This is a genomic window from Rhodoferax sp. SPJ21 (assembly GCF_058216335.1).
On sequence record NZ_JBYZMO010000003.1, the window covers coordinates 665214 to 720684 of the forward strand.

At 61.5% G+C, this 55471-nt stretch carries 55 protein-coding genes (2 of these 55 only partly in view); 37 read left to right on the forward strand and 18 right to left on the reverse strand.

Annotation, left to right across the window (positions count from 1 at the left end):
- From pbpC to AC4BBN_RS18350, 3 genes are all read left to right on the forward strand, one after another.
- Nucleotides 1–446, forward strand: the 3' portion of a protein-coding gene (pbpC, locus tag AC4BBN_RS18340) for a penicillin-binding protein 1C (protein ID WP_490593439.1). Its footprint begins 1924 nt before the window's first position; only the last 446 of its 2370 coding nucleotides appear in the window; the start codon falls outside the window, past its left edge; it ends in the stop codon at nucleotides 444–446.
- Between the two features lie 121 nt (nucleotides 447–567).
- Complete coding sequence (locus tag AC4BBN_RS18345) at nucleotides 568–954, forward strand: MAPEG family protein (RefSeq protein ID WP_490593440.1); 387 nt, start codon at nucleotides 568–570, stop codon at nucleotides 952–954.
- Nucleotides 955–963: 9 nt separating this feature from the next.
- Entirely contained in the window at nucleotides 964–1152 is a 189-nt protein-coding gene (locus tag AC4BBN_RS18350) for a hypothetical protein (protein ID WP_490593441.1), read from the forward strand.
- 23 nt (nucleotides 1153–1175) lie between these two features.
- Here AC4BBN_RS18350 and AC4BBN_RS18355 read toward each other — a convergent pair whose 3' ends face one another.
- The 4 genes from AC4BBN_RS18355 to AC4BBN_RS18370 form a co-directional block, all read right to left on the reverse strand.
- Nucleotides 1176–2525 (reverse strand): sigma-54-dependent transcriptional regulator, encoded by a 1350-nt coding sequence (locus tag AC4BBN_RS18355; RefSeq protein ID WP_490593442.1) that lies wholly within the window; start codon nucleotides 2523–2525, stop codon nucleotides 1176–1178.
- Nucleotides 2503–2904 carry a response regulator gene (locus tag AC4BBN_RS18360; protein WP_490593443.1) on the reverse strand — a complete coding sequence of 134 codons (402 nt, stop codon included), beginning with the start codon at nucleotides 2902–2904 and terminating at the stop codon, nucleotides 2503–2505. The genes AC4BBN_RS18355 and AC4BBN_RS18360 overlap by 23 nt, the downstream gene beginning before the upstream one ends.
- Before the next feature lie 115 nt (nucleotides 2905–3019).
- Nucleotides 3020–5641 carry a diguanylate cyclase domain-containing protein gene (locus AC4BBN_RS18365; protein WP_490593444.1) on the reverse strand — a complete coding sequence of 874 codons (2622 nt, stop codon included), beginning with the start codon at nucleotides 5639–5641 and terminating at the stop codon, nucleotides 3020–3022.
- 3 nt (nucleotides 5642–5644) lie between these two features.
- The gene (locus tag AC4BBN_RS18370) at nucleotides 5645–5842 is read right to left on the reverse strand and encodes a hypothetical protein (RefSeq protein WP_490593445.1); all 198 of its coding nucleotides are present in this window, start codon (nucleotides 5840–5842) and stop codon (nucleotides 5645–5647) included.
- Nucleotides 5843–6305: 463 nt separating this feature from the next.
- Here AC4BBN_RS18370 and AC4BBN_RS18375 point away from each other — a divergent pair, with 463 nt between their 5' ends.
- Both AC4BBN_RS18375 and AC4BBN_RS18380 read left to right on the forward strand, forming a co-directional pair.
- On the forward strand, nucleotides 6306–6602 hold the full coding sequence (locus AC4BBN_RS18375; protein ID WP_490593446.1) for a DUF4148 domain-containing protein: 297 nt from the start codon (nucleotides 6306–6308) through the stop codon (nucleotides 6600–6602).
- 120 nt (nucleotides 6603–6722) lie between these two features.
- Nucleotides 6723–7019, forward strand: coding sequence for a DUF4148 domain-containing protein (locus AC4BBN_RS18380; protein ID WP_490593447.1), 297 nt, complete (start codon nucleotides 6723–6725; stop codon nucleotides 7017–7019).
- A gap of 90 nt (nucleotides 7020–7109) precedes the next feature.
- On the opposite strand, the gene AC4BBN_RS18385 is transcribed toward AC4BBN_RS18380, so the two are convergent.
- Together AC4BBN_RS18385 and AC4BBN_RS18390 are read right to left on the reverse strand one after the other, a co-directional pair.
- Entirely contained in the window at nucleotides 7110–7757 is a 648-nt protein-coding gene (locus tag AC4BBN_RS18385) for a response regulator (protein WP_490593448.1), read from the reverse strand.
- Entirely contained in the window at nucleotides 7754–9718 is a 1965-nt protein-coding gene (locus tag AC4BBN_RS18390) for a sensor histidine kinase (protein WP_490593449.1), read from the reverse strand. The genes AC4BBN_RS18385 and AC4BBN_RS18390 overlap by 4 nt, the downstream gene beginning before the upstream one ends.
- Nucleotides 9719–9876: 158 nt before the next feature.
- Here AC4BBN_RS18390 and AC4BBN_RS18395 point away from each other — a divergent pair, with 158 nt between their 5' ends.
- The 11 genes from AC4BBN_RS18395 to AC4BBN_RS18445 all read left to right on the forward strand — a co-directional run bounded on the left by AC4BBN_RS18395 (nucleotide 9877) and on the right by AC4BBN_RS18445 (nucleotide 23049).
- On the forward strand, nucleotides 9877–11238 hold the full coding sequence (locus AC4BBN_RS18395) for a GH1 family beta-glucosidase (protein WP_490593450.1): 1362 nt from the start codon (nucleotides 9877–9879) through the stop codon (nucleotides 11236–11238).
- An 85-nt stretch (nucleotides 11239–11323) separates the two neighbouring features.
- Nucleotides 11324–12565, forward strand: coding sequence for an ABC transporter substrate-binding protein (locus AC4BBN_RS18400; RefSeq protein ID WP_490593451.1), 1242 nt, complete (start codon nucleotides 11324–11326; stop codon nucleotides 12563–12565).
- A gap of 72 nt (nucleotides 12566–12637) precedes the next feature.
- Nucleotides 12638–13552, forward strand: coding sequence for a carbohydrate ABC transporter permease (locus tag AC4BBN_RS18405; RefSeq protein WP_490593452.1), 915 nt, complete (start codon nucleotides 12638–12640; stop codon nucleotides 13550–13552).
- Nucleotides 13553–13554: 2 nt separating this feature from the next.
- Nucleotides 13555–14454 carry a carbohydrate ABC transporter permease gene (locus AC4BBN_RS18410; RefSeq protein WP_490593453.1) on the forward strand — a complete coding sequence of 300 codons (900 nt, stop codon included), beginning with the start codon at nucleotides 13555–13557 and terminating at the stop codon, nucleotides 14452–14454.
- Nucleotides 14455–14596: 142 nt separating this feature from the next.
- Nucleotides 14597–15676 carry an ABC transporter ATP-binding protein gene (locus tag AC4BBN_RS18415; protein ID WP_490593454.1) on the forward strand — a complete coding sequence of 360 codons (1080 nt, stop codon included), beginning with the start codon at nucleotides 14597–14599 and terminating at the stop codon, nucleotides 15674–15676.
- Between the two features lie 24 nt (nucleotides 15677–15700).
- The gene (locus AC4BBN_RS18420) at nucleotides 15701–16894 is read left to right on the forward strand and encodes an MFS transporter (RefSeq protein ID WP_490593455.1); all 1194 of its coding nucleotides are present in this window, start codon (nucleotides 15701–15703) and stop codon (nucleotides 16892–16894) included.
- Nucleotides 16895–17289: 395 nt separating this feature from the next.
- Complete coding sequence (locus tag AC4BBN_RS18425; protein WP_490593456.1) at nucleotides 17290–17709, forward strand: hypothetical protein; 420 nt, start codon at nucleotides 17290–17292, stop codon at nucleotides 17707–17709.
- Nucleotides 17702–19192, forward strand: a complete 1491-nt coding sequence (locus AC4BBN_RS18430; RefSeq protein ID WP_490593457.1) for an ATPase domain-containing protein — start codon at nucleotides 17702–17704, stop codon at nucleotides 19190–19192. The genes AC4BBN_RS18425 and AC4BBN_RS18430 overlap by 8 nt, the downstream gene beginning before the upstream one ends.
- Nucleotides 19189–20763, forward strand: coding sequence for a putative bifunctional diguanylate cyclase/phosphodiesterase (locus AC4BBN_RS18435; protein ID WP_490593458.1), 1575 nt, complete (start codon nucleotides 19189–19191; stop codon nucleotides 20761–20763). Before AC4BBN_RS18430 ends, AC4BBN_RS18435 begins: the two co-directional genes overlap by 4 nt.
- A 154-nt stretch (nucleotides 20764–20917) precedes the next feature.
- A complete protein-coding gene (locus AC4BBN_RS18440; RefSeq protein ID WP_490593459.1) occupies nucleotides 20918–22423 on the forward strand; it encodes a sensor domain-containing diguanylate cyclase in 1506 nt (501 codons plus the stop codon).
- The gene (locus tag AC4BBN_RS18445) at nucleotides 22420–23049 is read left to right on the forward strand and encodes a LysE family translocator (RefSeq protein ID WP_490593460.1); all 630 of its coding nucleotides are present in this window, start codon (nucleotides 22420–22422) and stop codon (nucleotides 23047–23049) included. Before AC4BBN_RS18440 ends, AC4BBN_RS18445 begins: the two co-directional genes overlap by 4 nt.
- A 73-nt stretch (nucleotides 23050–23122) precedes the next feature.
- Here the strand turns inward: AC4BBN_RS18445 and AC4BBN_RS18450 are convergent, their stop codons facing one another.
- Nucleotides 23123–24715, reverse strand: coding sequence for a methyl-accepting chemotaxis protein (locus AC4BBN_RS18450; protein ID WP_490593461.1), 1593 nt, complete (start codon nucleotides 24713–24715; stop codon nucleotides 23123–23125).
- 413 nt (nucleotides 24716–25128) lie between these two features.
- Here AC4BBN_RS18450 and AC4BBN_RS18455 point away from each other — a divergent pair, with 413 nt between their 5' ends.
- From AC4BBN_RS18455 to AC4BBN_RS18480, 6 genes are all read left to right on the forward strand, one after another.
- Complete coding sequence (locus AC4BBN_RS18455; protein WP_490593462.1) at nucleotides 25129–26082, forward strand: sugar ABC transporter substrate-binding protein; 954 nt, start codon at nucleotides 25129–25131, stop codon at nucleotides 26080–26082.
- Nucleotides 26083–26144: 62 nt separating this feature from the next.
- Entirely contained in the window at nucleotides 26145–27683 is a 1539-nt protein-coding gene (locus tag AC4BBN_RS18460; RefSeq protein WP_490593463.1) for a sugar ABC transporter ATP-binding protein, read from the forward strand.
- Nucleotides 27684–27717: 34 nt separating this feature from the next.
- Nucleotides 27718–28680 (forward strand): ABC transporter permease, encoded by a 963-nt coding sequence (locus tag AC4BBN_RS18465; RefSeq protein ID WP_490593464.1) that lies wholly within the window; start codon nucleotides 27718–27720, stop codon nucleotides 28678–28680.
- A 7-nt stretch (nucleotides 28681–28687) separates the two neighbouring features.
- On the forward strand, nucleotides 28688–29698 hold the full coding sequence (locus AC4BBN_RS18470; protein WP_490593465.1) for a LacI family DNA-binding transcriptional regulator: 1011 nt from the start codon (nucleotides 28688–28690) through the stop codon (nucleotides 29696–29698).
- Entirely contained in the window at nucleotides 29695–30099 is a 405-nt protein-coding gene (rbsD, locus tag AC4BBN_RS18475; RefSeq protein WP_490593466.1) for a D-ribose pyranase, read from the forward strand. The genes AC4BBN_RS18470 and rbsD overlap by 4 nt, the downstream gene beginning before the upstream one ends.
- 118 nt (nucleotides 30100–30217) lie before the next feature.
- A complete protein-coding gene (locus AC4BBN_RS18480) occupies nucleotides 30218–31804 on the forward strand; it encodes a phospholipase D-like domain-containing protein (RefSeq protein ID WP_490593467.1) in 1587 nt (528 codons plus the stop codon).
- Nucleotides 31805–32017: 213 nt separating this feature from the next.
- Here AC4BBN_RS18480 and AC4BBN_RS18485 read toward each other — a convergent pair whose 3' ends face one another.
- The 3 genes from AC4BBN_RS18485 to AC4BBN_RS18495 are packed head-to-tail and all read right to left on the reverse strand — an operon-like array spanning nucleotide 32018 to nucleotide 34606.
- A complete protein-coding gene (locus AC4BBN_RS18485) occupies nucleotides 32018–32836 on the reverse strand; it encodes a phosphatase PAP2 family protein (protein ID WP_490593468.1) in 819 nt (272 codons plus the stop codon).
- Nucleotides 32826–33632 carry a metallophosphoesterase family protein gene (locus AC4BBN_RS18490; RefSeq protein ID WP_490593469.1) on the reverse strand — a complete coding sequence of 269 codons (807 nt, stop codon included), beginning with the start codon at nucleotides 33630–33632 and terminating at the stop codon, nucleotides 32826–32828. Before AC4BBN_RS18490 ends, AC4BBN_RS18485 begins: the two co-directional genes overlap by 11 nt.
- Entirely contained in the window at nucleotides 33629–34606 is a 978-nt protein-coding gene (locus AC4BBN_RS18495; RefSeq protein ID WP_490593470.1) for a diacylglycerol/lipid kinase family protein, read from the reverse strand. Before AC4BBN_RS18495 ends, AC4BBN_RS18490 begins: the two co-directional genes overlap by 4 nt.
- 240 nt (nucleotides 34607–34846) lie before the next feature.
- On the opposite strand from AC4BBN_RS18495, the gene AC4BBN_RS18500 reads away from it, so the two are divergent.
- The 3 genes from AC4BBN_RS18500 to AC4BBN_RS18510 all read left to right on the forward strand — a co-directional run bounded on the left by AC4BBN_RS18500 (nucleotide 34847) and on the right by AC4BBN_RS18510 (nucleotide 37531).
- Complete coding sequence (locus tag AC4BBN_RS18500; protein ID WP_490593471.1) at nucleotides 34847–36031, forward strand: MFS transporter; 1185 nt, start codon at nucleotides 34847–34849, stop codon at nucleotides 36029–36031.
- Nucleotides 36032–36174: 143 nt separating this feature from the next.
- Nucleotides 36175–36792 carry a hypothetical protein gene (locus AC4BBN_RS18505; protein WP_490593472.1) on the forward strand — a complete coding sequence of 206 codons (618 nt, stop codon included), beginning with the start codon at nucleotides 36175–36177 and terminating at the stop codon, nucleotides 36790–36792.
- A 133-nt stretch (nucleotides 36793–36925) separates the two neighbouring features.
- Complete coding sequence (locus tag AC4BBN_RS18510; RefSeq protein WP_490593473.1) at nucleotides 36926–37531, forward strand: hypothetical protein; 606 nt, start codon at nucleotides 36926–36928, stop codon at nucleotides 37529–37531.
- A gap of 63 nt (nucleotides 37532–37594) precedes the next feature.
- Here AC4BBN_RS18510 and AC4BBN_RS18515 read toward each other — a convergent pair whose 3' ends face one another.
- Complete coding sequence (locus AC4BBN_RS18515; RefSeq protein ID WP_490593474.1) at nucleotides 37595–38509, reverse strand: LysR family transcriptional regulator; 915 nt, start codon at nucleotides 38507–38509, stop codon at nucleotides 37595–37597.
- A gap of 145 nt (nucleotides 38510–38654) precedes the next feature.
- Between AC4BBN_RS18515 and AC4BBN_RS18520 the strand changes: the two genes are divergently transcribed.
- Nucleotides 38655–39404, forward strand: coding sequence for an SDR family oxidoreductase (locus AC4BBN_RS18520; RefSeq protein WP_490593475.1), 750 nt, complete (start codon nucleotides 38655–38657; stop codon nucleotides 39402–39404).
- A 68-nt stretch (nucleotides 39405–39472) separates the two neighbouring features.
- Here AC4BBN_RS18520 and AC4BBN_RS18525 read toward each other — a convergent pair whose 3' ends face one another.
- A complete protein-coding gene (locus AC4BBN_RS18525; RefSeq protein ID WP_490593476.1) occupies nucleotides 39473–40066 on the reverse strand; it encodes a flavin reductase family protein in 594 nt (197 codons plus the stop codon).
- Between the two features lie 360 nt (nucleotides 40067–40426).
- Between AC4BBN_RS18525 and AC4BBN_RS18530 the strand changes: the two genes are divergently transcribed.
- From AC4BBN_RS18530 to AC4BBN_RS18550, 5 genes are all read left to right on the forward strand, one after another.
- Entirely contained in the window at nucleotides 40427–41653 is a 1227-nt protein-coding gene (locus AC4BBN_RS18530) for a tyrosine-type recombinase/integrase (protein ID WP_490593477.1), read from the forward strand.
- Between the two features lie 348 nt (nucleotides 41654–42001).
- A complete protein-coding gene (locus tag AC4BBN_RS18535) occupies nucleotides 42002–42715 on the forward strand; it encodes a helix-turn-helix transcriptional regulator (protein WP_490593478.1) in 714 nt (237 codons plus the stop codon).
- A gap of 13 nt (nucleotides 42716–42728) precedes the next feature.
- Entirely contained in the window at nucleotides 42729–44504 is a 1776-nt protein-coding gene (locus AC4BBN_RS18540; protein WP_490593479.1) for a DUF3631 domain-containing protein, read from the forward strand.
- 85 nt (nucleotides 44505–44589) lie between these two features.
- Nucleotides 44590–45333, forward strand: coding sequence for a hypothetical protein (locus tag AC4BBN_RS18545; protein ID WP_490593480.1), 744 nt, complete (start codon nucleotides 44590–44592; stop codon nucleotides 45331–45333).
- 155 nt (nucleotides 45334–45488) lie between these two features.
- Nucleotides 45489–46862, forward strand: a complete 1374-nt coding sequence (locus AC4BBN_RS18550; protein WP_490593481.1) for a hypothetical protein — start codon at nucleotides 45489–45491, stop codon at nucleotides 46860–46862.
- 14 nt (nucleotides 46863–46876) lie between these two features.
- Here the strand turns inward: AC4BBN_RS18550 and AC4BBN_RS18555 are convergent, their stop codons facing one another.
- Nucleotides 46877–47653, reverse strand: a complete 777-nt coding sequence (locus AC4BBN_RS18555; protein WP_490593482.1) for a protein NO VEIN domain-containing protein — start codon at nucleotides 47651–47653, stop codon at nucleotides 46877–46879.
- A 111-nt stretch (nucleotides 47654–47764) separates the two neighbouring features.
- Between AC4BBN_RS18555 and AC4BBN_RS18560 the strand changes: the two genes are divergently transcribed.
- Nucleotides 47765–47998, forward strand: coding sequence for an AbrB/MazE/SpoVT family DNA-binding domain-containing protein (locus AC4BBN_RS18560; RefSeq protein ID WP_490593483.1), 234 nt, complete (start codon nucleotides 47765–47767; stop codon nucleotides 47996–47998).
- 203 nt (nucleotides 47999–48201) lie between these two features.
- Here the strand turns inward: AC4BBN_RS18560 and AC4BBN_RS18565 are convergent, their stop codons facing one another.
- The 3 genes from AC4BBN_RS18565 to AC4BBN_RS18575 all read right to left on the reverse strand — a co-directional run bounded on the left by AC4BBN_RS18565 (nucleotide 48202) and on the right by AC4BBN_RS18575 (nucleotide 50052).
- The gene (locus tag AC4BBN_RS18565) at nucleotides 48202–49185 is read right to left on the reverse strand and encodes a site-specific integrase (RefSeq protein WP_490593484.1); all 984 of its coding nucleotides are present in this window, start codon (nucleotides 49183–49185) and stop codon (nucleotides 48202–48204) included.
- 130 nt (nucleotides 49186–49315) lie between these two features.
- The gene (locus AC4BBN_RS18570) at nucleotides 49316–49690 is read right to left on the reverse strand and encodes a hypothetical protein (RefSeq protein WP_490593485.1); all 375 of its coding nucleotides are present in this window, start codon (nucleotides 49688–49690) and stop codon (nucleotides 49316–49318) included.
- Nucleotides 49691–49692: 2 nt separating this feature from the next.
- Entirely contained in the window at nucleotides 49693–50052 is a 360-nt protein-coding gene (locus AC4BBN_RS18575; RefSeq protein WP_490593486.1) for a hypothetical protein, read from the reverse strand.
- Between AC4BBN_RS18575 and AC4BBN_RS18580 the strand changes: the two genes are divergently transcribed.
- From AC4BBN_RS18580 to AC4BBN_RS18600, 5 genes are all read left to right on the forward strand, one after another.
- Complete coding sequence (locus tag AC4BBN_RS18580; RefSeq protein ID WP_490593487.1) at nucleotides 50051–50350, forward strand: hypothetical protein; 300 nt, start codon at nucleotides 50051–50053, stop codon at nucleotides 50348–50350. The two genes, AC4BBN_RS18575 and AC4BBN_RS18580, sit on opposite strands and share 2 nt — an antisense overlap.
- 9 nt (nucleotides 50351–50359) lie before the next feature.
- On the forward strand, nucleotides 50360–50644 hold the full coding sequence (locus AC4BBN_RS18585; protein WP_490593488.1) for a type II toxin-antitoxin system HigB family toxin: 285 nt from the start codon (nucleotides 50360–50362) through the stop codon (nucleotides 50642–50644).
- A 1-nt stretch (nucleotide 50645) separates the two neighbouring features.
- Nucleotides 50646–51857 (forward strand): ImmA/IrrE family metallo-endopeptidase, encoded by a 1212-nt coding sequence (locus tag AC4BBN_RS18590; protein ID WP_490593489.1) that lies wholly within the window; start codon nucleotides 50646–50648, stop codon nucleotides 51855–51857.
- Nucleotides 51854–52927, forward strand: coding sequence for a beta family protein (locus tag AC4BBN_RS18595; protein ID WP_490593490.1), 1074 nt, complete (start codon nucleotides 51854–51856; stop codon nucleotides 52925–52927). Before AC4BBN_RS18590 ends, AC4BBN_RS18595 begins: the two co-directional genes overlap by 4 nt.
- A 244-nt stretch (nucleotides 52928–53171) precedes the next feature.
- The gene (locus tag AC4BBN_RS18600) at nucleotides 53172–53840 is read left to right on the forward strand and encodes a hypothetical protein (RefSeq protein ID WP_490593491.1); all 669 of its coding nucleotides are present in this window, start codon (nucleotides 53172–53174) and stop codon (nucleotides 53838–53840) included.
- Here the strand turns inward: AC4BBN_RS18600 and AC4BBN_RS18605 are convergent.
- Nucleotides 53837–54802 (reverse strand): DNA-methyltransferase, encoded by a 966-nt coding sequence (locus AC4BBN_RS18605; RefSeq protein WP_490593492.1) that lies wholly within the window; start codon nucleotides 54800–54802, stop codon nucleotides 53837–53839. The two genes, AC4BBN_RS18600 and AC4BBN_RS18605, sit on opposite strands and share 4 nt — an antisense overlap.
- Nucleotides 54803–54966: 164 nt before the next feature.
- On the reverse strand, nucleotides 54967–55471 hold the 3' portion of the coding sequence (locus AC4BBN_RS18610) for a hypothetical protein (protein WP_490593493.1). It continues 299 nt past the right edge of the window; 505 of the gene's 804 nt are visible here — the last part of the coding sequence; its start codon lies beyond the right edge, outside the window; its stop codon occupies nucleotides 54967–54969.

A 55471-nucleotide genomic window follows, 5' to 3' on the forward strand; every position in this document is an offset into this window, starting at 1 on the left:
CCGCCTGGGTAGACAGCCAGGAGCGCGAACGCCTGCGCCCCGGCTGCCAGCCCGGCAACGCCCAGCACGCGGTGGAATATGCGCGCTGGCCCACCCTGCTGCAACCCTGGATAGAGCCCGCCCAGCGCAGCGCGGTAGAGCGCCTGCCACTAGGTCCGCCCTGCGCCCACCAAACACCCAGCCGCAGCCTGCGCATCACCGGCATAGACCCCGGCAGCGTGCTACACGCCGTGCCCGGCAAGAAGAGCCTGACGCTGCAGCTGCAGGCACTGGGCACCACCGAGCCGGTGGTCTGGCTGCTGGACGGCCGCTGGGTGGGCTCTACCCAGCAGGCCGGCAACACACCCGGCAGCCTGCGCCTGCCGCTGGCCGAACCCGGCCCGCATGCGCTGACCGCCATGGACGGCGCCGGGCGCTTTGAACAGGTACGCTTTGCCGTGCGCTAGCGGCTTACTATCGTTTTCATAGCTGCTAGCGCACGTAGAACTTGCGCTACGGGCATTTACTTCGTAAACCTGTCCGGGCAGGGCTATAGTCGCTCCTTCAATCTTTTTGGGAAAGACAACTATGGCTTGGGTGGATCTGGTGGCGGTTCTCGCACTTGTGCAATTCGTATTCTTCGCCGCGCTGGTTGGGCAGGCCCGCACGAAGTACGGGGTCAAAGCCCCGGCTATCAGCGGTCACCCCATGTTCGAGCGGCTATACCGGGTGCAGATGAATACGCTGGAGATGCTGCTGATCTACCTACCATCGCTCTACATGGCTGCGCGCTATTGGTCGCCACTGCTGGTGGCCGGGGTTGGCGTGGTCTACGTGCTGGGCCGCTTCGTTTACTGGCGCGCCTACGCCCAAGACCCCGCCAAGCGCGCAGTGGGCTACGCAATCAGCGTCGCCCCCACGCTGATACTGCTGGGTGGCGCAGGCCTGGGTGCGTTGCTGGCAACCCTAAGGTAAGGCCCGGCCATGCGTACTTTTCTCTTCATCCTGGGCGGTCTATTGGCACTGGCCGGTGTTACCTGGATTCTGCAAGGCCTGAACATCTTGCCCGGCAGCTTCATGACCGGCCAGCTGCAATGGGCGGCCTATGGCACGGTGGCGCTGCTGGTGGGCGTGCGCGTGCTGGTGGCGGCCTACAAGCTGCGCAAACGCTGAACCAGTCCGCTGAACCAGTCTATTCAGCCCATCTTGAACTGCGCCGACTCGATCTGGTGGCGCGCCAGCAGGGCATAAAAATCGGTGCGGTTGCGCTGCGCCAGCTTGGCGGCCTGGGCCACGTTGCCGTTGGTGATCTTCAGCAGCTGGGTGAGGTAGCCGCGCTCAAACTCCTTGCGCGCCTCGTCCAGCGGCAACAGATCGGAGCTTTGGCTGCTGAGCGCGCCTTGCACCAGGCTGGCCGCAATGATGCTGCCGGTACACAGCACCACGCATTTCTCCACCACGTTTTGCAACTGCCGCACATTGCCGGGCCATGGCGCTGTGCTGAGCTGCTCCAGCGCGCCGGGTGCAAAGGCGCTGATGTTCTTGGCGTAGCGCTGCGACAGGCTGCGCATGAAATGGTTGGCTAGCAGCACCACGTCTTCACGCCGCTCGGCCAGGGGCGGCAGGGTCAGGCCCACCACATTCAGGCGGTAAAACAAGTCCTCGCGGAAGCGGCCTGCCGCCACCTCGTCCTCCAGCCTCCGGTTGCTGGCCGAGATCACCCGCACATCCACTTTGTGCGAGCGCGACGCGCCCACCGGCCGCACCTCGCGCTCCTGCAGCACGCGCAGCAGCTTGACCTGCATGGCCAGCGGCAGGTCGGCGATTTCATCCAGAAAAATCGTGCCCCGGTGCGCGCTGGTGAACATGCCTACGTGGTCACGCACCGCGCCGGTGAAAGCGCCCTTGCTGTGGCCGAACAGCTCGGACTCGACCAGGTTCTCAGGGATGGCGCCGCAGTTCACCGCCACCAGGGGCTCGGCGCCGCGCGCGCTGGACGCGTGCAGTGCCCGCGCCAGCAGCTCTTTGCCGGTGCCGCTCTCGCCGTAGATCAGCACCGAGGCATCGCTTTGCGCCATCAGCCGGGCCTCGGCCAGCAGCTTTTCCATGCGCGGGCTGCGCGTGACGATGGCCTCGCGCCAGGTCTCGCCGCCGTCCGGGCTGGGCATGTCGGCGCCCAGAGCGGACGAGACCTCCAGCGCCCGGTGCACCTCACGCATCAGGTCTGCGCCCTCAAAGGGTTTGGTGATGTAGCCAAACACGCCGCGCTGCATGGCCTGCACGGCATGGGCAATGCTGCCGTTGGCTGTCAGCATAAGTACCGGCAGCAAGGGGTAGCGGCGGTGCACGGCCTCGAACAGCTGCAGTCCGTCCATGCCGGGCATCTGCAGGTCGGTGATCATGATGTGCGGCAGGCCCTGGTCCAGCAGTGCCAAGGCGGCAGCGCCGTGGGGCGCCTCGATGGCGGTATGGCCCTCGTAGTGCAGACGCAGCGACAGCAGACGCAACAGCGCGGGGTCGTCGTCAACAATCAGGATGCGCGCCATGGCCTTGACCGCAGTGGGCCGGCAGGTACTGCTGCAGTACCGCACGCAGCTGCGAGAAGTTGAAGGGTTTGGTCACATAGCCGCTGGCTCCCAGGCGCAGGGCCTCGTCCAGCCGCTCGGGTTCGGCGCTGGCTGACAGGAAGATGAAGGGCACCTGCCGCAGCGTCGCCATCGCCTGGATGGCGGCCAGCACTTCCATACCACCCATGGGCGCCATCATGACATCGCAAAAGATCAGGTCGGGCGGACCACCCAACGCGGCCTGCAGGCCCTGATGCCCATCGGGCACACCTTCGGCCTCGTGACCTTCCAGCAAAAGGAAGCGCAGCAGGTTCGAACGTATCGGAGCCTCGTCCTCGATCACCAAAATACGCGCCATAGCGACTCCCCGAAAACCGTGATCCACGGGCCCTGGCAGCGCGGGCCAGTCCTGGTGAACAGGTTGGATAAACGTGTAGTTTTCGGGAATATACGCTCACTACAAAGACTGCCGCCTAAATGCGTACCGTAAAGCAGGTGCCCTGGGGCTGCACACGGTATACCTCGATCTGGCCGCCATGCAGGTCTACCGCATTCTTCACTACCGCCAGGCCCAGGCCGGTGCCCTGGATGTCGCCCACATTGGAGGCGCGGTGAAAGGGTTCGAACAGGTGCGGCAGCTCATCATCCGGAATGCCTATGCCCTGGTCGGACACTTCGAACACTGTTTGCGCGCCGTCAACATAGACACGGAAGCGCACGGTGCCGCCGCGCGGAGAGTATTTGATGGCGTTGGACAGCAGGTTGCCAAAGATGTGGCGCAGCAGCTTTTCATCGAAACAACCGGTGGGCGGCAGCGCGGTGAAGTCCGTGACCACCTGGCAGGTGGCGGCCGGCTGCTGGTGCTGGGTATGGGTATAGGCATCGTCCACCAGGCTGTGGCATAGCGCGGCAAGATGGATCTGCCGGGGCTGGAATTCCAGCAACTGCGCCTCGGCCTTGCCCAGCTGCAGCACGCGGTCAAGCATGCCCGTCATGCGCTGCACGCCACTTTCAATGGTGCCGATGACCTCGGACTTTTCGCTGGCGGGCAGGCGGTCTCCGTAGTATTTGAGCAGCTCTACCGACGACAGAATGATGGCCAGCGGCGTGCGGAACTCGTGCGAGGCCATGGAGATGAAGCGCGACTTCATGGCGTTCAACTCGGCTTGTTTTTGCAGCGTCATGCGCTGGGCCTGCTCGGCGTGCAGGCGCTCGGTAGCGTCCACCACGAACATCAGCGTTGCGTCGCGCTTGCCCCATTCAATCTTCACCGCCGACAGCTCCAGCGTACGCACCGCCCCCGCCTGCGTGATGATGCGAAAGCTGTAGAACGACTCCACCTCTTCCCCGCGCAGCCTGCGCTGGTGGCGGTCCACCATGCCCGCCACATCCTCGGGGTGGACGGCTGCGGTGTAGGGGTTGGACAGCAGATAGTCCAGCGGGTAGCCCACGATGCGCACCAGGCTGGGGTTGGCAAACACCATGCGGCCGCCCTGCACCACCACCACGCCCACGCCCACGTTTTCAATCACGGTGCGGTAACGCGCCTCGGACCTGCGCAGCTCTTCCAGCGCCTGGTGCCGCTCGATGGCGCTGCTGACATGGTTGGCCACAAAGGACAGAATGCCCACGTCCGCCGCGCTGTAGGCAATGCCCGGCTCATAGCCCTGCACCACCAGCAGGCCGCTGACCACACCCTGGATGAACATGGGCACGCCCAACCAGCTGGTGAAGCTCAGGTCGCCACTGGCCTCGGTGATCTCACCCGCAGCCTGCAGCGCCAAAAAGCGCGGGTGGTCTATGAGCTGGGGTTGCCCTGTGCGCAGCACATATTCGGACAAACCTTTGCAGTACGGCACGTCGTTGCACTGCATGGTGTCGCCGTCCCGCTCGTCCACGTAGTAGGGGTAGCTCAGCGTGTGCTTGCGCGCGTCGTACAGACCCACATAGCAGTTCTTGGCGTACAGCAGCTCGCCCAGCAGGCCGTGTACTGTCTGCAGGAAGTCGTAGAACGAAAGGCCTGCCGCCGCACGCTCGGCAATGCGGTAGAAGACGCGCTGCAGGGTTTCGGCCTTCTTTTGCTCCAGCGCCTCGGCCTGCAGCTCGCGGGTGCGCTGGGCCAGCCACAGGTCGGCGGCGATGTGCTGCTGGATTTTTTCTGCCTGCAGGTTCTGGTAGTCGCGCTGCAGTGCTTGGTACTGCTCTTGCAGCTGCTGTATCCGGGCTTGCAGGTCGGCGACAGAAAGCATGGCATGGGGCTCTGCGGCGCGCAGAGGCACCGCGGGGCGGATGGCTGGATGGGAGGCCATTATGGGCCGGGCTGGGGCCTCAGCCCCTACCGGTCGCACTGCGATAGGTCGATGCGACAGATCGGGCCTGCGCGGCGCCGACCGCAGCTGGCTGTGCACGATGCCGCTGGTCTTGCAGGCGTACATGGCCTGGTCTGCCGCATGCAGCATGTGCGGCAGGCCCATGCCATCCTCGGGGTACATGGCCAGGCCAATGCTGGCGCCCACGGACAAAGCCGTAGCAGCGTCCAGCTGCACGGGCTCGCACAGGGTTTGCAGAAGCTTGGTGCACAGCTGCGGCAACTCTTGCGCGTCGGACACGGCCTCCACCAGCAGCACAAACTCATCACCGCCCAGGCGGGCCACGGTGTCGCTGGCGCGGGTGGCCGCTACCAGGCGCTGCGCGACCTCGACCAGCACCGTATCGCCCGCCGCATGGCCGTAGCGATCATTGATGGCCTTGAACCCATCCAGGTCCAGCATCAGCAGCGCAAAGCGCGTGCCGCTGCTCTGCCACCGATCTGCCGCCAACGCGAAGCGGTCCTGCAGCAGCTTGCGGTTAGCCAGGCCGGTCAGGCTGTCGTGGTGGGCCAGCACCTCCAGCTGCAATTGGTGTGCATGCATCTGGTCCAGCTGCCGCTCCAATTCTGCGGTGCGCAGGGCCACCGCACGCTCCAACCTTTGCTGCCACGGCGCGGACGGCGACATCCACAGCCGGTAGCGGGGCTTGTTGCCCAACAGCCAGGCCTTGACCACCCCGGCCCATACGCCTCCTCCGCCCGCCCGCAGGCGCAGCAGCGTCGGCATGGCTTACTGAAAACCGGCAGCGATAACCGAAGGCGATTCCTGCTCAGGCGGCTTTTTGTCTGTAGAACGGCGCAACTGGGCCGGGCCGGTGTTGCCCCGCTGCACACGGCCCAGGACAGGGAACGAGTTTGGCGGCGAAGACGCAACCGCAGCAATCGTCAGTACCAGCACCACGGCCAGGGAAATGAGGACAAGAATCATAAGAACGGACATCGCGAGCCCCTTGTTGTTAGAAGTTGAACACCGTGTCTGCGGCAGACCGTGTTGTGCTTCCAAGATGCATGCCAGAACAAATATCCAATGAAATCAAGGAACTTGGGGATTTTGGCTGGCAAGGTTTGTCGGTGTTTCCCGACAAACGCACCAGGCCCGCGCCGCAATACCAATGGAATCAAGCACTTGGCGTGTCGGTGAAAACCGACAAACGTGGGCGGCCTGGCCGAGGCCTAGCACATTCTTATTTTGCGCACAGAGCGTGCGTAAATTCAATTTTTTAGAACGATGCAGACAAAGCCGCTGGAACCGCAACCGGCTCTGGAGGCCCAAAATTTAGCCCATGGATTCGGCAAACACAACACCCCACCAGGCGCTGCTACTACCGACCATGGCTGCACACAACAACTGCGTGCAGCCCATTTTTTCCAAACCCTTGAAGGAAATCACCATGTCTGTCTCTACCAAGTTCGCTGCCTCCGCCCTCATCGCCCTGGCTTCCGTGGCCGCCACCAGCGCTTTTGCTGGCAACGACAACAACTACCCCGACGTCAAGGTGGCCAGCACCCTGAGCCGCGCCGCCGTGCAGGCCGAAGCTGCCCAAGCTCTGAAAGACGGCAACACGCCTTTCGGCAACGACAAGCAGTACCCCGTGTTGACCTCCACCAGCAGCAAGACCCGTGCTGAAGTACGCGCCGAACTGGTTGCTGCCCGCGAAGCCGGCCAGCTGGTGCGTGAGCACAGCTAAATCCAAACACGTGCCTTGAGTGCGATGCGATCCCCCCTACCCCGGGGTTGCATAGCGACAAGGCACCCAGTGAAACCTAGAAACCCAGCGCTGCACCCAGCAGCCACCGAAAGATTCACCATGAATGCCTATTTCAAATTCGCTGCCACCGCCCTGATCGCCGTGGCCTCTGCCGCCGCCAGCACCGCTTTTGCCGGCAACGACAACAACTACCCCGACGTCAAGGTGGCCAGCACCCTGATCCGCGCCGCCGTGCAGGCCGAAGCTGCCCAAGCCCTGAAAGACGGCAACACGCCTTTCGGCAACGACAAGCAGTACCCCGTGTTGACCTCCACCAGCAGCAAGACCCGCGCTGAAGTACGTGCCGAGCTGGTTGCTGCCCGCGAAGCCGGCCAGCTGGCGCGCGAGCACAGCTGATCGCCCTGCGCACTACCCACCAGGCGCTATCAAAAAAAGAGCTGCTTGTGCAGGTAAATCCTGCGCGAGCAGCTCTTTTTTCACACAAGCTCAATCCCCGTCGAGCAGCCCCTCTTTCACCGCCAGCCGGACCAGTCCGGTGATGTCGCTGACCCCCAGCTTGGCCATCACGCGCGAGCGGTAGGTTTCCACCGTCTTGGCCGACAGGCTCAGGGTATGGGCGATGCTGCTGCTGGGCTGGCCACGCACCACCAGGTTCAGCACCTGGCGCTCCCGCTGCGACAAGGTGTGCAAGGGCTCCAGTTGGGCATTCGGCTCGGCCGGCCGCAGGGCTTCCTGGGCCACTTTCTCGATGGCGCTGCTCCAGTAGTGCTGTCCGTTGCAGGCGTGGCGCAAAGCGGTGATGACTTCGGCACCTGACGCGCCCTTCAGCACATAGCCCATGGCGCCCATGCGCACCGCGTCCATCACCTGGCGGGGCTGGGCCATCATGCTCAGCACAACGACACGGCTGCCAATCTTGCGCCGCTGCAGCTCGGCCAACAGCTCATGGCCGGAGCGCTCGCCCAGCGACAAGTCCAGCAGCACGCAATCGGGCGGTGTGCGCACGATGTCCTGCACCGCCGTGGGCAGGTCACCGCTTTCACCCACCACCACAAAACCCGCCGGCTCCAGCAGCGCGCGCAGTCCTTCGCGCAGGATGGCGTGGTCATCCACCAGGTACAGGGTGTCGGTCATGGCGAGTAGTTCAGTTCTATCAGGGTGCCGCGTTCATTGTCGGCGCTGCGCGCACTCAACGATGCGCCTATAGCCTGCGCACGTTCGCGCATGCCCACCAGGCCCAGGTGGCCGGGTTTGACGGCGCGGCCTATCGGGCCCAGGCCTATGCCGTCGTCCTGCACCAGCAGGCGCAGGCCCAGGCTGCCCAGGGGTTCTATGCCCACCGTGAGGCGCTGGCACTGGGCGTGGCACAGCGCATTGGCAATGGCTTCACGCGCCACCATAAAGACGGCGTATTCCACCTCGGGGCTCCAGCGCCGGTCGGCCATGGTGGGGGGAATATGCAGGCGGATGGACACGGCGGCGTGGCCAGCGGCCTCGGCCTGGATTTCATTGTCCAAAGCCACGCCCAGGCCCTGCTCTTGCAGCAGCGGCGGGCGCAGCTCTACCAGCACCTGGCGCACCTCGCGCATGCCCCGGTCGATCATGCTGGAGACACGGCTCCAGCTTTTATCGATGGCCTCGGTGGGGCTGGGCGGTAGCTGGGCGCGCAGGGCATCGACCGAGATGCGCAGCGTGGTCAAGGTCTGGCCCAGTTGGTCGTGTAGCAGCTGGGCCAGGCGGCGGTTGGTTTGCTGCTCGGCCTCCAGCAGCTGGCGTGACAGAGCCGACAGCTGCTCGCGGTAGCGCAGCAGGGCCTGCTCGGACTCGACCCGCTCGGTCACGTCGCGCGCGGTCAGGGTGAACAACACCTCGCCGTTGACCCGGGTCTCGGACGCCGAGGCCTCCAGGTGCAAGGCCGCGCCGCCATGGCGCTTGCCCGACAAGGTACGCACTGCGCCAATCAGCGTAGGCAGGTCGGCCAGCGGCAACACCTCGGCCAGCGGCAGGCCCAGCAGCTGCGCGTCGCTGCGCCCAAAGATACGCTGCGCGGCGGGGTTGGAAAACACCACACAGGCCTGCGCGTCCAGGCCCAAAATCGCGTCGCTGGTGGTGGCGACGATGGCGGACAGCAAGGCCTCGCTCTCGCGTATTTTTTGCTCGGCCCGGCGGCGGTCGCTCAGGTCACGCGCCACCAGCACCACGGCAACCACCAGACCCTCTTCGTCGCGCTGCGGGTACAGCAGCAAGTTGCCCCAGAAGCGGCTGCCCGGCCAGCGCGGCAGCCAACCTTCAAACTCCATGCGCTCGCCACCGGCGGCACCGTCCAGCATCTGCTGCACGCGCGCCTGCTCATGCGGGGTCTGGGCCAGCAGCGGGCGCACGTCCATGCCCAGCACTTCCAGGGCGGCCACGCCGAACAAGGCCTCGGCATTGCGGTTCCAGCTTTGCACCAGGCCGGTGGGCGACAGCTGCAGCATGGCGATGTCCACCGCTGCGTCCACCAGCAAGTCCACCTGCTGCTTGGCCGCGCGCACGGCGGTGTGGGCGCGCAGCTCTTCGCTGATGTCGGTATGCGTGCCCAGGTAGCCGATGAAGGTGTCGCCATCGAACAGCGGCGTGGTGTACCACTGCACCCAGGCCACGCGGCCATTGCGGCGCACCTGCATGCCGCGCCCGTTGAGTGCAATGCGGCCCTGGCGCATGCGGCGCAGGGATTCGTGGGCGCTGGCCTCTTGCTCCTGGGGCATCCACAGGCCCACCGGAGAGCGGCCCAGGGCCTCGGCCTGGCTGAAGCCGGTCATCAGCTCACTGGCGCGGTTCTGGTAGACCACATGGAAGTCGGTGTCGTACAGCACCAGGCCCACCGGCATTTCGCGCAGCATCTGCCAGACGCGCTGGCTGTTGGCCGCCACCACCGACTGGGCCTGGGTTTCGCCGCGCGGGTCCAGCAGCACCGCCTCGGACAGCCAGCGCCACACCGTGCCCTGGCCGAAGTGCGGATCGGTCTGCAGGCGGTGGGGGTGGATGTGCACGCCGGGCAGGCCGTCAGCACCTTCGGTCGGGGTTGGGGTAGGCGTTGGGGTTGGATCGGGCATGGGCACCATAGCAAAAACTTGCCGCATTGTCGGGTGGGTGGCGCTACCCGTTCTCAGGGATACCGATAGTGCGCTTGTCAAACTTTCCCGACATACGGGCTGGCGTAGCCCTCCTACCATCGCCCTCAACCAAGCCCACCCACACTCCACGGAGCACCATGCCAAGCATTCCCCCTCTGAATATTCCCGCCAACTCGGCGATCGCGCAGCGCGAATTCCTGATCGGCGTGGCCACGGCCTCGTTCCAGATCGAGGGCGCCTCCAAGGAAGACGGCCGCCTGCCTTCCATCTGGGACACCTACTGCAACGAGCCTGGCCGCGTGCTGCACGGCGATACCGGCGAAGTCGCCTGCGACCACTACCACCGCTGGGAATCCGACGTGGACCTGATCGCCAACCTGGGCGTGGACGCCTACCGCCTGTCCGTGGCCTGGCCCCGCGTGATGGACGAAAAAGGCCGGCCCAACCCCAAGGGCCTGGACTTCTACAAACGCCTGCTCGACCGCTTGCAGGAAAAGGGCCTGCAAAGCTATGTCACGCTGTACCACTGGGACCTGCCCCAGCACCTGCAGGACAAGGGCGGCTGGGCCAACCGCGAGACCGCCTACCGCTTTGCCGACTACGCTGAGTTGATGGCGCGTGAGCTGTCCGGCAAGGTTACGGCCTGGGCCACGCTGAACGAGCCCTGGTGCTCGGCCTACCTGGGCTATGGCATTGGCCGCCACGCCCCCGGCATTACCGACCTGCGCCAGACCACGCAGGCCCTGCACCACCTGCTGCTGGGCCACGGCCTGGCCCTGCCGGCCCTGCAAGCGCACGACCCGCAGTCCATGAAAGGCATCGTCTGCAACATCGGCGCAGCCACCCCCGCCACCGACAGCCCGCAAGACCGCGACGCCGCCCACCTGAGCCTGACACAGCAAAACCAATGGGTGCTGGACCCGCTGCTGCTAGGCAGCTACCCGCAGGACATCTTCCGCCTGTGGCCCGGCACCGAGCCGCTGGTGCTGGAGGGCGACATGAAGACCATCTCCACCCCGCTGGACTTCCTGGGCATCAACTACTACTTCCGCACCGTGGTGCAGGCCGACGGCCATGGCCGCTACACCGAAGCCCCACACGACATGACGGTAGAGCGCACGCAAATGGGCTGGGAGGTCTACCCCCAGGGCCTGCGCGACCTGCTGATCGACTTCCGCTCACGCTACCCCACCCTGCCGCCCATCTACATCACCGAAAACGGCATGGCCAGCGACGACTCTGTAGGTGACAACGGCGTGGCCGACCCGCAGCGCATCCGATTCCTGGAGCGGCATCTGATGGCGGTAAACGAGGCCATGATGGCCGGCGTGGATGTGCGCGGCTACTTCATCTGGTCGCTGATGGACAACTTTGAATGGGCCTACGGCTACGAACGCCGCTTCGGCATCACCCATGTGGACTACACCACCCAGGTGCGCACACCCAAACACAGCGCCCAGGCGGTACAAGCCTTTTTGCAGCAACGCAAGCAAGCGTAAATTACCGGCCTGCGGCCCAAGGGGCGCGCGGGCTGGCCATTTCAGCCCCGGGGCGGCAAGCCCCTTTTATAAAAACGGAGACTACATGAAGACATTTGCACGTACCCTGGTGGCCAGCGCCATCACCACCCTGGCAGTTGTGGCCGGCACCGGCGCACAGGCGCAAAACCGGGCCGAAGTGATTCACTGGTGGACCTCCGGTGGCGAATCTGCCGCCATCCAGGAAATGGCCAGCGCCTTCAACAAATCCGGCGGCATGTGGGTGGACTCGGCCATCGCCCTGGGCGAGAACGCCCGCGCCGCAGCCATTAACCGCATCGTTGGTGGCAACCCGCCCACCGCCGCCCAGTTCAACACCTCGCAGCAGTACCTGGACATCATCAAAGAAGGCATGCTGAACGACATCGATGCCGTGGCCACCAAGGAGAACTGGGACAGCATGCTGCCAGCCCCCGTGGTCAGCAGCATCAAGGTCAACGGCCACTACTACGCCGCTCCGGTAAACATCCACATGCCCAGCTGGTTCTGGTACTCCAAGGCGGCATTCCAGAAGGCCGGCATCACCTCCGAACCACAAACCCCGGACGAGCTGTTTGCCGCGTTGGACAAGCTCAAAGCCGCCGGCCTGGTGCCGCTGGCACTGGGCGGCCAGGGCTGGCAAGAGTTCATTACCTTCTACAGCCTGCTGGCGCATGAAGGCGGCTCCGACATGTACCTGAAGGTGCTGAAGGACCGCGACCCGGCCACCATCAACTCGCCCGCGTTCCGCAAGATCCTGACCGACTTCAAGCGCCTGAAGAGCTATACCGACGCCGGCTCCCCAGGCCGCAACTGGAACGACGCCACCTCCATGGTGATCACCGGCAAGGCCGGCATCCAGATCATGGGCGACTGGGCCAAGGGCGAGTTCGCCAACGCCAAGCAAACGGCTGGCAAAGACTTCGGCTGCTTTGCCGGCTTTGGCCCCAAGTCGCCCTACATCATTGCGGGTGACGTGTTCGTCTTCCCACGCACCAAAGACCCTGCTGCCATCAAGACCCAGCTGCTGCTGGCCACGTCCATGACCTCGGCCGCCACCCAGGTGGCGTTCAACAACAAAAAGGGTTCCATCCCCATCCGCACCGATGTAGACAGCAGCAAGATGGACCAGTGCGCCCAGGCCGGCCTGGCCATCATGAAGGACAAGAGCCGCCACCTGGCCAACCCCGACATGCTGCTGCCGCCCGACGTGGTGGGCCCGCTGACCGACATCATCTCCAAGTACTGGAACACCAACCAGTCGGTGGATGACGTCGTCAAAGCTCTGCAGACCGCAATGAAGAGCTAAACGCCGCGCAGGGATGCTGGCAATCGGCCCGCATCCCTGCCGCTGCCCCGTGTGTGTTCCCTAGGATTTTTAATGGCATCTTCCCCCCCCGCCACGCGCCGCCGTGGCAAGCGCCAGAACTGGGCGTTCAACCTGGCGCTGTTGCCCATGGTCTTGACTGTGCTGCTGTGCTACATCGGCACCGTGGTGTGGTCCATTGCCATCTCGCTGACCAGCTCCAAAACATTTCCCAGCAGCAACTTCGTGGGCCTGGCGCAGTACGAGCGCCTGTTCAGCACCGAACGCTGGACACTGTCGCTGCAGAACATGGCGGTGTTTGGCGTGGTGTTTGTGCTGGCCTGCCTGGTACTCGGTTTTTTGCTGGCCGTGTTTATCGACCAGAAGGTGCGCGGCGAGGGGTTGCTGCGCACCATTTTTTTATACCCTTATGCGATGAGCTTTGTGGCCACCGGCCTGGTCTGGCAGTGGATGCTGAACCCCGGCCTGGGCCTGCAGGAGGCTGTGCGCCAGCTGGGCTTTCCCAACTTCGAGTTCGACTGGATCATCAGCCAGGACAAGGTGATCTACGCCATCGCGATTGCCGCTATCTGGCAGTCCGCCGGGCTGGTGATGGCGCTGCTGCTGGCCGGCCTGCGCGGGGTGGACGAGGAGATCTGGAAGGCTGCGCGCATCGATGGCATACCCGTCTGGCGCGTCTACCTGAGCATCGTGCTGCCCATGATTGCGCCCAGCGTCGCCACGGCCGCCGTGCTGCTGTCGCTGGCGGTGATCAAGGTGTTTGACGTGGTGGTGGCCATGACCGGCGGCGGCCCCGGCATTGCGAGCGAGGTACCGGCCAAGTTCATCATGGACTATCTGTTCAACCGCGCCAACATAGGCTTGGCCTCGGCCGCATCGGTGGTGCTGCTGTTGACCGTGCTGGTATTGCTGCTGCCCTGGCTGTATGCCAAAAACCGAATCGAACGTGCACAGAGCAAGGGACATTGACCATGGCTACACACTCCCAACCCAAAGTGCGCAGGCCGCGCCCGCCACAGCCCTGGCTGACGCCGGCACGCGTAGGCATCTACGCCTTCTTGCTGATGAGCGCGGTGTTCTTCCTGCTGCCGCTGTATGTGATGGTGGTGACATCGCTCAAGCCCATGGACGAAATCCGCCTGGGCCAGATCTTCGCCCTGCCCAGCCAGCCCAGCCTGGACGCCTGGGTGGCGGCCTGGACCAGCGCCTGCACCGGGCTGAAGTGCGAGGGCATACAGGTCGGCTTCTGGAACTCGCTGAAGATCGTCATCCCCAGCGCGGCCCTGTCCATCTTCATGGGTGCTTTGAACGGCTATGCGCTGGCCTACTGGCGCAGGCCCTGGGCGGGCTGGTTCTTTGCAGTGCTGCTGCTGGGCGCCTTCATACCCTACCAGGTGCATCTGTACCCGCTGGTGCGTGGCCTGTCGATGCTGGGCTTGTTCAGCACGCTGCCGGCCATCGTGCTGGTGCACACCATCTTCGGCATGCCGGTGATGACGCTGCTATTCCGCAACTACTACGCGGCGCTTCCTGAGGAGCTGGTGAAGGCCGCGCGCATCGACGGTGGTGGCTTCTGGCGCATCTTCTTTCAGCTGATGCTACCCATGTCCACCCCCATCATCATCGTGGCGGTGATCATGCAGGTGACCAATATCTGGAACGACTTCTTGCTGGGCCTGGTGTTCGCAGGGCGCGAGAACCTGCCCATGACGGTACAGCTGAACAACATCATCAACACCACCACCGGCGAGCGTTTGTACAACGTCAACATGGCGGCCACCATCCTCACATCTTCGGTGCCGCTGTTCATTTATTTCATATCGGGTCGCTGGTTTGTACGCGGTATCGCCGCCGGTGCGGTGAAAGGCTAACCCCCAGGCTACAGCGCAAGCGCTTTCCGCCCCCCCTTTCAGGGGGGCAACACCAGCAGCCTGGCGGAGCCAGTTCTGCGGTGTTTCTGGAAGGCTGCTAATCCAGCTGCCGTTTGGCATTTACAAGAATTAGGGAATCAATATGGCTAGCGTTTCGATCCAACAACTCCACATTCGCCTGGGCAATGTAGACATCCTGCAGAACATGGACCTGGAGGTGCAGGACGGCGAATTCCTGGTGCTGCTGGGCCCCTCGGGCTGCGGCAAGTCCACCCTGCTGCACAGCATTGCCGGGCTCATCGACGTGTTCGATGGCGCCATCCACATCGGCGGCAAGGACGTAACCTGGGCCGACCCCAAGGACCGCTCCATTGGCATGGTGTTCCAAAGCTACGCGCTCTACCCCACCATGAGTGTGGAGCGCAATATGTCCTTCGGCCCCAGCATCAGCGGTATTGCCAAAGATGAAATCGCCCGCCGCGTCAAAAACGCCGCCACCATGCTGCACCTGGAGCCGCTGCTGCAGCGCAAGCCCTCGCAGCTGTCCGGCGGCCAACGCCAACGTGTGGCGATTGGCCGGGCGCTGGTGCGCGATGCCGGCGTGTATTTGTTCGACGAACCACTCAGCAACCTGGACGCCAAGCTGCGCAACGAGCTGCGCCGCGAACTCAAGCAGCTGCACCACGACATCGGCAAAACCATGGTCTACGTGACCCACGACCAGACCGAAGCCATGACCCTGGCCAGCCGCATCGCGGTGATGCTGGAAGGCAAGATCCAGCAGATCGGCACGCCCGCCGAGGTCTACGACCGGCCGGTGAACCGCTTCGTGGCGGGCTTTCTGGGCTCGCCGACCATGAACTTTCTGGAGGGCAAGCTGGTCGGCGAAGACGGCCGCCTGCTGTGGCGCGCGCCCGCGCTGACCGTGGACGTCAGCAACTACCCTTTCGCCAACCGTCCCGTGCCGGGCCAACCGGCCGTGCTGGGCATACGCCCCGAGCACATCCAGCTGACCGCACCCGACGCATCGGCCGGCCAGGCCACCGTCACCCTGGCCGAGCCCATGGGCGCCAGCGTCGTGCTGTGGCTGGACCTGGGCGGCAACGCCGTGTCGGTGGTGGCAGAAAGCCACACGCCGCACCAGCGCGGCCACAGTTTGGGCCTGCGTTGCGATGCACAGCGGGTGTCGCTGTTTGAAACCGAAAGCGGGCAGCGCCTATAGCTAGAACAAGAGCAGGTCGGCCCCGTGCACGCCAATGCCCGCCGCTTTCTGGTCCTGATGCTGCTGCAGGCGTTTGCGGTCGGCCTGTCCAGCCTGTTCGTCAACCTGTACATCTGGAACATCGACCGCTCGCTGATCACCCAGGCCACATACAGCCTGAGCAGCTCGGCAGCCATTTTGCTGAGCTTTCCGCTTTGCAGCCTGCACGCGCGGCGCACCTCGCCTATGGCCAGCAGCCGCGTGGGCTTGGTGATATTCATGCTGACCTACGCCACCATCCTCTGGCTGCGCGAGGACTGTGCCCGGCACGTGGTGCTGCTGGGCAGCTTGTTCGGCCTGGCAGTGAGCTTCTTTGTCATCGGCCAGCACATGCAGTTTCTGGAGAACGCGCAGGACGCGCAGCGCGACCGCTTTCTGTACGCCGCCAACTTCCTCACCAGCTTTGCCGCCATCGTGGCGCCGCTGCTTTCGGGCTGGCTGATACGCCATGTCGCCGGGCCAGCGGGCTACTACAGCGTGTTCGGCCTGTCGCTGCTGACCTTTGCCGTCGCGGCCTGGTGGTCGTACCGGGTGCAGGGCCAACCTTTGGGCCGCCAGTCCAACCTGCTGGGTGCCTGGCGCAACCGACAGCCGCGCTGGCGCGGCATGCTGTGGGTCAGCGTGGGCTCGGCCATGGTGGAGGGCTCGTACACCAGCTTTCTGGTGACCATCATGGCCTATTCCATCCTGCAGGACGAGCTGGCCATGGGCGCCTACAGCGCGCTGGTGGGGCTGGTAGGCTTGTTGTCCAGTATTGCCCTGGCGCGCAGTTCGCAGGCACGGCACCGCATGGGCATCTACACCAGCGGCGCGCTGCTGGTGTTTGGCGCCTCGCTGGGCCTGGCGCTACTGCCGCAGACCGCCAGCCTGGTGGCCTATGGCGTGGCCAGCGCCATAGGCTTCAACCTCATCACCACCAGCCTGATGGCCTGGAGCTATGCCGCCATCGAGTCAGCCCCCGACTACGCACAGCACAAGCTGGACTACATCGTGGTGCGCGAGATCCCGTTGGGCGTGGGCCGCATGGCGGGCATTGGGCTGTTTCTGGCGCTGCACGCGGCCTTCCCGGCCCAGGTGCTGTCCATCGCCTTTGTACTGTTCTCGGCGGTGTACCTGGCGCTGCTGCCAGCGCTGCAGCGCATCTGGCAGCCGACACGCTTGTCACTACAAAATATATAGCTACCCACGCTGGTACTATCTGCGCCACAGGTCTAAATTATTTAGAACTATGGATATGCTGAAATGCTGCGCACGCAGCTATGAACAGCTTGCCGTCCTACATTAACTTACATCTAATCCCATACCCATACGGCGCGATTACACCTAATATGATGAAGGTCAAAAGCAGAGCTCAGCTCTAGTGCCAAGATCGAACCCGTTGGCGTAAAGCCTCGTTCTGGACCAACGCTTGCCAACCCAAGCGGTAACTTCTTCCGGTGTTCGCCCTCCAGGGCACCGATTTCTCCATGTATTTCGTGGCTGCATTTTTTGTTGAATGCGGCCACACATGCTACGTGTACCTTCTTTCTTTGACGGACTAGAAGCGGCGTGCAGCATGCGCAGCGGGGAAACCTATGAAGCGTGAAGCCGTCACCAAAGCCTTGACACGCCACATCGGCAAATGCACCGACGCGCGCGCGGTCGCCCAGGCCTTTGTCAATACCTGGCAGCAAATTGCCGGCGCGCTGGAGAAGGTGGTGGGCCGCCGTGGCGTCAGCGTGCTGCTGGAGCGCGCCCTCTACCTCACCACCAAACACCATAGCTGGCTTCAGCTGCCTTCAGAGCCCGGCAAAGAGCCAGACCCACTGCCCAGCCTGATCGCGGCCATCGAGGCCCAAAGTGCCAGCGAAAGCATAGAAGCCAGCCGTCTGCTATTGGAAAACTTCACCGAACTACTAGACACCTTGATTGGCGAGTCCTTGACCGACCGCCTGCTGGGCGCCATCTGGATTGCCCCGACCCCGGCCTCCGCAAAGAAAGATAGCTATGAATGACAAAGTGACCATACGCCGCCTGGCTACAGGTGTGCCCGGTCTGGACGAGATTTTGGGCGGAGGCTTGCCGGAATTTTCTTTCAACCTGATCGTCGGCGACCCGGGAGCAGGCAAAACCACCCTGGCCCACCAGATGATGTTCGCGCTGGCAACGCCTGAGCGCTCCGCCCTGTTTTTCACCGTGCTTGGCGAGCCGGCCTGGAAGATGCTGCGCTACCAGCAGCAGTTCAGCTTCTTTGACTTCGACAAGATCGACAGCTCCGTGCGCTTCATCAACCTGAGCAGCGAAGTGTCGTCGGGCCACTTTGACCAGGTGCTGGCGCGCATTGCCGAAGAGGTGCGGCGGCACTCCCCGGCGCTGGTGTTTGTAGACTCGTTCCGCTCGGTGATGATCGAGGCGCAGCGCATGGCCCATGGCAGCGAGAGCATGCAGCAGTTCGTACACCAGCTGGGCCTGTCACTGTCGGGCTGGCAGGTCACGGCTTTTTTGGTTGGCGAATATTCGCCGCAGCGCGATGCGCCACCGGTGTTCACCGTGGCAGACGGCATCTTGTCGCTGGAGCAAAGCGTGCAGCGCAATTCCATGGTGCGCAAAATCCAGGTCCTGAAAATGCGCGGGCAGGCGACCAGTCCGGGCGTGCACACCTTCCGCATCAGCGGCGACGGCCTGCACGTCTTTCCGTCAGCCGTCATACAGGACGACAGCAATGCTGGCCATGCACCAGGTCATGTGCGCCAAACCGGACGCGCAGCCATGGGTGTGCCGTCACTCGACGAAATGCTGGGCGGCGGGCTGCCACATGGATATTCCTTGCTGGTGGCCGGCCCCTCGGGGTCTGGCAAGACGATTCTGGCCACCGCCTTCCTGGCAGAGGGCGTGCGCCTGGGCGAGGCCGGGGTCATCGTCGCGTTTGAGCAGACCCCTAGCCGGTCGCGCACCACCACCATCGACGACCTGGTGCAGGCCGGCTCCATCGGCCTGATCAACACCCGCCTGCGGGATCTGTCGGTAGACGAGGTGGTGCAGCAACTGCTGCAAAGCATCCGCGACAGAAATGCCACGCGGGTGGTGATCGACTCCATCTCCGGTTTCGAACTAGCGGTGGCGCCCGCCTTCCGCGACGATTTTCGAGAGGCGCTGTTCCGCATGGTGGCCGTGCTGTCCGGCCTGGGCGTCACGGTGTTGATGACCACGGAGCTGGAAGACCGCTACACCGATCTGCGCTTCAGCCCCTATGGCTCAGCCTTCCTGACCGACGCCATCATCGTGCAACGCTACATAGAGCTCGATAGCCGCTTGCAACGGGTGATGGCCGTGGTGAAAGTGCGCGGCAGCGCCCACAGCAATGCCATCCGGCAATACACCATCAGCGACGAGGGCATCTGTATTGGCGAACCGATAGCGGACCACGAAGGCCTGTTCAGCGGCCGCCCCCGGCGCACGCACGCGCCCTCCCTCAACCCACGAGACCCCACGCCATGACCCACGATCGGATAGATGGCCCCCCGCCAGCGCCCGAAGCCAGCGATGAGGACCTGCGGCGCTCTGCCCTGGCCCAGCGAGAAGCGGCATTGAAGGCTGGCGAGGCCGCAATAGGGCAGCGCGAAAGCGCAGTGCAGGCCCGGGAAGACAGGTCGTTCATCAAGGACGAAATGGCCTCCATCGCCAGCGCGCAGCTGGTGGAGGCCAACGAGCGCCTGGTGGTGGCGACCATCCATGCGCAGTCCCTGACCGAAGCCGCCGAAGCCGCCGCCACCCAAATGAGTTTCATGGCCAAGCACGATGGGCTCACCGGCCTGCCAAATCGGGCCCTGCTGACCGACCGCCTTGCCCAAGCCATTTCCATGGCCCAGCGGCAAGGCAACCGGGTGGCTCTGGCCTACCTGGACCTGGACCACTTCAAACACATCAACGACTCGCTAGGCCACTCGGTGGGCGATGCACTGCTGCAGACCGTGGCCAAGCGCTTGCAGGACTGCGTGCGGCAGTCCGATTCCGTGTTCCGCCAGGGCGGAGACGAATTCGTGGTGTTGCTCTCACAAATCCACTCGGTGAACGACGCCACGCTGACCGCGCAGAAAATCATCGAGGCCACCGCAGAACCGTACCTGATCCAGCACCACAGGCTGCACGTCACGCTCAGCATTGGCGTGACCATTTACCCCGATGACTGCGGCGACGCCGACGCCATGATGCGCGACGCCGATACCGCGATGTACTACGCCAAGAAGAGCGGCCGCAACAACTACCAAATGTTCTCGCCGGAGATGAATGTGCGGGCGGTAGCGCGCCAGTCCATGCACAACGCCTTGCACCATGCGCTGGACGAAGACGGCTTTGTGCTACAGTACCAGCCCAAGGTGTGCCTGAAAGACTGCAAGGTCGTGGGCGTCGAGGCTTTGCTGCGCCTGGTGCGGCCGGACCGGACACTGCTGCACCCGGAGCACTTCATCGGCATTGCCGAAGAAAGCGGCCTGATCGTGGCTATAGGCCGCTGGGTGCTGCGCGAGGCCTGCACCCAAGCTGCAGCCTGGACACGCGACGGCATCGCCTTCGGGCAGATGGCGGTGAATGTGTCGGCCATCGAGTTCCACAGCAAAGGTTTTCTCGCAGGCTTGCAGACCATTCTGCAGGAAACCGGCTTGAATCCCGGCCTGCTGGAGCTAGAGCTGACCGAGAGCGGGCTGCTGCAGCACACCGAGCCCACCATTCTGCTGCTGCAAGCACTCAAGGACCTGGGCGTGCACATCTCGATTGACGACTTCGGCACCGGCTACTCCAGCCTGAGCTACCTGCGGCGCTTCCCGATCGACACCATCAAGATCGACCAGTCCTTTGTGCGCCACATCGAAAGCGACAGCGGCGAATCCAAGCTGGTGGTCGCCATCATCGCCATGGGCAAAAGCCTGAACCTGAGGGTGATCGCCGAGGGGATTGAGACCTCCGAGCAGCTCAACTACCTGAAGGCACAGGGTTGCCTGGAGGGCCAAGGCTATTTCTTCAGCCGGCCCTTGCATGCCAAGGCCTTCGCGGCGGGGAACTGGGCGTCATAGTCTTTACAAGACTGCCGCCCATGCTATTTAATTAATAGCTACCCGCGCAGATATTACCTGCGCCAGAGGGCTAAATGGCGTATTTACCTGAAGGTATTGCGCGTCTTATACGATAGAGTGCTGCAACCCTCTGTCCTGCCAGACCCGCCCCATCGTGCCCGCCCCTCGCTCCTCCCCTCCGCCCTGGCAGCTGTATTTTCTGCTGCCGCTGTTGCATTTCGCCAGTCTGAAGCTGACCTTTCTGGCCGCTGTCACGCCGGAGAAAGAGGTCGTGGTCTGGCTGCCGAATGCGGTACTGCTGGCCGCCCTGCTGCGCTACCAGGGCCAGCGCGCCTGGGCCATGGCGGCGCTGACCTTCAGCTCCGATGTACTTGCCAACCTGCCGGTGTTTGGTTTGCAAGGCGCTGTGCTGCTGAGCCTGGTCAACCTGACCGAGGTGGCGCTGGCTTTTGCGCTGATGCGCCGCATGCGGGCCTCGATGGGATTGCATAGCTTTCGCGACTTTGGCCGCTTCATCGTCGCCGGGTCGGTGGTGGCAGCCCTTTTCGCCAGCCTGCTGGCTGCGGCGGTGCTACAACACATCCATGCCACCAGCACACCCTACCTCACCCTGGTGCGCCTATGGTGGTTTGGCGATGGCCTGGGCCTGCTGATCTACACGCCGCTGCTGCTGTCCCTGTCCTCGGCGTTCGCGCCACCGCCGGGCAGTATCCGCTTCAAGCTGCAGGACGGCCTGGTGCTGCTCCTCAGCCTGGGCCTGGCGGCCATGGTGTTCTCTGCCCATGGGGGCGAAATCCGCGGTGTATCGGCCACGCCCGACCTGCTGCTGCCCTCGGTGCTGTACATCGCCGTGCACTTTGGCGTGCGCTGGACCGTGCTGGCAGTGGCGCTGGTGTCCTGGGCCACCTCTTGGGTGCTGACGGCGGGCCAACAGCCGTTTGGCGCGGTGGACGTGCACCTGGAGATCGTGCGCGCGCAAGAGTTCATCCTCACGCTGTGCACGGTGGGCATAGGCTTTGCCATCCTGCTGGCCGAGCTGAAGGCGCATGAACGCGAGCTGGAAGACAAGGTGCGCGCACGCACGCAGCAGCTGGAAACCTCCAACACCCAGCTGGCCGCGCTCAGCGCCACCGACGGGCTGACCGGCATTGCCAACCGCCGCCGCTTCGACGAAGTGCTGGCCAGCGCGTGGGGCCGTGCCAGCCGTAGCCACCAAAGCGTGGCGCTGGTCCTACTGGACGTGGACTACTTCAAGAAATACAACGACCACTACGGTCACCTGGCGGGCGACGACTGCCTGCGCCACACCGCCCAGGTGCTGGCCGCGCAGTTCCGCCGCGCCGGCGATCTGGTGGCCCGCTACGGCGGTGAAGAATTCGTGTTGCTCAGCGAAGGCCCCACAGCCGCCGAGGCGCTGCAGATCGCCGAAGCCGTGCGCCAGGCACTGCAAGACCTGGCCCTGCCGCATGTCGGCTCACCTTTTGGCGTACTTACTGCCAGCCTGGGCGTGGCGCTGCTCGTGCCCGGCCCCGACGTCGCCATGGGCAGCCTGGTGCAACAGGCCGACCAGGCGCTCTACCAGGCCAAGGCCCAGGGCCGCAACCAGGTGGTGCTGGCTTCTACAATCCCACCCCCTGACCCTGCTGGAGTACCCGCATGAGCCTGCACACCTGGTGGCTGTTTTTGATGATGACATTTCTGGTGTCGGCCACGCCCGGACCGAATATGCTGCTGGTGATGAGCTCCAGCGCCCGCTTCGGCTTCCAGGCTGCGCTGGCCACCATGGCCGGCTGCATGGTGGTGATGATTCTGATGATGGGTATCTCGGCCGCCGGCCTGGGCGCGCTGCTGCAAAGCTTTCCGACCGTCTTCAACACCCTGCGCTGGCTGGGTGCCGGCTACCTGGCCTATCTGGGCATACAGTGCTGGCGCGCGCCGGTGGCCCAGGAGGCGGATGGCAGTGTGGCCAAAACCAGTGCCGTACCCAGCAACGCCAGCCTGTTCCGCCAGGGCGTGCTGGTGGCCGGCAGCAACCCCAAGGCGATTCTGTTTGCCGTGGCCTTTCTGCCGCAGTTCCTGGACGCTAGCGCCCCGCAGCTGCCACAGTTCACGGTGCTGCTGCTGACCTTCGCGGTGATCGAGGCCGGCTGGTACATGGTGTATGCCGGTAGCGGCAAGACGCTAGCCAACTTTCTGCGCCGCGCCAGCGTGCTGAAGATGTTCAACCGCGCCACCGGCGGTGTCTTCGTAGGCTTTGCCGCCGTGATGGCTGCGGTGCGTAACTAATCCGATTGCTACCAAAAAAATAGCTGCTAGCGCAGGTAGGTCCTGCGCTAGCAGCTATTTTCATTTGAAACAACTACCGGGCCAAAGCCATCTGCGCGGTGGACGCCGCGCCGCCATGGCCCAGCTTGAATACCGCCACCGACTGCACCAGCGACGCGGCCTGGTTCTTCAGGCTGCTGGCGGCAGCGGCCATCTCTTCCACCAGCGCCGCGTTTTGCTGCGTGGCCTGGTCCAGGTGCACCACGGCCTCACCCATCTGAGACATGCCCAGCGCCTGCTCGGAGCTGGCGGTGCTGATCTCGCCCACGATCTCGGTCACCTTCTGAATGGCCTGCACCACCTCACTCATGGTGCTGCCCGCCTGGTCGACCAAGGCCGTGCCCTGGCCCACGCGCTCCACGCTGTCACTGATCAGCGCCTTGATCTCCTTGGCAGCCACCGCACTGCGGCTGGCCAGGCTGCGCACCTCGCTGGCCACCACGGCAAAACCCCGGCCCTGCTCACCGGCGCGTGCAGCTTCCACAGCGGCATTCAAGGCCAAAATATTCGTTTGGAAGGCGATGCCATCGATCACGCTGATGATTTCGCTGATCTTCTTCGAGCTGTCGTTGATGCCCTTCATGGTGTCCACCACCTGGCTCACCACCGCCCCGCCACGGGTCGCAACGCTGGATGCATTCAGCGCCAGTGTGTTGGCGTGGAGCGAGTTGTCTGCGTTCATGCGCACAGTGGAGCTTAGCTCCTCCATGGACGCAGCCGCCTGCTCCAGCGCGCTGGCCTGCTGCTCGGTGCGCCCCGACAGATCGTGGTTGCCGGTCTCAATCTCCACGCTGGCGTGCGACACGTTGTCCGCCCCTTGGCGCACCCGCCCCACCACGTCGAACAGGCTGGCCTGCATGGTCTGCAGTGCGGCCAGCAACTGGCCGGTTTCGTCGCTGGAATCTACGTGGATGACCGACGTCAAGTCACCTAACGCTACCGTTTGCGCCACCTGCACAGCCCTGCCTATCGGCTTGGTGATGGAGCGCGTCAGCAAATAAGCAAGGGCCACGGCCATCAGGGTGGCAGATATGGCCAGCGACAACATCAGCACATTGGCGCTATGCGCAATGGCATCGGCCTCCGCACCAGCCGCCTCCATCCCTGCGACCTGGAACTTCACGAATGCCTCAACGGCCGAGAGGTAAGCCGCTTGGGGTGGCAGCATCTCTTTGACAAGGTAACTCCGCCCCTCGTCGATCTTGCCGGCCTTGACCATCCCGATCAACTCCACCTCGTGCTTGATGAAGCTACTGCGCGTATCCAGTATGGCGCTGAGAGCCGCCTTGCCTTTGTCGCTGCTCTCGATGCCTTGCAGCGCTTGCACTGCTTTGCCTATCGCCACGCTAGAGTCTTCGACCTTGGCAAGCTCCGCCTGCACCACCGCTGCATCGCTGGCAATCAGGGCCGTGCGCAGTGCGCGTGACTGGCGGTTGACTTCGTTCTCAATCCTCTGTGCCAGCTCCACCTTATGGAAGCGGTCATGCAGGATGACACCAATGCTGTCATCCACCACATCAATACGGCTAATACCCACGGCCGCCAGCGCCACCAGCAACGCAATCACAACAGCGAAACCAGCCCCCAAACGATGGCCGATATTCATGTTCTTAAAAAATTGCGCCATCAGATTCCCCTTCCGTAAGAGATTGAAAAGCTTGGCGGCACATTGCAGCCCAAGGCACCTGGCCCATCCTGCCATGTCCTCCCTGCAGATCAAAGCCATTCGCACCCAGATTGGTGTTAACACCTAGGTGCCATTAATTTCATAGCAAAAGCAAAACCGACGCGGCCCCTGAACCACCGATTCACAGCCACGCCCGCAAGGGCGAAACCCGGCTAACTACGATGCACCAATACGGGGCATGCCGCACCAATACGGGTTTATCATTACAAGGAAAACGATTGCGCAAACGTTTTCAGCACTATTATTCGGCTTACAAAAGAGCTCCACCCTGGCCCCGGCTTAGCGCTATGGAGCCGTGGAATTGCTTTTGTGTGTGTTTTTCTTAGCCCTCATTCATATATGGAGACAGCCGCATGAAACTGACCCGCCGCACCGCCCAAACCACCCTCGCCCTCAGCCTGCTGGCTGCCCTGACGGGAGCGCCCGCCTTCGCCGCCGAGAAACCCAAGGTCGCCCTGGTGATGAAGTCCCTGGCCAACGAGTTCTTCCGCACCATGGAAGACGGGGCCAAGGCGCACAACAAGGCCAACGCCGCCAAGTACACCCTGGTGTCCAACGGCATCAAGAACGAGACCGACACCGCCGCCCAGATCCGCATGGTCGAGCAGATGATTGCCCAGAAGGCTGACGCCATCGTCATCGCCCCGGCCGACTCCAAGGCCCTGGTGCCGGTGCTGAAGACCGCCATCGACAAGGGCATCCTGGTCGTCAACATCGACAACCAGCTCGACGCCGATGCGCAAAAAGAAAAAGCCATCCAGATCCCGTTCGCCGGTCCTGACAACCGTGCCGGCGCCAAGCTGGTGGGCGACTTCCTGGCCAAGAGCCTGAAGGCGGGCGACAAGGTCGGCATCATCGAAGGCGTGTCCACCACGTTCAACGCACAGCAGCGCACCCTGGGCTACCAGGACGCCATGAAGGCCGCTGGTGCCACCGTGGTCGGCGTGCAGTCCGGCAACTGGGAAATCGACAAGGGCAATACCGTGGCATCCGGCATGCTGCGCGAACACCCCGACCTGAAGGCCCTGCTGGCGGGTAACGACAACATGGCCCTGGGTGCTGTGGCTGCCGTCAAGGCCGCCGGCAAGACCGGCCAGGTGCAAGTGGTGGGCTACGACAACATTACCGCCGTCAAGCCCATGCTGAAGGACGGCCGCATGCTGGCCACCGCCGACCAGTACGGCGCCAAGCAAGCCGTGTTCGGCATCGAGATCGCCCTGAAGGCGATTGCCGAGAAGAAGAAGCAAGCCGACATGCCTGCCGCCATCCAGACCGACGTGGTGCTGGTGACCAAAGACACGAAGTAAGCTCCCGCCCCGCGCAACGCGGCCAGCACTGTGCTGCCGCGTTGCGCCCACGTTCTATTGCCATGACCGCCACACCCGTTCTCACCATCCAATCCGTCAGCAAAACCTATGTCACCCAGGTGCTGCACGAAGTCTCTCTGTCGCTGCACCCGGGCGAAGTGCTGGCGCTGACCGGTGAAAACGGCGCGGGCAAAAGCACGCTGTCCAAAATTATTTCCGGCCTGGAAAAGCCCAGCGCCGGTGAACTTACGCTCGCCGGCCAGCCCTACGCACCCGCCGCGCGCCGCGAGGCCGAGGCCCTGGGCGTGCGCATGGTGATGCAGGAGCTCAGCCTGATCCCCACGCTGACCGTGGCCGAAAACCTGCTGCTCGGCGCCCTGCCCCACCACGGCGCGATGCGCGGCCACTGGATCGACAAAGCCCAGCTGTACGCAAAGGCCTCGCACCAGCTGGCCAAGATGGGCATCAACGACATCGACCCACGCACACCGGTGTCCCAACTGGGCATAGGCCAGCAGCAGATGGTGGAGATTGCCCGCAACCTGCAGGACAACACCCGCATACTGATCCTGGACGAACCCACGGCCATGTTGACGCCGCGTGAGACGCGCCATCTGTTCGACCAGATCGCCCGCCTCAAGGCCCAAGGCGTTGCCATCATTTACGTATCGCACCGGCTGGAAGAGCTGGTGCAAATTGCCGACACCCTGGCCGTGCTGCGCGACGGCCGACTGGTCAAGGTCTGCCCCATGCACACCGTGAACGAGGCCGACATCGTCCAGCTCATGGTCGGCCACGCGGTGGACCAGGACATGCAGCGCCCGCGCCGCCCGCAAGGCAAGCTGCTGCTGCGCGCCACCGGCCTGCGCCGAGGCCGCGCGGTGCAAGACGTCAGCCTGGACATCCACGCTGGCGAAGTCTTCGGCCTGGCCGGACTGGTCGGCAGCGGCCGCACCGAGGTGCTGCGCCTGCTGTTTGGCGCTGACCGCGCCGAGCATGCCGAGATCAGCGTCACCGGCCAAGCCCCCACCGACAGCAAAGGCTGGCGCTCGCCGCTGCAGGCGATTGCCGCCGGCATCGGCCTGGTCACCGAAGACCGCAAATCCCAGGGCCTGCTGCTGAGCCAGCCGATCCGCGTGAACACCACGCTCAGCGATGTGGGCGCGGTGTCCAAAGCCGGCTGGCTCAACTTTGCGCGTGAAAGCGCCATAGCCAAATCCATGGTGCAGCGCCTGTCCGTGCGCTGCAACGGGCCCGAACAACCGGTCGGCACGCTCAGCGGCGGCAACCAGCAAAAAGTGGTGTTCTCGCGCTGGCTGCACCGCGAATGCAACATCCTGCTGCTGGACGAACCCACGCGCGGCGTGGACGTGGGCGCACGCGCCGACATCTACGCCGAGCTGGAAAAAATGGCCGAAGCCGGCAAGGGCCTGTTGATGGTCTCCAGCGACCTACGCGAGCTGATGCAGATGTGCGACCGCATCGGCGTGATGGCCCAGGGCCAACTCGTCGCCATCTTCGAGCGCGGCCAGTGGACCGAAAAGTCCCTGCTGGAAGCCGCCTTCAGCGACACACAAGTGCGCACTGGCACCCACGGCTAAGCCTTCTTTCTATTTCCGTTTATTGCAACTCACCATGTCTACTTCTCCCTCCTCCCGCAGCAGCAGCCAGCTCGGCACCTACCTGGGCCTGAGCGCCGTGCTGGTCGGCATGGCCATTCTGTTTGGCAGCCTGAGCGAATACTTCTTCAGCGTGGAGACCTTTGTCGCCATCGCCAATGAAATCCCGGCCCTGCTGGTCATGGCCGTGGGCATGACCTTTGTGCTCATCATCGCGGGCATTGACTTGTCGGTCGGCTCGGTGCTGGCACTGTCGGCAGCGGCCACGGCCACCGCGATATTGCAGTGGCACTGGGCAACCCTGCCCGCCGCGCTGCTGGGCCTGCTGGTCGGCCTGGCCTGCGGTGCTGCCACCGGCTGGATTGCAGTCGCCTGGCGCCTGCCCTCGTTCATCGTCTCGCTGGGCATGCTGGAAGCCGTGCGCGGCGGCGCCTATGTGGTGACCGACTCGCGCACCCAGTACGTGGGTGACGCCATCGGCGGCCTGGCCGCACCTTGGGTAGGTGGCGTGTCGGCCTCGTTCTTCATCGCCGTGGCCCTGGTGGTGGTGGCGCAACTGGTGCTGAGCAAGACGGTCTTTGGCCGCTACGTGGTGGGCATTGGCACCAACGAAGAAGCCATGCGCCTGGCTGGCATCAACCCCAGCCCGATCCGCATCGCGGTGTTTGCCGCCACCGGCCTGCTGGCCGGCTTTGCGGGCCTGATGCAATCGGCCCGGCTGGAGGCCGCCGACCCCAACGCCGGCTCGGGCATGGAGCTGCAAGTGATTGCCGCCGTGGTGATCGGCGGCACCAGCCTGATGGGCGGGCGCGGCTCGGTCATCAACACCTTTTTCGGCGTGCTGATCATCGCCGTGCTGGAAGCCGGCCTGGCCCAGATCGGCGTCAGCGACCCGAGCAAGCGCATCATCACCGGCTGCGTGATCGTGGTGGCCGTCATCATCGACACGCTGCGGCAACGCCGTGCCGGCGCACGATAATTTCGGCATGGCCTCTATCAAAGACGTTGCGCGCCACGCCAACGTATCCATCTCCACCGTCTCCCATGTGGTCAACCGCACCCGCTTTGTCAGTGACAAGGCGCGGCAGGACGTGGAAGCCGCGATCCGCGCACTGGGCTATGTGCCTAGCGCGGTGGCCCGCAGCCTGAAGAGCAACACCACCAAAACGCTGGGGATGCTGATCCCCAACTGCTCTAACCCCTACTTCGCCGAGATCGTGCGTGCGGTGGAAGACCACTGCTTTGCCAGCGGCTACACGCTGATACTGTGTAACACCGACGACGAACCGCACCGCCAGGGCGTCTACCTGCAGGTGCTGGCCGAGAAGCGGGTGGACGGGCTCATCATCATCTCCACCGGTGAAGACAGCGACCTGCTGAAAATGCTGCAGGGCCTGACCACGCCCACCGTGCTGCTTGACCGCGAGGTCACCCACGTGCACTGCGACCTGGTGGAAACCGCCCACCTGCAAGGCGGCCAGATGGCCGCCGAACACTTGCTGCAACTGGGCCACCGCCGCATTGCCTGCATTGGCGGGCCGGCCGACCTGAGCTCCAGCGCGCAACGCATCCAGGGCTGGCGCAATGCGCTGGCCGCGGCCGGCTTGGCGGAAGAGACCCGCGACTTGCTGTGGCACAGCGACTTCACCAGCCAGGGCGGCTTTACCGCCATGCAGGCCATTCTGCAATCGCCCCAGCCGCCCAGCGCCGTGTTTGTCTGTAATGACCTGATGGGCATAGGCGCGCTCAGCGCCGCCCACGAGGCCGGGGTGCGCATACCGCAGGACCTGTCCATGGTCGGCTTCGACGACATCGAGCTGGCCCGCTTCACCAGCCCGCCGCTGAGCACCATCGTCCAGCCCAAGCAGCGCATCGGCGTGCTGGCTGTGGACATGCTGCTGGAACGCATACAGGGCGGACGGCTGGATGCCAAACAGGTTCTTTTGCAGCCCACACTGACCGTACGGGCATCCACCGCATCACCATCAACACCATGAAACGCACCACACTCCTCCACGCCGAACTTTCCCAGGTCATTGCCAGCATGGGCCATGGCGACATGCTGGTGCTGGGCGATGCCGGCCTGCCCATCCCCTTCGGCCCCGGCGCGCCGCAGCGCATCGACCTGGCCGTCTGCCCCGGCACACCCGGGCTGCAAGACGTACTGAAGGCCGTGCTGAGCGAGCTGCAGGTCGAAGCCAGCATCATCGCCACCGAAGCCCTGGTGGGCGACGAACGCCAACTGCCCGCCTGGTGCGCCGACCAACTATCGACCAAGCCGGCCAACCTCAGCCACGCCGACTTTAAAAAGCTCTGCGGCCAGGCCCGCGCCATGGTGCGCACCGGCGAGTGCACACCCTACGCCAACATCATCCTGGTGGCCGGCGTCGCGTTCTAGCCCGCGCTATTGAAACCATAGCTGCTGGCGCAGACAAAATATGCGCCAGCGGCCTTTTCTTTTCAAAAAGTAACGGGGCGGTACGCCGGCGGCGCTTTCCGCTACAGTGGGTCGCACCATGCCGACCCAGCGCCTTCAGCCCCCTCTGGCCACAGCCCTGCTGCGTTGGGTCGGGGCGCTGCTCTGCGCGACGCTGACTGGCTGCGCATCGCTGCCCAGCGCGGTAGACCGGCCGGTGTCCACAGCCCTGGCCCAACCCGAAAACACGCGGCTGGGCGCGCTGGTGGCCGCGCGCGCACTGCAAGCAGGCACCCGCAACGACTCGGGCTTTGCCTTGGTGGGCGACGCCCAGCAGGCCTTCAGCAGCCGCATGGCGTTGATACAGGCAGCGCAAAAAACGCTGGACCTGCAGTACTACGCCATCTTTGCCGACGACACCACCGAGCGCCTGTTCGCTGCGCTGCGCGACGCGGCCCGCCGGGGCGTGCGCATCCGCATCCTGCTGGACGACTTCAACACCTCGGGCAAGAACACCCAGGTGCTCAAGCTGGCCTTTGAAAAGAACATAGACCTGCGCCTGTTCAACCCGCTACCAGGTGGCCGTGGCTCCATGGCACTGCGGGTACTGAGCAACCTCAAAGACACAGCGCGCATGCAGCGGCGCATGCACAACAAGATGCTGGTAGCCGACAACGCGGTGGCCATCACCGGCGGGCGCAACCTGGGCGAAACCTATTTCGGCCAGAGCAAAGACAGCAACTTCATCGACATCGACATGCTGGCAGCAGGCCGCATGGCCCGCGAACTCTCGCGCAGCTTCGACCAGTACTGGAACAACCCGCTGGCCTACCCCGTGGAGTCGCTGATGACGGTGCAGGAAATCGAGGCCCTGAAGCCCCCGCCAGAACCCGTAGCCGCCGATGCGGCAACCACTCCGCCCAGTCCGCCCGCGCTGCCCGAGACCATGGACCTCGGCAGCTTCCGCTGGACCTGGGCGCCGTCTGCGCTGCTGGTGGACAAGCCCTCCAAAATCGCTGCCGACGCCGACACCACCGATGCCCAGCAAGACACCGCAGTCGATGGGCTGCTGCAGCTGATGGGGCAGGCCCAGCACACGCTGCTCATCGTGTCGCCCTACTTCGTGCCTGGCGAGCGCATGCTCAAAGCCTTTGCCGACCTGCGCCGTCGCGGCGTACAGGTGCGCGTGCTGACCAATTCACTGGCCTCGACCGACGCGCCCGCCGCCCATGTGGGCTATGCACGCTACCGCAAAGCCTTGCTCGGCCTGGGCATCACACTGTATGAGTTGCGGGCAGAGCAACAGGGCACGTTTCGCCGTTTGGGCGCCTCGGCCCTGGGCAGCGGCATGGGTGGTTCGCGTGCCAGCCTGCATTCCAAGATGGTGGTGGTAGACGGCCACTGGCTGGTGGTGGGCTCGATGAACCTGGATCTGCGCTCGCAGCTGCAAAACAGCGAGGTAGCCATCGTGGTGCGCAATGGCGCGATCGCCACCGAAGCCACACGCCTGGTCGAACCCACGCTAGCCCATGGCGCCTACCGCGTCGAACTACAAGACCAGCGGCTGCTGTGGCACGCGCCGCCCGGGGCCGCTTTCTCTGACGCCACCAGCGAGCCAGACGCCAGCCTGGGCCTGCAATTCTTCACCACGCTGATAGCCCCCTTCGCTCCTGATGAAATGCTATGAAAAAGAGAGCTTACAGCGCATATTCCACCAGCGTATCAGGGCAAAACGGCCTGATTAGATACATGTCTCAGAACGCAACCACACCCTTGAAAAACCCCGTTCGCCCTGAGCTTGTCGAAGGGCTTGCAAACTGAGCCCTTCGACAAGCTCAGGGCGAACGGTTGTGGTGGTGTGTCTGAGGCAAGTAGCCAATCAGGCAAAACGGCAAAAAAATCAGCGCGGACGGCGGCGCCGGTACCACTGGGTCAGCTCAACGCTGGCAATGCACACCGCCAGCCAGGCCGTGCCAGACGCAAAGCCGGCCAGCACGTCGCTGGCAAAGTGCACCCGCAAAAACACCCGGCTGGTACCAATGCTGAAGGCCAGCGCCACCGCTACCAGCACCAGGGGCAGGTGCCAGCGTCTGGGCAGAAAGCGCGCCAGCACATAAGCCAGCATGCCGTAGACCACCACCGCGCCCGAGCTGTGGCCGCTGGGAAAGCTGTAGCCCTGCGCCATCACCAGGCCATCATCGTGCAGCGGCCTCACGCGGGCGAAGATCTGCTTCAGCGTGGTGTTCAGAACCGCGTTGCCGGCCACCGCCAGCACCCAGCCCAGGGCCAGCCAGCGCCGGCCGCGCCACACCAGCGCAGCCGCCACCAGGATGCAGATCGCTGTCATGGTTTCGGTGTTTGCCAGCACCGTGAGCCATGCTGCGGCCTGAGCCACAGCTACGGGCAGGTGCAGGCGCAGACTATCGGCCAGCGCCTGGTCGGCCAAGCCCAGGTTGGCGTTGGCACCCAAGGCCTCGGCCAGCTCGGCAAACACCCAGGCAGCGGCCACGATGACCGCAAAGCCCGCAGCCATGCGCACCAGCAGGAAGAGCGCGGGCGGCAAGCTGCTTTCTTCCCGCAGCACCTGGTAGCGCTGCAGCAGCCACCAGCCGGTGCCGCACAGCAACAACACAAGCAACAACAGCCCGGCGTACAGCGGCAATGCGTAGGCACCGGCTTGCTCCGCCCAGGCCACCAGCGGCTGCGGGTCATTCAGCATGGGGTTTTACTTCTCTCTCAACGTGCAGGGAACAGGTCTTGGCGCACAGGAAGGCGGCACTGGCTGCGGCGTAATCCCATTGCTCCACCGCACAGCGGGCTTCGAGGGGCGACCAGCGCAACAAGTTCACTGAATTGGGCACACCAGATCGCACCCGTGACGACACCGCCGTGCCCGCCTGCACCACCCACATCGCACGCGCCAGGCCGGCCAGCGGCGCCACATAGGGCAGATGGATATGGCCGCCCAGCACCAGGTCGGCACCCGCGCGGGCCCATGCCTGCTGGGCAGCGGCATGGCCGTGCAGGCGGTCATGCACATCGCGCGCACGCACCACCTGGATCGGCTGGTGCACCACCACCACCCGCAGTTGCGCGGCCGTGGCGCCGGCCAGCCACTGGGCCACGCGGTCGATCTGTGCGGCGGACACCGCGCCATCGGTATGCCGATACGGCCGCGTGGTATTCACACCCACCACCAGCAGCTCAGGCGACGCGAATACCGGCTGCAGGTCGGCTCCAAACGCGGCACTGTACCGCGCATAGGGCTGCACCAGGCGCTGCCACAGGCTCAGCGGAATATCGTGGTTGCCGGGAATGGCCAGTACCGGCGCGCCCAGCCGGTCCACCAAGGCCCTTGCCGCGCGGAACTGGGCCGGGCGGGCCCGCTGGGTGATGTCGCCCGACAGCACCACCAGGTCCGGCCGCTGCGCGCGGGCCTGGTCCACCAACGCCTCCACCACGGACGCCTGCTCGGTGCCGAAGTGCGTGTCCGAAATGTGCAGCAGCAGCGTCATACGGGGTTGGCGGCGCCGTCCGCTTCGGCCGGCTTCAGCAGGTACAGCGGCTGCGGCGCGACGCGGAACTCCAGCGGCGTGCGCATGCGCGTGACCTCGCCGTCATACGCCACCTTGATCTTGCGCAGCCGTGGCTTGACCACCATATGCGAGAAGGCAAAGCTCTCCACCGTATCGGCCTCGCCCAGCGTGCCCAGGGCACCGCGCAGCATCAGGCCCGCCATGGCCCAGGTGCTGATGGGTTTGAGCATGACGGCGGCGATGCTGCCCGCATCCAGCGCACGCGGCGGCTGGGCGCCCGCACCTTCCTCGCCAAGTTGCAAGCCCACCTGCTCCAGCTGCAACCGGTTGTTGCCCACAAACAGGGTGGGCGTGCGCACCTCGCGCACAACACCGCCCTGGTCTATGTGCAGGCGCAGCTGGCGGTGGCCGCGCAGCAGCGTCATGCAGGCGGCGCCCAGCGCGATCCAGCGGCTGCGGCCAAAGCGCGCCTTGAAGGTTTCGCGGTCTTCCAGCAGCACCGGGTACAGGCCCAGGCTGGCGTTGACCAGAAACACATGGTCGTTCACCGTACCCACCTGCACCGGCACCGGCTGGGCCCGCAGCAACTGCTGCGCGGCCAGCGCCGGCTCGGTGGGTATGCCATGGGTGCGGGCAAAGTAGTTGAAGGTGCCCAGCGGCACCACGCCCATGGCGCAGCCAGCAGCATGCGCAGCCTGGGCCACGGCGTTGATGGTGCCGTCGCCCCCCACGGCCACCACGGCCGACTGCGTGGCCAGGGCCTGGGCCGCCGCCTCGCGCGCCACACGCGGCAGATCGGCTGGGCGGGTAAAGCGCAGCTCGCCGCGCCGGCCGGCGTCTTGCAGGGCCTGCTCGATCACCGCGCGCTTGGCGTCCGCACCAGTGCGGCCAGATGCGGCGTTGATGATGAAGATCAGGGGCGAGGCAGGGTTCAGTGCGGGGCAATTCGACATATGTGGCTGCCGGGGCACAAACAGGAGCAGAACAGGCGCCACCCCGGCAGGTTTGCATACTAGCAGCGCAGGTCAAGCCCTCCATAAACACTACAAAAACAATAGCTACTTGCGCTTATACCTATTGCACCAGAGGCATTTTTTACAATAAAACCCGACACAGCGAAGGTTATCCAGGGCTTTTAAAATCACAGGGTTTTCCCGCGCCTGGCTGCGCCACTGTCGCCCCCCACACACGCTATGAATCTCCCACTACTGGCCCTGGCCGTTGCCGCTTTTGGCATTGGCACCACCGAATTCGTCATCATGGGCCTGCTGCCCGATGTGGCCGCCGACCTGGCGGTGTCCATCCCCTCCGCCGGCATGCTGGTGTCCGCCTACGCCCTGGGCGTGGCGGTGGGCGGCCCCATCCTGGCGGTGGCGACCGCGCGCCTGCCGCGCAAGACCACGCTGGCATGGCTTATGGCGCTGTTCGTGCTGGGCAATGTGGGCTGCGCGCTGGCCCCCAACTACAGCTGGCTGATGGTGGCCCGGGTGATTACATCCTTTTGCCACGCGGCCTTCTTCGGCATTGGCGCCGTGGTGGCGGCCAGCGTGGTCGAGCCGCACAAGCGCGCCCAGGCCATGTCGCTGATGTTCGCCGGACTGACCCTGGCGAATGTGCTGGGCGTGCCGCTGGGCACGCTGCTGGGCCAGCACACCGGCTGGCGTTCCACCTTCTGGGCCGTGGCCGTGATCGGCGTGCTGGCCACGCTGGCCGTGCTGCGCTGGGTACCGGTGCTGCGCCAGACCCTGGTGGGCAGCCCGCTGGGCGAGTTCCGCGTGCTGCGCATCAAGCAGATTTGGCTGGCGCTGGGCATGAGCGTGCTGGCATCGACCAGCCTGTTCACCATGTTCACCTACATCACCCCCATCCTGCGCGATGTCACCGGCGTGGCACCGCAAAACGTCAGCGGCGTGCTGCTGCTGTGCGGCGTGGGCCTGACCATAGGCAACCTGCTGGGCGGCCGCTTGGCCGACTGGAAGCTGATGCCCTCGCTGATGGCCATCTTCGCCGCGCTGGCTGCAGTGCTGACCACCTTCTCGTACACCAGCGCCTGGCTGTGGCCGGCCATCATTACCCTGATGGTCTGGGGCATGGCCTCGTTTGCCGTGGGCGCGCCGCTGCAGGTGCGCGTGGTGTCGCAGGCGGGCGAGGCGTCCAGCCTGGCGTCCACCCTGAATATCGGCGCCTTCAACCTGGGCAATGCCCTAGGTGCCTGGCTGGGTGGCGCGGTGATCGACCTCGGCTGGTCGCTGCAAACCCTGCCCCTGGTATCGGCTGGCGTGGCCGTGTGCGCCCTGGGCCTGACCGCCTACACCGCCCGACTAGACCGCCGCCCGGTGGCCCGGCAGCCGGCCATGGCGGGCTGCGAAACGGGGTAGTCCCGCAGATTCAATCCCTAAGCACAGTGACTAGCCGACAGATAGACTGGCCTCCCTTAGCAGCACTTTCGTCACGCCATATGTCATTGTCCAAAATCAGCCCCCGCCAAAGGGGCGTCATGCGTCTACATGGTTGGCTTTTGATGCTGTGGGCAAGCGCAACAGGTTTTGCAACCAGTGCCATCCTGCTACACGGCCTCAATGTGCACTCCATGGCCGCGCGCTACGCCATAGGAGCTGGCTCGGTATATTTCCTGGGCTTCGTTCTGGGGGGACGCATATATGTGCAATGGTGGAACAATCAACACCCGTCGTCACCATCTTTCCCAGTGCACGCAAGCACTGAGGAAGAAGTGCAGTACGACCAAGATGTTGAATCAAAGCGCAAAAAGCTTTCCCAATTCAGTTGGGCTGGCGATCTCGGAAGCCTTGGAGACGACCCGTTAAGTGCACTGCTTGCTGTTATCTGGTGCATTGCTGCACTGATCGCTTTGGTGCTTGTGGCAGGTTACCTTCCCCTTATGGCAACCGACCTGCTCGCAGGCTACCTCGCCGAAATCGTACTGGAGTTCTTGATAGGTAGCTTGCTGCTGCGCCAAGTTCTAAAACCCAGGCCCTTGGACGACTATTGGGGCTTCGTAGTTCGCAAAACCTGGTTAGCAGGAATCTTCATGGTGTTAGTTTTTGCCGGTTTCGGCGCCATGGTGCAAAGCATCAACCCAACAGCAAAAACGGTGCTGCAGGCCCTGTCCGGCAGCTAGTTCGGCCCCAGCTGTCAACGTCCACTTTCATGGTTTGACCCAATCGTCTGAAGCTGCATCTGCAACTTGGCCTAGATCAGGGCATTAGGTGGCTACACTCCAGGCCTCTCCTAACGCCTTTACTTGGTTCAGCATGGATTTTTTGACTCTGGCGATTCTGGCCGCCATGGGCGGCTTTGGGCTCAACGCCTATGACCAGCGCCAGCGCATAGCGCTTTTGGGCAGCCACCTCAGCAACTACCAGGTAGAAAAACTGATGGAAGCCCTGACCCAGGGCTATCTGCGCGCACTGGGCGAAAAAGATGCCGAACGGCGCGACCAGATCTGGGGCCTGCTGGGCACAACCGAGGCCCAGCTGTGCAGCCAGTTCGAGCGCTTCGCCAACGAATTCGCCAAGGTGGATACCGAGCTGGCCCGCGTCAGCACCCTGCCCGCCGGCTTGCCCTACGCCAGCCGCTGGTGGCCGCAGGCCAGCTTCGACATGCGCGCCATGTTCAAGGTTCACGCCCAGGGCTTGGCCCGCGCAGTGGAAAACCGCGCCAACCGATCTCCGCGCGACAAGGCCTTCACCGTGTCGGCCGAGCTGTTCCTGATGCAGCACAGCTGCCACTGGTTCTGCAAATCGAAAAACGTGGCCTCGGCCCGCCTGCTGGTGCGCCACCAGACCTCATACGCCCAGGTGCTGGATGCCGTGGGCAGCGAAACCCGGGCGGCCTACGACAAGCTGGTCAACGGCTGAGTCTGCTACGCGCTACATAAAAAGTAGCTACCAGCGCAGATAGCTAATGCGCTAGAGCCCAATTTAACTTACAAGCACCTCCCAGGGCAGCGGCGGCTGAAAAGCCTCCACCAAGAAGTCCACCATCACCCGCACCTTGGCGCTCAGGTGCCGGCGTGTAGGGTAGACCGCCAACACATCGATGTCCGCCATGCGGTAGCCCGGCAGCACCGGCACCAGCCGACCGGCCTGCAGGTCCTGCCCAATCAAAAAGCTGGGTTGCCAGATCACACCCTGCCCGGCCAATGCAGCGGCGCGCGCGGTGTCGCCATTGTTGGTGTGCATGACGCAGGCCACGCGCACGCTGTGCGGCTGGTCTTGCGCATCCAGAAACTGCCATTCGTCGGCCGTAGCCGCGTAGGTGTAGCCTATGCAGCGGTGCGCGGCCAGGTCGGCAGGCACCAGTGGCATGCCATGCGCTGCCAGGTAGGCGGGTGAGGCGCAAACGATGTTGCGCGAGCCCGCCAAGCGGCGCGCGGCATGCGTGGCCGGGCCGGCGCGCGAGATGCGGATGGCCAGGTCGTAGCCCTCTTCCACAATGTCCACCACCCGATCGCTAAGTGCCACGTCCAGCTCTACATCCGGGTAGCGCTGCATGAAGCGCGGCCACAGTGGCGCCAGATGCAGCACGCTAAAGCTCAGCGGCGCGTTGATGCGCAGCCGCCCGCGCGGCTGCAGGCTGGTGGACGACGCCAGGGCCTCGGCCTCGGCAACTTCCTCCAGGATGGACTTGCTGCGCTCGTAGAGCGCCTCGCCGCTTTCGGTGAGCGACAACTTGCGCGGGTTGCGGTTCAGCAGGCGCGTACCCAGGTGCGCCTCCAGCTCGTTCACATAGCGGGTGACGTTGGCGGGTGAGGTGTCCAACGCATCCGCCGCGCGGGTAAAGCTGCCCCGGCCCACCACGGCCACAAACACTTCCAACGCACGCAGCCGGTCCATGGCGCCCTCTTTCATTCATAAAAGCTGAATGATTAAAACAGTTTTTGCCTGTTTATCCAAAAGAAGATGAACTCTACAGTCACCCCATCGGCTCCACAAAACCAGCCGATGGCCCTCAACCTAGCAACCCACCAAGGAAACCACCATGTCCACCTTCACCAACAAAACCGTACTCGTCACCGGCGGCAACAGCGGCATTGGCCTGGCCACCGCCCAGGCTTTCGCCGCGCAAGGCGCCCGCCTGGTCGTCACCGGCCGCGACCCCGCCACCCTGGCCCAAGCCCAGACCCTGTTGGGTGCGGACAGCATCGCCCTGCGTAACGAAACCGGTACGCCCGGAGCAGCCCAGGCGCTGGCCCAGGCCCTGATAGAGCAAGGTGTACGGCTGGATGCCATCTTCATCAACGCCGGCATAGCCAAGTTTGGCGCGCTGGAGGACATCACCGAAGCACTGTGGGACGACACCTTCAACGCCAATGTGAAAGGCGCCTACTTCACCATCCAAGCCCTGCTGCCGCTGCTGAACCCAGGTGCGGCGATTGTGCTGAACGGCTCCATCAACGCGCACATCGGCATGCCCCACTCCAGCGTGTACGCGGCCAGCAAGGCGGCGCTGATCTCGCTGGCCAAGACCTTGTCGGGCGAGTTGGTAGGACGCGGCATCCGCGTGAACGTGGTCAGCCCCGGTCCGATCAGCACACCGCTGTACAACCGCCTGGGCCTGCCCGACGCCCAGCTGAGCGCCATGGCCGCCAGCATCCAGGAACAGGTGCCGCTGAAGCGCTTCGGCACGCCCGAGGAGCTGGCCAGTGCGGTGCTCTACCTGGCATCGCCCCAGGCAGCCTTCATCGTCGGCACCGAGCTGATCGTGGACGGCGGCATGAGCCAGCTGTGAGCGTGGCGATTGCTACACTTTCAATAGCTGCTGGCGCAGGTACTATCTGCGCCAGAGCCCCAAAAGATTCAAGACTTTTCAGGGGCATGCACCACCAGCGACTCACCCGTCACATAGAACTGCCCGCCGGCCACATAGTGCAGGCTGCGCAGTTCGTCCGGCGCGCCGTCGAAATGCCAGCGGCCTTCGCTGAACACCCGCGGATCGGCCCAAGCGGCCACCACCTCGGCGATGAACAGGTCGTACTGGCTCTGGTTGTGCGGCTCGGGCAGCACCCGGCATTCCAGCCAGGCCACACAGCCGTGTACCAAGGGCGCTTCGATCTGGCTAGCGGCGAAGGTGCTGATACCCAGGCGGTCCAGCTTATCGGGCACATCCAGCGCACTCTCGGAACCCACGGCCAGCGTCTGCGCGGCGATGGCGCGGCAGGGCACGTTCAGCGCCAGCACGCCGCTGGCCTCGACCAGCTGGCGCGTCAGCGTGGCCTTGTCGATCACCACCGTGACCTTGGGTGGACTGAAGTCCAGCGGCATGGACCAAGCCGCCGCCATCACATTGCTGCGCCCGGCCGAGGCAGAAGACACCAGCACCGTGGGACCGTGGTTGAGCAGGCGATAGGCTTTTTCAAGCGGGACAGATTGGAAGTGTGCGGGTTGGGACATGGCTGCACTGTAATGTCTTGCAGGCACCCACTTGGTACCCCTGAGCAACTAGCCCGCAGGCCGTGCCGTCAAGATGGGCACCGCGTGAATGACCGGGGCCTTTGGCACCCGTTCGCAGCGTAAAAAAAAGAAAACCCCTGGGAGCACTAGGCTCGCAGGGGGTGTCTTGGCGGAAACGGAGTCGGTAGAAGTTGAGTCCGCTATTCGCCGTTGATGCGTTGATACCAAGTAAATTCAATGCGTTACGCGTTTTTTGTTTCCGTCATTCGCCTCTGCGGTCCGTCAGGTGGCAGCTGGTTTTGATAAGTGAATTGATTGTTGAGGGGTACCGACACTCTCGCATCACTCACAATTCCAATCATGGCAATCCACAAACTTAACGACATCAAGATCAGAGCGAAGATCCGCGAAATAGAAGACCTTTCTTACACCTCACCCAAAAGTGCCTTACTTGGCGACGGCCAAGGTTTGACCCTTGCAATCGCCAAAAACGGAACCGCAAGTTGGTTGTTTCGGTACATGGATCATGGCAAGGCCAAGTCGGTCGGCTTAGGGGCTTATCCTGGTACCTCGCTAAAAGTAGCCCGCGAAAAAGCCCAGTCGATGCGTGAAGCCCGCTCCAGTGGCATTGACCCTGCCGTTGCCAAACGCCAGGAAATCCGAGAACAGCAACTCCAACAAGCGAAAGCCAAGACATTCGAGACCTGTGCTACAGAATTCATCGAGTTCTCAAAGCCAGCCTGGAAGAATGCCAAACACGCACAGCAGTGGACCAACACACTGAAGCAGTACGCCTATCCCGTAATAGGCCAGCGTGCCATCGGCGAGGTAGACAGTGACCACGTCGTAGAAATCCTGATGCCGATCTGGCAAAGAAAGAACGAAACGGCAACACGGCTTCGCGGTCGCATTGAAGCAGTGCTTGATTGGGCCACGGTCAAGGGATGGCGAAAGGGAGACAACCCTGCTCGGTTTAAGGGTCACATGGAGTACTTGCTTCCCAAAGTCCGTGCGGGCACCAAGAGTCACCATGCTTCCCTACCCTATGAAGAACTGCCAAAGTTCCTGACGAAACTTAAGGCAGAGACCGGCATGGCACGCTACGCGCTTGAATTCTTGATCCTCTGTGCATCGCGGACTGGAGAGGTTGTCGGTGCCCAGTGGGAAGAGATTGACCTTGCCAAAGGCATCTGGACGATCCCCGGCGAACGAATGAAAGCGGGCAAAGAGCATCGGATACCCTTGGGTAAACGCACGCTGGAAATTCTGACCACCATCCGCCCGTTCTCCGGCAAGAAGTTCATCTTCATCACCGGCAAGAAGGACGTAGCCATGTCCACCATGGCGATGGCCATGCTCTTGCGCCGAATGGAAGTCACTGATGCAACTGTCCACGGCATGCGTTCGACATTCAGAACTTGGGCTGGCGAACGTTCAGGCTATCCCTTTGAGGTGTGCGAACACGCCCTGGCACACCGGCTTTCCGATGCTGTAGCCGCCGCGTACCTTCGCTCGGATTTTTTCGCCAAGCGGATCAACCTCATGGCCGATTGGGAGAGGTTCTGCCTGTCAGAGTGCTCTGCATAAACAGCGCCTCTGGCTGCAAGTGTGCTGAAAACCCAGCTGGATTTGACAAGCCGCGACAAATGGGTACAGAATCCGTGCGTGATGTGTCTTCAAGCGGCCATCGCTCCTCGTCACTGCATCCTCCGGCGAGGCGTCCAGGGTTTTGATTCAGGAAATCAAAACCTGATTTGGTTACTAAATCAAATCATGGTCTAGTTCAATGAACAAAGATCAATGCATGGCTTGATTCCACCGCAGTAGTGGACTTGACCGAACGACGCCAACTAACCCTTAACCGGGCTGGTTGGCGTTCGCATTTAATTCCTGAGCGTTCGCCTTCCAGCCCTCGAACCAACGAGAAATCTGGAAATGAAAATTCGCTCGAACACCCCAAAAAAAGTACCTACTCTCTGGACAAAATCACTTAGTCGCAGGCCCAGTGCATCCGCGCGGAAGACAAAAGCACGCGGACTCAAAAGGCCGCGCCCACCCGTCCACCTTGTCTATCACGCACCCACTGTTTGTACGGCCACCGTTTCAAGCACTTTGGCTGCGATGCCCAAGGGTAGTTTGGTGTTTGTCAATGCCGACTACGCCAAACATTTCAAACCTGCCCCCAAAGACGGCCACACCTATGTGGTGCAAGACCCCAATCGCTTGTGGGTTCACCACATGGTGCAGCCAGACGGTAAGCACGTCATCCTGGACAAGAAGCAGCCACTGACTTGCCCCGGCTTCTCCGGCAAAGTTGAAGTACGCACGAAGTATCTCAACGGTGCCCCCAAGAAAAAAGCGCCACGTCACTCCACGAAGCTGACCATTGGAGTGCCCGTCGAACGGGCATCGGACGATCCGCCAGTCATTCAACTGATTGACATTGAGCGCGTGATGTCCATCGTTGGGTTCGCCAAATCGTTTATCTACGCCCAACCAGACTTCCCAGAGCCGGTCAGATTAGGGTCGTCTCGCCGTGCCGCTGTGCGCTGGGTCGCCAGTGAAGTAGAGCTGTGGGTGCAAAAACTCATGGCCAAACGCAGCACCGCCGCCGCCACAAACGCCAACAGCGCCACAACCTCCATCTGAAAGCCCCATCATCATGACAACCTCGAACTTTCCCATTAGCCCAATTGACGCAACCGTCAACGCCTTGCGCCGTGAACTCGTTGCCTGTCCGCCGGAACATGCGTTCTTCCAACAAAGCGCCATCGACACCGCCGTAGGCAGCGTGGTCGCCTGCGGGGAACTGGCCGACGTGGACTGCACAGGCAACTTCATCCGCGCCCTGCGCAATGGCGGCGGCTTTGTCAGGAATGCCGTGATGTACCGTGTGAACGACGCGGGCCAACTTGAACAGGTGTTCATTCCCGGTGCGCGTCACCTCGGCCACTTCACCAAATACGGCAAATTCGCTCCGTGCATGATCGTCACCCTTGACGATGCCACGGCTGCTCTGATCCACACCAGCACGGGCGAAACCGTGCTTGCTGCGCTCTACCCCGACAACTTGGAAGCCGTGTGCGAAGAAATCCTACGGTATCGCCCTGGCACCGAAATCACCATTGCTGTGGACTACAAGCTGGGCGACCTGTCGCAAGACAGCCGCTTGGTTCGGCATGCGATGGTGATTGCAGGTCAGCACGGTATGAAGCTGGCGCTTTCCGGGGCTGCAAGCTCGTTTGTGGAGTTGCAGCGTGAAAGCGGTTCAGAGGCAATTGCAAAGCAAATCGAATTCGCCAAGACACCCGAGACGGATACTGACGAAGCGGATATTTCCGAATCACCCGGCGCATTGGCATTGCCCGCAGCTACCGCGCAAAACGGCAGCAGCCTGATGTTTGATCTGGTGGCAGCCGTGCGGCGTCATATGGTGTTACCGGAATCAGCTGCAACCCTGGCCGCATTGTGGATTGTCTTTACGCACCTCTACCAGCTCTTTGGAATTGCACCCAATCTGGCGGTCACATCACCCGAAAAACGCTGTGGCAAAACTAACTTGATGATCTTCCTGTCCCGGCTTTGCCGTGCCCCCTACGCAACCAGCAACATGTCGGAAGCCGCCATCTATCGCTGCATTGAACGGGAAAAGCCCACGTTGCTCATGGACGAAGCAGACACCTTCCTTGTCAACAACAAATCAATGAACGGCATTCTCAACTCTGGCTACAAACGCAAGATGGGCTTTGTCGAGCGGGTTGGCAAAAATGGTGTCGGTATCAAGATGACGACCTTCTGCCCAAAGGCCATTGCGATGATTGGCGAAATGCCGGAGACCTTGAAGGATCGCTCCATCCATATTCGGTTGGAACGCAAAAGCCCCGACGAAAAAGTCCTTCCTGTGCCCGAGCAAGGCCCTGACGAACTGTCCTTACTTTTCTCACGTCTGGTGCGCTGGGTAGCCGACAACAGCACCGCCGTGGCCCAATTCAAACCGGAAGCCTTGGGCTTGAACAGTGACCGTGCGGAAGACAACGCAAAGCCTCTGTTGGCCATCGCCGCAACCATGGGCGGCAACTGGCTCGAACGTGCGCAAGGGGCCTTTGAAGCACATGCCGAGGCAGAAGACAAAACGCTGAGTCATGGCGAATGGTTGTTAGCAGACACTGCCCGCGCCTTTGCACACCTTGGCAGTTCTCAGTTATTGACTGCTGACCTGCTGGACTTTCTGCACGCCCAAGAAGAAGCACCATGGCTCACCTTCAACCGTGGCCGCGCCATGAGCGCCCGCGACTTGGCTGGAATGTTCAAACAGTTTGGCATCAGCAGCATGCAGATGCGCCATGGCAGTGGGCAGGAAAAGGTGGGCAGGGGCTATAAGCGTGAACAGTTCACGCAAGTGTTCGCCCGGTATGTGAAAGCCAAGGTGGCACCGTAAACGGCGCTACATCCGCTACGACCGCTACACCCTTTTGCCGTCCATTCCGATGAGTGGACGGCTCACCCTCCCACATGTACTGACCATGAAAATACCCCATTCCCAAACAGAGGCACCCCAGCGCGTCACGCTGGACTATGTGTCGCGCCGCCCGCTCAAAACGCAAGCAAACCGCAAGACACGCATCCTCCGGTTGATTGTCCAGATTCATCGAGGCGATAGCATCAAGGCGACCGAATTGAAATCTGTTCTCGGAATATCAGCGTGGGCAGCGTTTCGGCTGCAAACGCAAACAGCGCCTTTGCGCATGCCGCCAACGTTGACAGGGGCGCTGCGGCCCTACCTTGAAGCCGTGCGGCGGGCAGATGCCAAGACAAATCGGGGTAGCAGCAAGCAACGCCAGCCCAACCGTACCCAGCAATTGAAACTGGGCTATGCAGCCAAACGCGGTGCAGAGGCCGAGTATGAACATGCCCTCGAATTGCTGGAACACATTGTCGAAGACTACCCTGGGCTGACTGCGTGGTTTGACCGGTCTGTAGTGTTTGGTCAAACCGGCGACCTGACACCTGATGCTGAAGGTGTGCCGCGCTTGCTGGGATCACGTTCGCAATATGCCATTCAGGCAGTTGGCAGCAAGGAACTGAAAACCGTAGCACTGGCCTGCCTCTATGACGCGCTCAAGACGTGTGGGCCATCAAAGTTAACGCGGCAAGCGAGTCCGTTCATCGCCGAAGCTCCCGATTGGGGCAGTACGGATATTGAACAGGGCATCGGTGCGGCAGAGCCGTTTGACCTCGATAACGAGCTGTTTCGCGGTCTTTTGTAGCGCCTGAAGCGGATGCAGCGGTATCTGGAGGTGTTCCACACCACGGCACCAGCCCCCTGCTGGCAGAAAGTTGCTTTTGCATGCAAAGGCGCCAAGGTCGAACGCAATGTTGACGCTATTCACCGCATACACCAATCACACCATTTATAGCAATCATGTTAGACAAAATTATCATCAACGGCCCTTGGGGGCCAGCTCAACCCCATCACCTCCAGCGTCTAGTGCAGGTTACATACAGTCGTTTTTTGCAAGCAAAAGCCAAGCAAACCACCACGTACATCAACAGCCCTCTCACTGGTGCACAGATGGAGGTGGTGTACCGCGTTAAGAACGTAGCAGGAACCAACATGGGGTATGTGCAGATCACCATCCCGGTGGCAACCGCGCTGATAGGGCATAACCGTTTTCATGCGGGACTGGAGGTAATTCGGCTTGAAGTCAAATGTCTGGAGCTACTGGTCAAGGTTCTGCTGGTCAGCATTGGCATGACCCCTGCTGAAATCAGGCACTACATGAAAATGGTGCGTCCCCAATTGCTGGAGTTGACTTGGCACAACCAGACAGCAAGCGTTGATGCCCGCAAAGCCTGCCAAAACCGTATCAACGATCTCATGCGAACAAAGCGGGGTTTAAGCTCTCGCCACGATGCAGTTATTGACGATGCAGAGATTAACGATTCCAAGTCCGGTGTCAGCTTGAAGGTCACGTTCAAGAATGGTGATGGCTACCGCAATTACAACAAGGCCGAGCAGATAAAGTCACGCCGCAAGAAGGCCCGCGCGGAGAACTTTATATCTGATGCCATGCGCCCAACACTAGCTGCCGTTACGCCCGTGCTGGAGGTTCAAGTACGCAATGAACTGCTAGCCTGTGACCAGACGTTGCGAGAAGCAGGCATTCAGCACCCCCGCGACATCAACGCCAAAACCGCTGGCGCTGCCATGGAGGCAATGTGGGACAGCATGGGTTTTGATGATTCCGACAGAGTTGCCGACCAGAGCCAGTTAAGCGACAGCGCCAAAGACACCTTGCGCCGGTTTCTTTCCGGCGAAAACGTAACCGAAACGCTGCCCACATACCGCATCAGCCGTGACCGCGTTGCCATCCTGAAGGCGAAGGGGCCGGAAATTGATGAACGGAAGAAGAAGCGGTTTCGCTTTAATCCTGCCAACTTGGGGTCGCAACTGCATTACAAGAATCGCTGGCGTTTGCCCGATGAACTCCGTGATTTTGTAGTATCTGAACGCACTGCCCCCGCCATCTTGGAAGAACTTGAGCAGGGTTTGGCGTTTGTGACTGACGGCGAGTTGCCCGAGATCGTCGACCCTGAGAAACGCGCTGCATGGAATCAGCGGTGGCAGCGGTTTGCCCGTGAAGAGTGGCTTGGGAAGCTGTCCACGCCAGAAGACACCTGGAAAGAAACCGCAGATTCCGAAGACTCTGATAGCGGTGATTCAGGTGGTAGTGCCGATCTGCTCCCTGATGCGGGCGGCGGTGAACAGCGTGACGACAGGGATAGCGATTCCTGATGGGTTAGACGACCTCATTCCCTTGGCGTGCATTCCCATGCCAGAGGGTCAAGGCTGAATAGGCGTTCAACGTCCTGAATAGTCAGGGTTTGCAGTTGCGGGGCTGTTCTGGCGCTGGTCACCAGAACCAACCGCCAATCTGCTTCGTGGCCAGCGCATTTACGTTCATTGCGGGTAAGGAAAAAGCGAGGACTGCTGCCATCAGTGCCCTTGACTTCGAGGTACAGAGTGGTGCTTGCCTTGACTGCCAGCAGGTCATAGCCAAGGTTTTGCGACTCACGGCTTTCAACTTTGTAGTCCTGCGCCTCGTAGTGGGCTGTCACGAACTTAATCGCTGCCTGCTCGATCTCTTTGCGGGTCTTAGAATCCGCGAAGCCACCACCTCGAACATCCACTGTTGTCTCGTCGGTGCGTTCGAGAAACAAGATTCCGGCGATTTCATCAACCGGGCGGTCGCCGCGATGATTCCGAATGGTCGCAGAGTCGGTTTTGTACTCACTGGCCCGGTAGTTGCCAATCAACTCCCAGGCGTTGGTGCCGCGCTTCATGTAAGTCGGCACGGTCAGTCCCGATTCGACAAACAGCTTGGCCCGCGCTTCGATCCTTGGGCCTTTGCCAACCACCACGACGTTCGGGGCATCGTGATTGAGGCTTGGGTTCAACGCCAGCCCTTTGACTTCGCCGCCCTTGGTGCGGATGTAGTCATCACCACCTGCCGTTCGGATTGCCAGTTCGGCGGTGGTTATCCATGAGTCAGGACGTGGGGTGGAGGGCTGGCGGCGTGTCTTCATGCTTGGATTGTGCCGCCATGGCGAACGCTGCCATCACCATTGTTAACCGTGTCGCTGGCTGCACCCGCGCAATTTGCTGATATTCATCGGCTACACAAGGAGAAACCCGCCATGAGCAACACCCGTCTGAACCGTTGGGGGCACTCGGTCGGCCTACGCCTGCCAAAGTCTGTGCTGGAGGCTGCTGGCCTTACCGAACGTAGCGCCGTATCCATCCGGCTCTTGGACAGTGGCGAGATCAGGCTGCGCCCGATAGGCAAAGTCGTTCCCGCTGAATCGAGTGATACGGATGCCGCAACTGCAAGGATTACTGCGGAGAACGAATCGGAGTGGGAGCAATGGTAAGTCTGCTGCTGGAGTTGACAGCACCATCTGAACGGCTGTGGATTGTTGGTCAGCCTGCCGCAGTTGTCGTGAGGGATGCAATGCACCTATTAATTAGGGCCTTGCTTCTGACCACTTGCACGATGTGCGGGTAGCCATTGGCGTAGCGGCGGTAGCACCTGTAGCGGCAAAATCCGATTCACAGTGTGCCGCCGGACTGGCCCTCAAAGCAACGACGGAATCCGCCGCTTCTCCACGGGCCGGATGTACCGCGCCAGCGTCGCATCTGACTTGTGCCCCGTCTGTTCCCGGATTTGGTACGGCTGCAAGCCCACAATCGCCGCCGTGGTGACGTATCCCGCTCTGAGGCTGTGGCCCGAGAATTCGGTGAATTCACGTCCCGCTGCTTTGGTGGCGCGTTTGATGATCTGTGCCACGGATTGCGTGGATAGCGGCTTGTCAGACACCGAGCCACCACCCTTGCGCACCGAGCGGAACAGCCAGCCCGACTCGATCCCTGCGAGTTGCAACCAATCCAGTAGGCTTCGCACCGGACAGCGTTCGGCATCGCTGGCCCGAGGCAAAAACACAGTGCGTCCCTTGCCAAGCTGGTCGGTTTTCGAGAACCTGAGTAGCACCATTGCCCCCGTGTCATCCACAGTCACGTCTTCCACATGCAGAGCCACCAGCTCGGAACGCCGGAAAGCCCCAGCAAAGCCCACCAGGAGCAAGGCCTTGTCGCGTGCTGCTTTCAGCGGCTTTCTTTTGTCCAGCGTCACCAGCATTTCCAGCAGAACGTCTTTGGTGACGGGCTTGACGGCACGTTGCCGGGTTCCCATAGTGCGTCGGATACCGTTCATGGTGGCCTTGACCAGTTCATTGCCTTTGATCGGTGACACCAGCCCCTGACTAACATGTGCGTTGTGGATGGCGATGCACCGCCGTTCCAGGGTGGCGACTTTGAGGGTGGCAGCGAACTTGGCCAGATAGTCAGCAACCACCGCACCTGTGGACGGAATGGAGCCGCCATGTTGCAGGTAGTGCTGCACGTCGTTGGCGTAGGCCCGCTTGGTGGCTTTTGACTGTGCAGCAGCGACAAAACCGTCAACCGTATTGATTTTTGGCTTCTCCGGCGTTTTGGCGCATTGGGTGGTGGTCGGTGCAGGCAGGGCTGCGCCTGCCGTGGTGTGTGGCTTTTTGCTGCTCATACTGATTTCGATAATGGTGCCGTATCACTGCAAATGAGCAGCGACAAAAAAGCCGTGCAACACGAATGCGGCACGGCTGGCGGTGGAGGTGAAAGTTGATGCAGATGACTTTTGTATGAAAGGCTCTGCGTCAGAAAGTGACCATTGGGGTCTTCTTGGACTGGGGTGGTGTGTAGTCGGCGGTGTAATGCCTGCATGCGTGCGCAAGGCTGAGCAGAGCGGCTGCGGCATCGGCACTCTCGGAGATATGCCAGCCAAGGGCTTCAATCGTGTAGCCTGAGATTTCACTACCCACTTCGGGCGAGGCGTGGGCTAGGATCGTGCCCACGGCGGACAGCCCCAAGTTGATGGTGTTCATTACTGTTTCGGCCTTGTCAGCCAGCTCAAGCAGCAAATCTGCGTCAGCAGCTTCGTAGTCGATGCGGTTATCTTGAGTGATTGGCAGCAGGGGCAGTTGTAGCAACAGTTCCCGCATTGGCCGCGTGGACGATTGTTCCGTTGCCATGGTCAGTAATCCTGCGGCCTGAGGATGGTCGTGACCGATCTATCCCATTCCGTGATGATCCAGAGCTTGACGGGCTGGTTGGCGCTGCCAATATTGAATGCGCTCAAGACGCGTGCATCGCCAAGGGCAGCCTGCCAGTTGTTATCACGGTCTTCCTTGCACAGTTCTTGCCAGTCCCCAGTTTGATGACGGTTCAGAAGTCTTGGTACAGATGCACCATGTTTTTGAATCAGTGCCAACGCCGCAGGGGTGGCAACGACATTGCCCAGCGAAAATAAGGCAGGTGGCTCGTCGCAAATCTGGTTGGGGCGAAGGTGCTCAAACGTGGTGCCTGGCATTGGGGGTAGAGGTTCGGTCTTCATGGCTGATTTCCTTATTGAGGTTCAGCCGCATGAGCGCGAGGCCAGAAACGACAAAGGGCTGCGACGTATGCCGCAGCCCTTTAGTTTTGGTGTGTCGAGTTTGCCCGCAGCTCATACGGCGCGGCTCGCCGCCGTCATGGCAAGCGGTGCCGTGTCAGCACTGTATTTATCTGTCGTAATGGCTGTCCAGCTTGATGAAACTTTGCGCAGGGCGCAAGGTCTGGCTCAACAACGAAGCAATGTTACACAGAAATCCCTTTTTGGGATTGAATTTCCCATTTTGGGAACTTTGTGCTAGACTACATCCATGATCTTGATTGGCCGCGACCACATCACCCTACACGGTAGGCAGTTTCCCGCTGCCAAAACGGCGCTTTCCATGTGGCAAGCGATCAGCCAGAAGGCTACATGGAGCGATCAAGATGCGGTGGCATCTTGTTTCCCTTCTGTGAAGTTTTTGACACCTAAGCTGGCTCGATTCTTCCCTACGGGAATCAACTGCGTAATAACAACCCAAATCGCGTTTAACACTGGAATTTTAATTGTGCTCGCAGTAAACGAATTTGAAGCAACCCAGTTCCAGAGGCAATAGCATGGAACTCCGCATTATCCGAGATGAGCTTCAATATGCCGCACTCCTTGAGCAGGCAAAAGAACTAGCTCTGTCCGACCCTATGCCGGGCAGCCGTGATGCTGAGCGACTGGCCGTTATTTCCGTATTGCTTGAAAAATTTGAAGAGGCTCGATTCAAATTTGAAGCCCCTGATCCTATCGAGGCAATTGTTTATCGTCTTGCCGAGCTGGGAATGAAACAAAAAGACTTTGCCAAGATGGTTGGTAGTCCCAGTCGCGCTTCTGAGGTTTTGGCCCGTAAGCGTGGATTAACTATCGAGATGATAAGGACAATCCATGAGCAATTAAGGATTCCTGCAGAGATTCTGATCGGGCATCCAAAACAGGATAGCTTTGATAGCACAGATGTTGATTGGAAGAAGTTCCCCATCAAAGAAATGCAAAAGCGGGGTTGGTTCGACGTTGACTTGGCAGAGGGTAAAAGCGGAGAGCAGCTTATCCGTTCATTTTTTGCACGTACCTCGGCCCAAAGTGCGCCAGTCCTATTGCGCAAGACACTTACTGGCATCAGTAAGGAAGAAAATCAGTATGCAATCTACGCTTGGGTTGCTCGTGTTTTGATTCGGGCACGCGATCTGAAAAAGCCAGAAGTGCGGTATGTGCCAGGCTCAATTACAGATGAGTTTTTGAAGCAGCTTGCTAAGTTGAGTCGTTCCGTTGACGGGCCGAAAATTGCAGCCGAGTTCTTGGCTATGAAAGGCGTGATACTTGTAATCGAACCCCACTTGCCAAAAACCAAGCTTGATGGTGCGGCCATGTTGGATCAAGACGGGACACCTGTAATTGGCTTGACTCTGCGCTACAGCAGAGTGGACTATTTCTGGTTCACACTCATGCATGAATTGATTCATGTTCAGCGCCATTTGAATCGTCAAAGTTTAGCTTTTGTGGATGAAGATGATCTTGATAGTGAAGATGAGCGGGAGGCTGAGGCAAATTTTCTTGCGGCGGAGGCATTTATTCCTCGCCATGTTTGGCAAGCGAGCGAAGCACTCAAAACAAAAAGAAGCGAAGCTGTCGTGAAGTTAGCCGATTCGCTGATGATTCATCCTTCAATCGTCGCAGGGAGAATTCAACGGGAAACCAATAACTACAAGATTTTGAAAGAGTTTGGTGCGGGACAAAATATTAAAGACGTTTTCAATATTTCACCTGTGGAAGATGAAGAATGATTGATCCTATCTACACCCCTATACTGAAATCCAAACAAGGCGAAGCAAAAGCACTGATGCGCCTTGATCGGCAAACCAAATTAAGGATTATTCCGTTTTTTGATGTGCTTGCATTGAAATCTGGCCTATCGAACGGCAACGATGTTCATACTTTTCTTGAGAAACAGGCCATCAATATCGCTGCAGCTTGGAATGGACGTGGGCATTGTTATGTAGACCTGTACGATGTAGATCCTTCCGCACGCGGCTTCGACGGCGTGCATCCCGTCAACATCGTGCACGACAAGATTGCCTTTGATCGCATTGATGCCATACCTGTCGTAGGTATTGAGCGGGATCTTGCATATAAGCTCGCTGTTCGGCGGGTCGTGGGATCTGGCGTCGATGCAGTTGCAATTCGACTTGGTAGCGAAGACATCCAGTTGCCAAGTATGCTGTTGGAGCGTGTCACGCGGTTGGTTTCTGAGATCGGCGCATCTGATCTGCCTCTGCATATATTCATGGACTTCAGGTCTATTGAGCACACAGATTCAGATATCGTTCAAATGCGGTTCACGCGTGCACTTGCAGAAGTTCGGAAACTCAATCCATCTAGAATTGTTTTTGCTGCGTCTGCTTTCGTGAGCGATATGGGGAAAGTCAAAAAAGGGGTTCTGAAATCAGTTGCACGGCGAGACTTCTTGTTGTGGGAGCTGCTGGCAAAGATCCATCCTGATATTGACTATGCGGACTATGGTGTTATCCATCCAGGGTACTTTGACTTCGATCCAAAGACGATTAAACCCGCGGCGAAAATCCGCTACACCGCCGACAAAGAGTGGCTGATTGTTAAAGGAACCCGATGGGTCAGTGATACCGCCCAGCATCGAGGCTTGTCAGCTGTACTCTGCAAGAGCCAACAGTTCCGAGGCCGAGATTGCTGGGGAGGTGACAACATTGTCTCTGCCGCACAAGGCGGCCATGCTTTCAAACGGCTTGAAGACTGGGTGACGATTGACCAAAATAACCACATCACTCACACGGTAAGGCAGTTGTCAAGGATTACCGTTGAACCCAAGATTGTTGCCTGATCTATCCTAGGCCCTAACGTATCCCGCTTGTTGCGCTATCAGGACTCCCTGCGGAGTCAGCCTTGAGCAGAGTGTGCGGCTTTAATTACGCAACACCACTGTCCAAGTGCGGCCTTTTTTGCCCGTAGCACAGCCCAACTTTTGTCCGCTGTTGGCGAACCTGTTGATGTCGTCCTGATCGGCTCACGCGACTTGGCATCCTGATACCCGCCAAGGACGTATCATCGAACTTTTTGGGTCTGCCATGAAGATCGCTGAGACAGTGGTACTGCTGCAACGTGGGGAATTTGCCGAGTCAGCCGAGTGGCAAGCAATCCGCGACACCATCCACGAAGCCATTAAGCAAGCGGAATGGCCTGTAGGTTCTGGCTCGTTCACCATCCACCCTGAGAGCGGTAAGAAGTCGGGCGAGGGCAACGGGGTCGTTCCAATCAAGCTCAAGCCTATGCAGGTACTCAAGGCAGACGGCTGGGCGCTCGAATACCCCTGGGACGTAGCTACGAAGGCCACACCAGCCGGGAAGAAGGGCAAAGGCACCAAGCCCGGAGATATTGACGCTGCAAAGCAGTTCCCGGAAGGCCTTGTGGTTGTCGAGTGGGAAACGGGCAACATTAGTTCATCGCACCGCGCCATCAACAAAATGGCTTTAGGCTTGGTGGCGAAGAAATGCGTTGCGGGCGTGCTGGTCGTGCCGAATATGAAGCTGGCGCAGTACCTGACAGACCGCATCGGCAACATCGAGGAAATCCGCCCTTATGCCCCATTGTGGGAGAACCTAAACATTGTGGAGGGTGTCTTGGAGCTTGTGGTTATTGAGCAGGACGCAGACAGCACAGCCGTTCCCAAGATACCCAAAGGCAAGGACGGACGCGCCGCCGAAGGTATGCTATCCGCCCTGACGAAGGGCCTTTAACCCTCGACGTGGTCGGTGTTGCTATGGTGAGCTATGTCGTCGTCCAGCAGTCGTTCTTTGATCTGCTGGGCGAAGTCGAGTTCGATGCCGATCCAGTAGCGGTCTTTCTTCTCGCATACCGCAAACGTTGTTCCTGATCCGCCAAATGGGTCAAGCACGGTTTCGCCTTCTACAGTGCTCAATTCAACCACGCGGTCGAGTAGCTTGGTTGAAAGCGCGTTTGCCGGACGATCCTTCGACTTGAATTTCCAGTGCCGCACTGGCGGAATATCCGTCCAAACGTCCTTGAGATTCACGCCCAATGGATTCATGGCGTGCCGATGACCGCCGTAATCCTTAATTTCACCGCCACAGTGCCTGCATACCTCTATGGGCGTACGAATCTTCCTAAAGGTCTTTGGCTTGCCCTTGCTGAAATACAGCAAAGAATAGTGACTAGGATAAAGCCGTCCCGCAATGGGCATCGTGGAATTCACTGCAACCGTTATGTCGTGGCGAAACGTTAGCCCCTTCTCCATTAGGTACGCACCCAAGACGATATTCCAGCGCGGCAGGTTGTAAAGGAACAGGGAGCCACCCGGTCTCAGTACCCGGATGCATTCATCTAACCACGCTTTGCACCACGCGACATATTGCTGTTCGGATAGATTGTCCTTCGACTTCGCCCCATATTTCTTGTCGAGGTTAAACGGCGGGTCAGCAAACACAGTGTCGATTGAATCAGACAGCACCTGTGGCAGGACTGCCAAGCAGTCACCGTCAAACAGTGCACCGTGAGAGGACACAAAGAACGGTTTGGCTTCTTTTGCAAGGAGCCTGGACGGCTGGAATGGTGCGAGGGGCGCGACTGGTTCCGGCTGCACGTCTGTCGTGCCCTTGGCTGTCCGCTTCTTCCGCGTCGGTGTTGGTGCCTGTTCTGTTGTGAACAGGTCTAGTACTTCAGTCATTGCAAGTTCACTCATAGATTGTCTAGTGTTTAGGCATCGGGGCCGCTGCGCGTTTGTGGCTCCCGTTCACTGCGGAAGATCCAGCGCATTTTCTCCATGTTACAAGACCCGCCATTGCTGCATCTTGAGCGGGCCTAAACATTGCCAGCTGGCTGACGTTTCTGGCCTGCCGCCAGCCTTCACCCTCCGTTTACGGCTGTCAGCTTAGGGCGCCCAACCACAATGTTCCAGTCATCGAGCCCGTGGAACTTGGCCCTGTCAAAGCTGAAGGCGATGCCTCTGATTTCGCCCGCAGCGTCGGCGTAGAACCGAATGTGGCCTCGACCGACACCTTTGTAGTTCGGGCTCGCCACGCTGCCGCGCTGCTTGCCCTTGGCTTCGTTCTCATCACGCAACGCGGCATCGCTCACGAACCGGGTGTCGTCACGGCTTTTGGCTTCCTGCGAGGTGTCGATGATGGTGACTTCGTACTGATCTAGGCCATCCACCAGAGGCTTGCGGGGCTTATTCAGCCTCACGGGCGGTGAATCAATGAACAATATGTGCCCTGGCAAGGTGTGGGTGACCTTCTCCGTATAGAGCCACGCTGCCACGTCGCCAGGCTTGATGTCCGTCACTTTCGTAATGCGTGTGAACGCCTCTTCTTTTTCGATGCTGGGGTGCCAGTCAAAGATGCTGAATCGG

Excerpts from the sequence above, each read along its gene's own strand:
- AC4BBN_RS18345 (WP_490593440.1), top strand. The coding sequence starts at position 568 with ATGGCTTGGGTGGATCTGGTGGCGGTTCTCGCACTTGTGCAATTCGTA.
- AC4BBN_RS18350 (WP_490593441.1), top strand. The coding sequence starts at position 964 with ATGCGTACTTTTCTCTTCATCCTGGGCGGTCTATTGGCACTGGCCGGT.
- AC4BBN_RS18355 (WP_490593442.1), bottom strand. The coding sequence starts at position 2,525 with ATGGCGCGCATCCTGATTGTTGACGACGACCCCGCGCTGTTGCGTCTG.
- AC4BBN_RS18360 (WP_490593443.1), bottom strand. The coding sequence starts at position 2,904 with ATGGCGCGTATTTTGGTGATCGAGGACGAGGCTCCGATACGTTCGAAC.
- AC4BBN_RS18365 (WP_490593444.1), bottom strand. The coding sequence starts at position 5,641 with ATGCCGACGCTGCTGCGCCTGCGGGCGGGCGGAGGAGGCGTATGGGCC.
- AC4BBN_RS18370 (WP_490593445.1), bottom strand. The coding sequence starts at position 5,842 with ATGATTCTTGTCCTCATTTCCCTGGCCGTGGTGCTGGTACTGACGATT.
- AC4BBN_RS18375 (WP_490593446.1), top strand. The coding sequence starts at position 6,306 with ATGTCTGTCTCTACCAAGTTCGCTGCCTCCGCCCTCATCGCCCTGGCT.
- AC4BBN_RS18380 (WP_490593447.1), top strand. The coding sequence starts at position 6,723 with ATGAATGCCTATTTCAAATTCGCTGCCACCGCCCTGATCGCCGTGGCC.
- AC4BBN_RS18385 (WP_490593448.1), bottom strand. The coding sequence starts at position 7,757 with ATGACCGACACCCTGTACCTGGTGGATGACCACGCCATCCTGCGCGAA.
- AC4BBN_RS18390 (WP_490593449.1), bottom strand. The coding sequence starts at position 9,718 with ATGCCCGATCCAACCCCAACGCCTACCCCAACCCCGACCGAAGGTGCT.
- AC4BBN_RS18395 (WP_490593450.1), top strand. The coding sequence starts at position 9,877 with ATGCCAAGCATTCCCCCTCTGAATATTCCCGCCAACTCGGCGATCGCG.
- AC4BBN_RS18400 (WP_490593451.1), top strand. The coding sequence starts at position 11,324 with ATGAAGACATTTGCACGTACCCTGGTGGCCAGCGCCATCACCACCCTG.
- AC4BBN_RS18405 (WP_490593452.1), top strand. The coding sequence starts at position 12,638 with ATGGCATCTTCCCCCCCCGCCACGCGCCGCCGTGGCAAGCGCCAGAAC.
- AC4BBN_RS18410 (WP_490593453.1), top strand. The coding sequence starts at position 13,555 with ATGGCTACACACTCCCAACCCAAAGTGCGCAGGCCGCGCCCGCCACAG.
- AC4BBN_RS18415 (WP_490593454.1), top strand. The coding sequence starts at position 14,597 with ATGGCTAGCGTTTCGATCCAACAACTCCACATTCGCCTGGGCAATGTA.
- AC4BBN_RS18425 (WP_490593456.1), top strand. The coding sequence starts at position 17,290 with ATGAAGCGTGAAGCCGTCACCAAAGCCTTGACACGCCACATCGGCAAA.
- AC4BBN_RS18430 (WP_490593457.1), top strand. The coding sequence starts at position 17,702 with ATGAATGACAAAGTGACCATACGCCGCCTGGCTACAGGTGTGCCCGGT.
- AC4BBN_RS18435 (WP_490593458.1), top strand. The coding sequence starts at position 19,189 with ATGACCCACGATCGGATAGATGGCCCCCCGCCAGCGCCCGAAGCCAGC.
- AC4BBN_RS18445 (WP_490593460.1), top strand. The coding sequence starts at position 22,420 with ATGAGCCTGCACACCTGGTGGCTGTTTTTGATGATGACATTTCTGGTG.
- AC4BBN_RS18450 (WP_490593461.1), bottom strand. The coding sequence starts at position 24,715 with ATGGCGCAATTTTTTAAGAACATGAATATCGGCCATCGTTTGGGGGCT.
- AC4BBN_RS18455 (WP_490593462.1), top strand. The coding sequence starts at position 25,129 with ATGAAACTGACCCGCCGCACCGCCCAAACCACCCTCGCCCTCAGCCTG.
- AC4BBN_RS18460 (WP_490593463.1), top strand. The coding sequence starts at position 26,145 with ATGACCGCCACACCCGTTCTCACCATCCAATCCGTCAGCAAAACCTAT.
- AC4BBN_RS18465 (WP_490593464.1), top strand. The coding sequence starts at position 27,718 with ATGTCTACTTCTCCCTCCTCCCGCAGCAGCAGCCAGCTCGGCACCTAC.
- AC4BBN_RS18470 (WP_490593465.1), top strand. The coding sequence starts at position 28,688 with ATGGCCTCTATCAAAGACGTTGCGCGCCACGCCAACGTATCCATCTCC.
- rbsD (WP_490593466.1), top strand. The coding sequence starts at position 29,695 with ATGAAACGCACCACACTCCTCCACGCCGAACTTTCCCAGGTCATTGCC.
- AC4BBN_RS18480 (WP_490593467.1), top strand. The coding sequence starts at position 30,218 with ATGCCGACCCAGCGCCTTCAGCCCCCTCTGGCCACAGCCCTGCTGCGT.
- AC4BBN_RS18485 (WP_490593468.1), bottom strand. The coding sequence starts at position 32,836 with ATGCTGAATGACCCGCAGCCGCTGGTGGCCTGGGCGGAGCAAGCCGGT.
- AC4BBN_RS18490 (WP_490593469.1), bottom strand. The coding sequence starts at position 33,632 with ATGACGCTGCTGCTGCACATTTCGGACACGCACTTCGGCACCGAGCAG.
- AC4BBN_RS18495 (WP_490593470.1), bottom strand. The coding sequence starts at position 34,606 with ATGTCGAATTGCCCCGCACTGAACCCTGCCTCGCCCCTGATCTTCATC.
- AC4BBN_RS18500 (WP_490593471.1), top strand. The coding sequence starts at position 34,847 with ATGAATCTCCCACTACTGGCCCTGGCCGTTGCCGCTTTTGGCATTGGC.
- AC4BBN_RS18505 (WP_490593472.1), top strand. The coding sequence starts at position 36,175 with ATGCTGTGGGCAAGCGCAACAGGTTTTGCAACCAGTGCCATCCTGCTA.
- AC4BBN_RS18510 (WP_490593473.1), top strand. The coding sequence starts at position 36,926 with ATGGATTTTTTGACTCTGGCGATTCTGGCCGCCATGGGCGGCTTTGGG.
- AC4BBN_RS18515 (WP_490593474.1), bottom strand. The coding sequence starts at position 38,509 with ATGGACCGGCTGCGTGCGTTGGAAGTGTTTGTGGCCGTGGTGGGCCGG.
- AC4BBN_RS18520 (WP_490593475.1), top strand. The coding sequence starts at position 38,655 with ATGTCCACCTTCACCAACAAAACCGTACTCGTCACCGGCGGCAACAGC.
- AC4BBN_RS18525 (WP_490593476.1), bottom strand. The coding sequence starts at position 40,066 with ATGTCCCAACCCGCACACTTCCAATCTGTCCCGCTTGAAAAAGCCTAT.
- AC4BBN_RS18530 (WP_490593477.1), top strand. The coding sequence starts at position 40,427 with ATGGCAATCCACAAACTTAACGACATCAAGATCAGAGCGAAGATCCGC.
- AC4BBN_RS18535 (WP_490593478.1), top strand. The coding sequence starts at position 42,002 with ATGAAAATTCGCTCGAACACCCCAAAAAAAGTACCTACTCTCTGGACA.
- AC4BBN_RS18540 (WP_490593479.1), top strand. The coding sequence starts at position 42,729 with ATGACAACCTCGAACTTTCCCATTAGCCCAATTGACGCAACCGTCAAC.
- AC4BBN_RS18545 (WP_490593480.1), top strand. The coding sequence starts at position 44,590 with ATGAAAATACCCCATTCCCAAACAGAGGCACCCCAGCGCGTCACGCTG.
- AC4BBN_RS18550 (WP_490593481.1), top strand. The coding sequence starts at position 45,489 with ATGTTAGACAAAATTATCATCAACGGCCCTTGGGGGCCAGCTCAACCC.
- AC4BBN_RS18555 (WP_490593482.1), bottom strand. The coding sequence starts at position 47,653 with ATGAAGACACGCCGCCAGCCCTCCACCCCACGTCCTGACTCATGGATA.
- AC4BBN_RS18560 (WP_490593483.1), top strand. The coding sequence starts at position 47,765 with ATGAGCAACACCCGTCTGAACCGTTGGGGGCACTCGGTCGGCCTACGC.
- AC4BBN_RS18565 (WP_490593484.1), bottom strand. The coding sequence starts at position 49,185 with ATGAGCAGCAAAAAGCCACACACCACGGCAGGCGCAGCCCTGCCTGCA.
- AC4BBN_RS18570 (WP_490593485.1), bottom strand. The coding sequence starts at position 49,690 with ATGGCAACGGAACAATCGTCCACGCGGCCAATGCGGGAACTGTTGCTA.
- AC4BBN_RS18580 (WP_490593487.1), top strand. The coding sequence starts at position 50,051 with ATGGCTGATTTCCTTATTGAGGTTCAGCCGCATGAGCGCGAGGCCAGA.
- AC4BBN_RS18575 (WP_490593486.1), bottom strand. The coding sequence starts at position 50,052 with ATGAAGACCGAACCTCTACCCCCAATGCCAGGCACCACGTTTGAGCAC.
- AC4BBN_RS18585 (WP_490593488.1), top strand. The coding sequence starts at position 50,360 with ATGATCTTGATTGGCCGCGACCACATCACCCTACACGGTAGGCAGTTT.
- AC4BBN_RS18590 (WP_490593489.1), top strand. The coding sequence starts at position 50,646 with ATGGAACTCCGCATTATCCGAGATGAGCTTCAATATGCCGCACTCCTT.
- AC4BBN_RS18595 (WP_490593490.1), top strand. The coding sequence starts at position 51,854 with ATGATTGATCCTATCTACACCCCTATACTGAAATCCAAACAAGGCGAA.
- AC4BBN_RS18600 (WP_490593491.1), top strand. The coding sequence starts at position 53,172 with ATGAAGATCGCTGAGACAGTGGTACTGCTGCAACGTGGGGAATTTGCC.
- AC4BBN_RS18605 (WP_490593492.1), bottom strand. The coding sequence starts at position 54,802 with ATGAGTGAACTTGCAATGACTGAAGTACTAGACCTGTTCACAACAGAA.